This is a genomic window from Sphingomonas echinoides ATCC 14820 (assembly GCF_000241465.1).
Classification (GTDB): domain Bacteria; phylum Pseudomonadota; class Alphaproteobacteria; order Sphingomonadales; family Sphingomonadaceae; genus Sphingomonas; species Sphingomonas echinoides.
This window is the reverse complement of sequence record NZ_JH584235.1, coordinates 3,098,748-3,143,863: the sequence shown is the minus strand read 5'-3', so window position 1 is coordinate 3,143,863 and position 45,116 is coordinate 3,098,748. Positions and strand designations below refer to the sequence as shown.

Here is a 45,116-nt window from a genome sequence, read left to right as displayed (position 1 = left end):
CCAATGGCGGTCCCACCGGTCGCCCTCGCCGCGACGACGGTCCCCGTAATGCCTGTCGCGCCTGCGCCAACGGTCGCCCCGGCGGTGCCCGGCACTGTCGCGGGCGGGCCCGCCGCACCGCTGACCCTCGCTGGCACGTCGTCGCCAAACCAACGCCAGCCCATTGCCGCTCCCAATGTCCTGCCCACGCCAGCGGTCGCCGCTTCCAGCGCGCTCCCCGACGAATCGCCGCCCCGATATGCGCCGGAATCACCCGCAGATCCGGCGAATCCTGCCCCAACGCCATCGCCAGTTACGCATGACACTGCGCTGCCGACGGCGCAAAACCCGATCGCCGAAGCTCCGCCCAGTGCGTCGCCAGCAGGGCCTGCGGTACCCGTTGCCAAGACCGCGCCAGACGCCATCGCCGCGACCGTCGTTCCGGCGGAGAACTCGGCCACGCCAGCGGCCCGGCCCGCCGTGCGTGCGCGGCGCGATCATGCCGATGCCGAGGTTGAAACGCCCGACCAAAGCAGCCCCGCGATGGCGGCCGTAACGCCACCACCAACGCCGACGGATGCGACAGGCGGCATTCCCGCGACAGCGCAGCCCTCACCACCCCCGCAAACCGCCGCGCAAGACACCACGCGCGCCGCCCCCGCAAGCGCCCCCGCCCCGCGCGAGGTCAGCGTTTCCGCAATCGTTCCGCCAGCCGATACCGGGCTCAGCACCCCACAACCTTCGCTCGCCAGCAACCCGGCTCCGATCCTTCCGACGCCTGGGCTAGCCGCCCCGGCCGATGCGCCGCAAAACCCGCGCAACGCAGACCTCCCGCCCGGTCAGCCCGCCGGCACTGCTGCGGCGGCAATGGTCGCACCAACGGCGGTTGGCGCGCGCGCGCCGATCGCTACCGCCGCCCCCCGTACGCTGATCTCCGCGCAACCGGGCCGGATCGGCCGCGAAACCGGCGTGGCGATTGCGCATCGCATCGGCACGGGTGGCGATGAGATGACGCTGCACCTCAGCCCGGCCAGCCTCGGCCGGATCGAGGTCAAGATCGCGTTCGAGGATGGCAGCCTGCGCGCCACGCTGCGCGCCGACAATCCCGCCGCGCTCGACCTGCTGCGCCGGGACAGCACCGATCTGTCGCGCGCGCTCGATCAGGCGGGGGTGCGCTCGGACTCGGCCAGCCTTTCCTTTCAGGGGCGCGGTGCCGACGGCCAACCGGCCGGGTCGCGCCAGCAATCGCCCTTCGCCGACTTCGCCCAACGCGGGCAACAGGCCGATTCCCCGGCCACACCCATCCCCGATTCCTATCAGCCGCTGCGCACCAGCAGCCGTGTCGACTTTCTAGCATAAGGGACCATCGCGATGACCACGACGACCGCCATCGGAGCCACCAGCCCCACCGCCGCAACGACGGCGACCGCCGCTGCGCCCGCGACCGGGATCAAAGCCGATTTCAACATGTTCCTGAAATTGCTCACCGCGCAGATGCAGAATCAGGATCCGCTGAGCCCGATGGACACCTCGCAATATACCCAGCAGCTGGTGCAATATTCGCAGGTCGAGCAATCGGTCCAGCAGAACACGACGCTGAACTCGATCCTGAGCAATTTGAACAATCAGGGCCTGACCCAGGCGTCGGGCATGATCGGCCGCAGCGTTACCATCAATTCTGATGTCGCCGGCCTTTCCGCCGGAACCCCTGCGAGCTGGAGCTATTCCGCCACGCTCCCCGTTTCGACGCTAACCTCGTCGATCACGGATGCGACGGGAAAAGTGGTGATGACCGGGCCGATGACGCCGACTGCGCAAGGAACCTTGTCGTGGGATGGCAAACTGGCCGATGGATCGACCGCGCCTGCCGGCAGCTACACGCTGGCGCTCACGGCGACCGATGCGGCGGGCAATCCGGTTCCGGTGACCATCCATGCCCAAGGAACGGTGCAGGAAGTCAGCTCCGCCAACGGTGCATTGACGCTCAAGGTCAATGGCGCACCCTACACCAGCGATAAGTTGCTCGGCATTGCCGCAGCCAGCAACTGAATCAAAGAAAATCGCAATAATGTTTGAAGAAATTTGAATTTATACTATATTAAAAGTGAGATCTGCCCGCGTCAGCCCCCAATTACTCCGGCAGATCTCACCCCATAATCAAAATTATCTATAAGTTGCAATGTGTAGTATAGACGCGCTCTTTATTGAGCGCATCTATTGCGGAATGCGACTCAGCGCGCTGCGGACGCCCCTGTCCATGGGCGCGATGCTTCCATCACCCCACGCGGCAACGCCGGATCGATCGTGAAATCATCGACCAAACAGCCCTTAAGATCAGCGGGCAGCGCCAGCATCGCCAGGCAATCGGCGATCGCGGGATCGTCACACGGGCCGATCGTATCGACGACATCTTCGAAGGTCGCACCGGGGGCCATCAGGCCGCGGCTCAAGGCCGCGTTCCACAAGGCGCGGGTGTTGACGACATCGATGGCAATGCTGATTCGGTATCGATCGCCTTGGCTGACGCCAGGGTTGGTATAAGCCGACATAGCTTGATGGTCGCTCAGATCCACTCGCACTCTCCCCCCAACGCGATCGCCGCGAACCGCAGCGAACGACCACGATCTAGCGAAGGCGAGCGATCGGCCGAATTGAGGGCAACCCCTTAGGTTGGAAACCCGGTATTTCCCTCGAAGCGATTCTGTTCTATTATAGGACGGTTCGCGTTCCAGGTAACGCAAGTGGCGCTTAAGAATGTCGGGGTGATCCGGGCGAGGCCCGGACCGAAGCTCAGGCCCGACCCGCCAGTTCCTTGTTCAGCCACAAGGCCGCCAGCGTCGCGAGTGCGCCCGACAGCAGATAGCCACCCGCCGCCGCCAGCCCGAAGTGCGACGACAGGAACAGGCCGACCAGCGGCGCAAAGCCTGCTCCGACCAGCCATGCCAGGTCCGACGTCAACGCAGCGCCGGTATAGCGGAAATCGCCCGAGAAATTGGCCGCCACTGCGCCCGACGACTGGCCGAACGACACGCCGAGCAGCACGAAACCAAGCGCCATGAACAGCACTTCGCCGGCTTCGCCAGCGCCCAGCAATTGCGGCGCGAACCCGGAGAACACCGCGATTGCCACTGCCGACGCGCCGAGCAGCGAGCGACGCCCGAACCGGTCCGCCAGATAGCCCGAGGCGACAATCGCAAGCACACCGATCACGCCACCCAGCACTTCGATCACCAGGAAGCGCTCCGGGCCGCCGCTGGTGTAGAGGAACACCCAGGACAGCGGGAACACCGTGACCATGTGGAACAAGGCGAAGCTCGCCAGCGGTGCGAAGGCACCGATGACGATCGTACGGCCCTGCCCGCGTACCGTCTCCAGCACCGGAGCGGGCTGCAGCGCGCGGCTTTCGAACATGTCCTGATAAGCCGCCGTGCTGACGATGCGCAGCCGTGCGAACAGCGCGACGACGTTGATCGCAAAGGCGACGAAGAACGGATAGCGCCAGCCCCAATCGAGGAAATCCGCCGCCGACAGGCTGCTCGTCAGATAGGCGAACAAAGCGGCGGCCACCATCAGGCCCAGCGGCGCGCCAAGCTGCGGAATCATCGCATACCAGCCGCGCCGATTCTCGGGCACGTTGAGCGCCAGCAGCGAGGGCAAACCGTCCCAGGCACCGCCGAGCGCAACGCCCTGGCCGATACGGAACAGGCCGAGCAGGATCGCGGCATAAACGCCGACCTGCGCGTAACCGGGCAGGAAGCCGATCGCCACGGTCGACCCGCCAAGCAGGAACAAGGCGATGGTCAGCTTGGTGCCGCGCCCAAAGGCGCGGTCAATCGCGAGGAACAGGAACGACCCGATCGGACGGGCGATGAAGGCGAGCGCGAACAGCGCGAAGGAATAGAGAGTCCCCGTCAGACGATCGACATAGGGGAAGACCAGCGTCGGAAACACCAGCACCGAGGCGATCGCGTAGACGAAGAAGTCGAAAAACTCCGACGTACGCCCAATGACGACGCCAATCGCGATTTCGCCCGAGGTGATTTCGCCGTGCTCGGCATTGATTCGGCCGACATCGGCTTCGATCGCGCGCGAGGTAGGCGTGGTGGCTGCAGTCATCGGTGTTCGAACTCCCGGCATGATCGCCGAACGCCCCCTCTAAGCGTGCTGCACTGCAGCGGGGATTGGACAAAGTGTCCAATGGGAGGCCCGCTGTCCCGCGCGTATCTGCGCCGGCATGACCCGAACCCCCTTATTCCGCCCCTTGGCGCTGCTTGCGCCTGCCTTGCTCGGTGGGTGCAGCGCCGTCGTGCTGGACCCGGCGGGCGATCTTGCAGTGCAGCAAGGCAACCTCGTGATTTTCTCGACGGTGCTGATGCTGCTGATCATCGTGCCGGTGATGACGCTCATTGCCGTGTTCGCGTGGCGCTATCGCTCGACCAACACCGACGCGCCCTATTCGCCCGAATGGCACCACTCGACCGCGCTCGAACTCGTCATCTGGGCGGCCCCGCTGCTGATCATCATCTGCCTCGGCGCGGTGACCTGGACCAGCACGCATCTGCTCGATCCCTATCGTCCGATCGGCCGCCTCGATGCGGGTCGCGCGGTCGCCGCGACGGCCAAGCCGGTGCGCGTTCAGGTGGTCGCGCTCGATTGGAAATGGCTGTTTATCTATCCCGATTACGGCATCGCGACGGTCAATGAGCTGGCGGCACCGGTCGATCGCCCGCTTCAGTTCGATTTGACCTCATCCAATGTGATGAACGCCTTTTATATCCCGGCGCTGGTCGGCCAGATCTACGCGATGCCCGGCATGACGACCAAGCTGAACGCGGTCGTCAACCATCCTGGCAATTATGCCGGCTTCTCTTCCAACTTCAGCGGCGACGGCTTCTCGGGCATGCGCTTCCGCTTCCATGCAGTGTCGCAAGGCGCGTTCGACCAGTGGGTCGGGCGGATCCGCGCGGGCGGTGGCAGCCTCGATCGGCAGGGTTACCTCAAGCTCGCCGCGCCAAGCGCCAACGTTCCCGTTGCCCGCTTCGCCAGCGTCACCCCCGGCCTGTTCGATGCCGCGGCCAATCGCTGCGTCGCCCCCGGCGAGACCTGCATGAGCGCAATGATGCACGCCGATGCCGGTGAACATCACGCCAATGTCGCCGCTGGCCGTCCGACCCAGAAAATGGCGATGCCGATGGCGGCATCGGCTCCGATCCCCGCTACTACGCAACCTGGCGCTCGCCTGACCGGTGCAGGGCTGCCGATGCCCGGTACCCGCGCAACAGACGTCCCGGCGACCGCCGGCGACCGAAGGACTTTCTGACATGACGTCCCCCCTCCCGCTTTCGTCGCCGTCGATCAGCCCGATCTTCGGCCGTCTCTCGCTCGATGCGTTACCGCTGCACGAACTGCCCGTGCTCGTCGCCTTTGCCGGCGTCGCTGTTGGCGGGATCGCGCTGCTCGCGATCATTACCTATTACAAGGCATGGGGCATGCTGTGGCGCGACTGGTTCACCAGCGTCGACCACAAGAAGATCGGCATCATGTACATCATCCTCGGATTGGTGATGTTCGTGCGCGGCTTCTCCGACGCGCTGATGATGCGCGCGCAGCAGGCGATGGCCTTTAACGGCAACCCCGGTTACCTGCCGCCCGACCATTACAACCAGATCTTCACCGCGCACGGCGTGATCATGATCTTCTTCGTGGCGATGCCGCTGGTCGCAGGCCTGATGAACTTCGTCGTGCCGCTGCAGATCGGCGCGCGCGACGTGTCCTTCCCCTATCTCAACAATTTCAGCTTCTGGATGACGACCGCGGGCGCGGTGATCACCATGATCTCGCTGTTCGTCGGCAACTATGCCCGCACCGGCTGGCTCGCCATGCCGCCGCTGTCGGGCATTGCCGCCAGCCCGGACGTGGGGGTCGATTACTATATCTGGGGCCTGCAGGTGGCAGGCGTCGGCACCTTGCTTTCGGGCGTCAATCTGATCGCGACCATCGTCAAGATGCGCGCGCCGGGCATGACGCTGATGAAGATGCCGGTGTTCGTGTGGACGTCGCTGTGCACCAACACCCTGATCGTCGCCGCCTTCCCGGTGCTGACCGCCGTGCTCGCCTTGCTGTCGCTCGACCGCTATGTCGGCATGCAGTTCTTCACGAACGGCCTGGGCGGCAACCCGATGATGTACGTCAACCTCATCTGGATCTGGGGTCACCCGGAGGTGTACATCCTCATCCTGCCCGCCTTCGGCGTGTTCTCGGAAGTGGTCGCGACCTTCGCCAGCAAGCGCCTGTTCGGCTATACCTCGATGATCTATGCGACGATCGTCATCACGATCCTCGCCTATCTCGTCTGGCTGCACCACTTCTTCACCATGGGCTCTGGCGCCAGCGTCAACTCGTTCTTCGCGATCACCACGATGATCATCTCGATCCCGACGGGCGCGAAGATCTTCAACTGGCTGTTCACCATGTATCACGGCCGCATCCGCTATGAGCTGCCGATGATGTGGACCGTCGCGTTCATGCTCACCTTCGTCATCGGCGGCATGACTGGCGTTCTGCTCGCCGTGCCCCCGGCCGATTTCGTGCTGCACAACTCGCTGTTCCTGATCGCGCATTTCCACAACGTCATCATTGGTGGCGTGGTGTTCGGGATGTTCGCCGGCATCAATTACTGGTGGCCCAAGGCGTTCGGCTTCACGCTCGATCGCGTGTGGGGCAAGCGCCAGTTCTGGCTGTGGGTGGTGGGCTTCTGGTTCGCCTTCGCGCCGGTCTATGCGCTCGGCCTGATGGGCGTGACGCGTCGCCTCAGCCAGTTCGACGATGCCTCGCTGCAGCCCTATTTCCTGGTCGCAGGGTTCGGCGCGCTGCTGATCCTGGCCGGCACGGGCGCGATGTTCGTCCAGTTCTTCGTCAGCTTCCGCAACCGTGAAAAGCTGCGCGACGTGACCGGCGATCCCTGGGATGGCCGCACGCTCGAATGGTCGACCTCGTCGCCGCCACCGGACTACAACTTTCCCTTCACGCCCGTCGTCTATGACAATGATGCGTGGTGGGACATGAAGCGGCGCGGCTATGTCCGCCCGACCACCGGCTTCCGCAAGATCCACATGCCCAAGAACACCGGCACCGGCGTCATCCTCGCGGGGCTCAGCGTCGCCTTCGGCTTTGGCATGATCTGGTACATGTGGTGGCTGGCGGTCGTTTCGCTGGTCGGCATCTTCGCCGTCGCGATCGGCCACTCATTCAACTACAAGCGCGACTTCTACATCCCGGTCGAGGATGTGGTCCGCACCGAGGATGAACGCACCCGCCTTCTCGCCGGCGAAGGAGTTTCGGCATGAGCGCGCAGACCTTCGAAGCGACCGCCAACGGCGAGACCCCGCTGTTCTACGAAGTCGAAGAGCATCATCATCCCGAGGGCAGCAGCACGATGCTGGGCTTCTGGATGTACCTGATGAGCGACTGTCTCATCTTCGCCATCCTGTTCGCCTGCTATGCCGTGCTCGGCCATAGCTATGGCGGCGGCGAAGGGCCGAAGCAGTTGTTCGAGCTGCCGCTGGTCGCGCTCAACACCGCGATGCTGCTGTTCTCGTCGCTGACCTATGGCTTTGCCATGCTGACGATGGAACGCCCCGGCGCCAGCGTCCGCGCGGTGCAGGGCTGGCTGATCGTCACCGGTCTGTTCGGCCTCGCCTTCCTGTGCATCGAGCTCTACGAATTCTCGAACCTGATCCATGAAGGTGCGGGCCCGTGGCGCAGCGCGTTCCTGTCGTCCTTCTTCACGCTGGTCGGCACGCACGGTCTGCACGTCACCGTCGGCCTGATCTGGCTGGTCACGCTGGTCGCGCAGATCGGCATGCACGGCCTCGGCCAGGCCAATCGCCGTCGCCTGATGTGCCTCAGCATGTTCTGGCACTTTCTCGACGTCATCTGGATCGGCGTCTTCACCATCGTCTATCTCATGGGAGTGCTCGGATGAGCGCCGATACGCTGCACAATTCGGCTCATGGCCACGATCATCACGACCATGAGCACGCCCATGGCGAGGCCCCGCACGGTTCGCTGCGCGGCTATATGATCGGCTTCATCCTGTCGGTGATCCTGACCGCGATTCCCTTCGCGCTCGTGATGACCGGCAAGCTCGACGCCACCACCACCGCGGTCATCGTGCTGTCCATGGCGGCGATCCAGGTCGTCGTGCACATGGTGTTCTTCCTGCACATGACCACGACGGCGGAGGGCGGCTGGTCGTTCCTCGCTTTGCTGTTCACCGTCATCGTCATCGTCATAACCCTGTCCGGATCGATCTGGGTGATGTATCATATGAACGCCAACATGATGCCGGCCACCCCGGCCGCTATCGCCGAGTCCATGAGCCAGCAATGAGACGATCCCCTGCGACGATCGCGTTTCTGCTGATCGTCGCAGGTTTGCTCTGCGCCGGTCTGGTGGCGCTGGGCGTGTGGCAAATCGAGCGGCGCACCTGGAAATTGGCGCTGATCACCCGGGTCGAGCAGCGTATTCACGCCCCCGCCTCCCCGGCTCCCGGCCCCGACCGCTGGGCCCACATCACCGATGACAGCGACGGCTATCGCCATGTGCAGGTGCGCGGGCGCTACCGCGATGACCGACCGACCTTCGTCCAGGCCGTCACCGAGCGCGGCCCCGGATTCTGGGTGATGACGCCGCTCGTCACCGATCGCGGCTTTACCGTGCTGATCAATCGCGGCTTCGTGCCAACGCGCAACGCGGTTCCCCCCGGCGGCACCGCGACCGTCACCGGCCTGTTGCGGTTGACGGAACCGAAGGGCGCATTCTTGCGCTATAATGATCCTGGGACGAACCGCTGGTATTCGCGCGACGTCTCGGCCATTTCCACGGCGCGCGGGCTCGGTCCTGTCGCGCCCTATTTCATCGATGCCGATGCCGGGCCGGCCACCACAGCCCCGGTGGGAGGCCTGACGGTCGTGCGCTTCACCAACAACCATCTGGTCTATGCGCTGACATGGTTTGCGCTCGCGGTGATGGTTGCGGGGGCGGCGGCGATGCTGCTCCGCCCCGCCCGCCGCCCGGCATGAGTCCGCCCGCGTCCGTCGATACAACCGAACGCGACAACATGCGTCAGCTGGTCAATTTGCGCTGGCTGGCGGTGTGCGGCCAATGCGCGACGATCCTGATCGTGCGCTTCGGCATGGGCGTCCCGCTCCCGCTCTTTCCGATGCTGTCGGTGGTCGCGGCGCTGGTCGTGCTCAATCTCGTCAGCCTCGCGCAACTCTCGCGCCGCGTGACCAATTCCAACAGCGCGCTCTTCGCCAGCCTTTTGCTCGATGTCGCCGCCTTGACGGCGTTGCTCTATCAGAGCGGCGGGGCGACCAATCCGTTCATCTCGCTGTATCTGCTGCAGGTGGTGATGGGCGCGGTGTTGCTGGAAGCATGGTCGAGCTGGGTACTGGTCGCGATCACCAGCGCCGCCTTCATCCTGCTCGCCGAAGTCCATGTTCCGCTTGCACTGCCGCCGCGCTTCCTCTCCGACTGGGGCGATCTGTATATGATCGGCACGCTGATCTGCTTCGGGCTGGTCGCAGTGCTGCTGGTCGCCTTCGTCACGCGCATCAACAGCAATTTGCGCGCGCGCGACGCCCGCCTCGCGACGATGCGCCAACAAGCGGCCGAGGAGGACCATATCGTGCGGATGGGCCTGCTCGCGACCGGCGCCGCGCACGAACTCGGCACCCCGCTCGCCTCGCTCTCTGTGATCGTCAATGACTGGCGGCACGCGCCTGCCCTGATGGCGCAGGAAAGCTTTGCCGAGGAAATCAGCGAAATGCAGGTCGCGCTCGCGCGCTGCAAGGCGATCGTCACCGGCATCCTGCTCGCTGCGGGCGAAGCGCGTGGCGAAAACCCGACGATCACCAGCGTGAAGCGCTTCTTCGACGAAGTCGTCGCCGAATGGCGCGTCCAGCATGCGCCCGAAGCGATCGTCTATGACAATCGCTTCGGCACCGACATGGCGATCGTCGCCGATACGGCGGTGAAGCAAGTCATCTGGAACGTGCTCGACAATGCCGCCGAAGCCTCGGGCCAGCCGATCGCGCTCGATGTGACGCGCGACGGGGCATCGTTGGTGCTGTCGGTGCGCGATACCGGCCCCGGCTTCACCCCGGAAATGCTCGCCAATCTCGGCAAACCGTATCATTCCACGCGGGAGCGGCTCGGCAGTGGACTCGGGCTGTTTCTGGTGGTCAACGCGATGCGCAAGCTCGGCGGCACAGTCGATGCCCGCAACCGGCCCGAGGGTGGTGCGACCGTGACGATCACGCTGCCATTGTCCGCGCTGGAATGGGGCGAGCGATGACCGAAAAGCATCTGCTGATCGTCGAGGACGATGCCGCGCTCGCCAAGACGCTGGGGCGCTCGTTCGAGCGGCGTGGCTATAGCGTCGAATTGGCCTCCGATCAGGCCGGTGTCGAAGCCGCACTCGCCAAGCGCACGCCCGATTATGCGGTGGTGGATCTGAAACTCGGGGCCACGTCCGGGCTGGTCTGCGTGCAGGCGATCCACGCGCAGGATGCGCGCACGCGGATCGTCGTGCTGACCGGCTATGCCAGCATCGCCACCGCGGTCGAGGCGATCAAGCTGGGGGCGAGCAATTACCTGCCCAAGCCGTCCGACACCGACGACATCGAAGCCGCCTTTGCCAAGGCCGAGGGTGGTGCGGCCGGCGATGTCGCGACCCCGCTCGGCAAGCGCCCGACCTCGATCAAGACGCTGGAATGGGAACGCATCCACCAGACGCTCGCCGAGAACAATTTCAACATTTCCGAAACCGCCCGCCAATTGGGCATGCACCGTCGCACGCTGGCGCGAAAGCTCGAAAAGCAGCCGATCAAATAGGCCAACGGCCCCGGCCCGGACACGATTGCAAAAATTGCATGTGACCAAAAAGACCCGGCGCTTGCGCATCCGCCACTTTGCGCGCCTAGCCGCAGGCGTAACGATGATAAAAAAGGGATGGGAATGAGCACCAGCCGTATTGCTTGCGAAACGCTCCGCTCGCGCGTGATGAGCGCCGAACAGGCCGCCGCCTTCATCACCTCTGGCAGCACGGTCGGGATGAGCGGCTTTACCGGCTCGGGCTATCCCAAGGCGGTCCCGCTGGCGCTCGCCGCGCGGATCGAGGCGGAACATGCCGCTGGCAACCCGTTCCGCGTGCGCATCTGGACGGGCGCCTCGACCGGGCCCGAACTCGACGGCGCGCTGGCCAAGGCCGACGGCATCGAATTCCGCCTGCCCTATAATTCCGATCCCATCGCCCGCGAGAAGATCAACAACGGCACGATGGAATATTTCGACATGCATCTGAGCCAGGTCGCGCCAATGGCGTGGCAGGGCTTTCTCGGGCCGCTCGACACTGCGGTGATCGAAGTCTCGGGCATCCGCGCCGATGGATCGCTGATCCCCTCCTCCTCGATCGGCAACAACAAGACCTGGCTCGACCGGGCGAGCAAGGTCATCCTCGAGGTCAATAGCTGGCAGAACCCCGCTTTGGAGGGGATGCACGACATCTATTACGGCACCGCGCTGCCGCCGCACCGCGTGCCGATCCCGCTGGTCCGCGCCGACGATCGCATTGGCGATGCCTATTTCCGCTGCGACCCCGACAAGATCGTCGCGATCGTCGAGACCGAAGCGCCCGACCGCAATTTGCCCTTCGCCGCGCCCGATGCGGCGGCGCATGCGATTGCCGGGCACCTGATCGAATTCTTTACCCATGAAGTGGCGCGCGGACGCCTCCCCGCGTCGCTGCTGCCGCTGCAATCGGGCGTCGGCAACATCGCCAATGCGGTGCTCACCGGCCTGGTCAACGGCCCGTTCGAGGACATGACCTCCTATACCGAGGTGATCCAGGACGGGATGCTCGACCTGCTCGATTCGGGCAAATTGCGCATGGCCTCGGCCACCGCCTTCTCGCTCAGCCCGGAGGCGGCGGCGCGGCTCAATGCCGATATGGGCCGCTATCGTGATAAAATGATCCTGCGCCCGCAGGAAATCAGCAACCATCCCGAACTGATCCGTCGGCTCGGCTGCCTCGCCATGAACGGGCTGATCGAGGCCGACATTTACGGCAACGTCAATTCGACGCACGTGATGGGCTCGCGCATCCAGAACGGCATTGGCGGATCGGGCGATTTCGCGCGCAACGCCTATGTCTCGATCTTCATGACCCCCTCGACCGCCAAGGGCGGCAAGATCTCGGCGATCGTGCCGCAAGCGAGCCATGTCGACCATATCAGCCAGGACGTTCAGGTGATCGTCACCGAACAGGGCCTCGCCGACCTGCGGGGCTTAAGCCCCAAACAACGCGCCGCGCTGATCATCCAGAACTGCGCGCATCCCGATTATCGCCCGATGCTGGCGGACTATTATGCGCGCGCGCGGGTGGGTTCCTACGGCCAGCAATCGCCGTCCTTGCCCGGCGAAGCGCTGTCCTGGCACCAGCGCTTCATGGATACGGGGTCGATGCGGGTTTGAACGCTGGCCACAAGCCCCTCCCCTTCAGGGGAGGGGTTGGGGTGGGGCCGTCCAGCAAGCGCAGGAGCACAATCGGGGCCGAGGAGCTAGCCGACATCCCCACCCCGTTCGTTTCGAGCGAAGTCGAGAAACCAGGCACAGCGCGCGCGGCTGTTTCTCGACTTCGCTCGAAACGAACGGAGGGTGGGAGAGATCGCCCGTATCTGGCCGACCTCCCCCCCCCCCGGCTCACCCCCGCAGCGCGGTGATGATCGCCGAGAAATCCAGCCCGCCATGCCCGGCCTCGGCAAAGCGCTGATACAATTCCGCCGCTTTCGCCCCCATCGGCGTGTCGGCACCCGTGTCGCTGGCGGCGGCGGCGGCGAGCTTTAAATCCTTCAGCATCAGCGCGGTCGCAAAGCCGCCCTGATAGCCATGATCGGCAGGGGTATTCGGCCCGACACCCGGCACCGGGCAGTAACTCGTCATCGACCAGCTCTGCCCTGACGACACGCTCGAAATATCGAAGAAGGTCTGCGGGTCGAGGCCCAGTTTCTCCGCCAACAGGAACGCCTCGCACGTCGCCACCATCGTCGCGCCGAGGAGCATGTTGTTGGCGATCTTAGCCGCCTGGCCGGTCCCGTTCGCCCCGGCATGGATCACCGCCTTGCCCATCGCCGCCAAAATCGGCTGCGCGCGACCGAACGCCTCCTCGCTGCCGCCGACCATGAAGGTCAGCGTGCCCGCATTGGCGGCACCGATCCCGCCCGACACCGGCGCATCGACCGCGGTGATGCCCTTGGCGCGCGCCGCCTCGGTCACGCGCTTGGCGGTGGCGACGTCGATCGTCGAACAATCGATCAGGATCGCGGCTGGCGACAGGCTGGCGGCGAACAGATCGCCATAGACCGCCTCGACATGCGTGCCCGCGGGCAGCATCGTCACCACCGCCTCGGCCCCGTCAGCCGCCTCCCCCACGCTCGCCATGGGCAGGCACCCGGCCGCTTTGGCGCGATCGAGCGCGTCCTGCGACAGATCGAAGGCGCGGACATCATGCCCCGCTTTGGCGAGGTTCGCGGCCATCCCGCCGCCCATATTGCCGAGCCCGATAAAGGCGATCCGTGTCATGTCTCTCTCCTATTCTTCTTTCTCCCCTCCCGCTTGCGGGAGGGGCTGGGGGAGGGCAGTCGCGCGCTAAGATCGGGCGCTACGCCCCTCCCCTCCCCTAACCCCTCCCGCACAGCGGGAGGCGAATTGGATGTTACTTCCCCGTCCAAACCCCCTGCCGCTTCTCGACAAAGGCGGTCATCCCCTCGCTCTGGTCGTCGGTGCCGAACAAAGCATGGAACAGCCGCCGCTCGAACTGCACGCCCATCGCCAGCGTGGTGTCGAACGCGGCATTGACCATTTCCTTGTTCGCCTTGACCGCCAGCGGTGCCATCCCCGCGATCGTGGTCGCGGTCTTGACCGCTTCCTCGACCAGATCGGCGGCAGGCACCACGCGGCTGACGAGCCCGGCACGCTCGGCTTCGGCGGCATCCATCATCCGGCCGGTCAGGCACATTTCCATCGCCTTGGCCTTGCCGACCGCGCGCGTCAGCCGCTGCGATCCCCCCATGCCGGGCGACACCGCCAGCTTGATTTCGGGCTGGCCGAATTTGGCGGTATCGGCGGCGAGGATGAAGTCGCACATCATCGCCAGCTCGCAGCCGCCGCCCAGCGCATAGCCCGCCACCGCCGCGATGATGGGTTTGCGCGTGCGGGTGAAGCGGTCCCATCCGGCGAAGAAATCATGCGCGTACATGTCGGCAAAGCCCTGCGCCTGCATCTCCTTGATGTCGGCGCCCGCCGCGAACGCCTTCTCGCTGCCGGTGATGACCGCGCAGCCCTGCGACGGATCGGCATCGAACGCCACCATCGCGGCGAGCATGTCGGCCAACACCTGGCTGTTGAGCGCGTTCAGCGCCTGCGGGCGGTTGAGCGTGACGAGCGTGACGCCGCCGCGTTGTTCGACGAGGATGGTTTCGTAGGTCATTCTTCTCTCCGTCGCCCCGGCGCAGGCCGGGGCCGTTGGGTTGGTGCGCGAAACAGCCGATTTCGCGCGAATGTCGAGCGGCCCCGGCCTGCGCCGGGGCGACGATCAAGCAGGCGTCCACGCCTCCGCATCGGGCAGCGGCGCGAAGATCTGGTCGATGACGTGATCGGTCACGCCCTCGGGCGTCGCCGGGTCCCAGCGTGGCGCATTGTCCTTGTCGACGATCACCGCGCGCACGCCTTCCAGAAAATCATGCCGCTGCACCACCCGCGCGCCGACCGCATATTCCTGGCGCATTTCGTCCTCGAAGGTCGGCATCATCGCGCCTTCGTGCAGCAGCCGCAGCGACACCTTCATCGTCTGCGGCGATTTGGTCTTGAGCGTGGCGAGCGTCTGCGTCGCCCAGTTCCCGCCATCGGCGGCGAGCGCGGCGAAGATGTCCTCCAGCACGTCCGACGCGAACAAACGGTCGATCGCCTCGCGCTGATCGAGCAGCCGCGCAGGCGGCGGCGCGACCGAGAGATCGGCCAGGATCGCGGCAATCGCCTGCGGGTCGGCCACGATCCGCGCCTTGCCCTCCAACAGCGCGGCGCTCGGCAGATAGTGCGTCGCCAGCCCCAGCGCATGGCATTCCGCCCCGTCGAGCCGGTGCCCGGTCAGCGCCAGATACTGCCCGATCCGCCCCGGCAGCCGCGACAGATACCAGCCGCCGCCGACATCGGGGAACAACCCGATCCCCGTTTCGGGCATGGCGAATTTGGTGTTCTCGGTCGCGATACGGAAATCGCACGGGCAGGCGAGCCCAACCCCACCGCCCATGGTGATGCCATCCATGAACGCGACCGTCGGCTTGGCATAGGTGAACAGCCGGTGGTTGAGCCGATATTCGGTATGAAAGAAGGCGCGCGCCTCCGCGCCGTCCTGCGCCCCGCTCTCGGCGAGCATCCGAATATCCCCGCCTGCGCAAAACCCGCGACCCTCAGCGTGATCGATCAGCACCGCCTCGATCGCAGGATCGGTCCGCCACGCATCGAGCGCCGCCAGCATCGCGACGCACATATCGTTGGTCAGCGCATGCAGCGCCTTGGGCCGGTTCAGCCGAATCCGGCCGACAGGCCCATCCACAATCGTCTGAACATCGCTCATGCCGCTTTTCCCATTCGCATCATCTCCGCGTCTCCGCGCCTCCGCGCGAACATATCTTTCCGTTCACGCGGAGACGCGGAGACGCGGAGACGCGGAGAAGTGCAGGATCGGCGCTGCGCGGGGTCATTGCCGTGTCAGCTCCCGGCCGATGATCATCCGCATTACCTGGTTGGTCCCCTCCAGGATCGAATGCACGCGCAAGTCACGCCAGAAGCGTTCGATCGGGTAATCCATCAGATAGCCGTAGCCGCCATGCAGCTGCAGCGCGCGGTCGGCCACGGCGGACCCCGTGTCGGTTGCCAGCCGCTTCGCCATTGCCGCGAATTTGGTCTTATCGGGCGCGTTCGCCGTCACCTTGGCCGCCGCCATGTACAGCAGCGCGCGCGCCGCCTCGAGGTCGGTCGCCATGTCGGCCAGCAGGAACTGCGTGTTCTGGAAATCGGCGATGGCGGTGCCGAACTGCTTGCGGTCGCGGGTATAGCCGATGGCTTCGTCGAGGCAGCGCTGCGCGCCACCGAGCGAGCAGGCACCGATGTTGAGACGCCCGCCATCCAGCCCCATCATCGCGATGCGGAAGCCCTCGCCCTCGCCACCCACAAGGTTATCCACAGGGATACGCACATCCTCGAAGATCACCTGGGCGGTCGGCTGCGAATGCCAGCCGAGCTTGCGCTCGTTCGCGCCGAAGCTGACACCGGGCATGTCCTTCTCGATCACCAGGCAGGAGATGCCCTTGGGCCCCTCCGCCCCGGTGCGCACCATGGTGACATAGACCTCATTCTCGCCGCCGCCCGAGATGAACTGCTTGGTACCGTTGACGATATAATGGTCCCCGTCTCGCACCGCGCGCGTCTTCAGCGCCGCGGCATCCGAGCCCGAGCCCGGCTCGGTCAGACAGTAACTGGCGATCCGGTCCATCGTGACCAGCGAGGGCAGATATTTCTCCTTCACCGTCTGCCCGCCGAAGCGGTCGATCATCCAGCTCGCCATATTGTGGATCGAGATGAACGCGCTGGTCGAGGGGCAGCCATAGGCCATCGCCTCCATGATCAGCGCCGCCTCCAGCCGCCCGAGGTTGATGCCGCCCGATTCCTCGCTGACATAGATCGAGGCGAAACCGAGTTCGGCCGCCGCCTTGATCGTGTCGCGCGGGAAAATGTGCTTCTCGTCCCATTCCGCCGCAAACGGCGTGATGCGATCGGCGGTGAAGCGCCGCGCGAGTTCCTGAATCTCGCGCTGGTCGTCGGTTAGGTCGAATTGGTCGGTCATGCGGCAAGTCCTAGGGGTAAAGGTCGGCGCGGCGCAAAGGCCGTCTGGGAACAGACGCGCCGCCACGGATGGCGTTGCACCCGGCAGCGCGGCGTGGCGATGGGCGTGCGGTGCAGCACGCGTTCGGCGAAGAGGCGATCGGCGAGCGGCTTGTCGTTGCGCGCATAATATAGCGGGCCGGGCACACGCTGCTGCCACCCGATCGCCTCGGGCAAGGTGCCGTTGGCGCTGTCGAAATCGCCGGTCTGGCGATAGAGCGGGTCGGCATAAGCGGCATCGGCCGTCACGATCGTCCAGCCGTCACGGCGCAAAGCGGCGACCAGATCGCCAATATAACGCGCCGCGACATCGGTTTCGTGCAGCAACAGCATCTGCGGCGGGCTGCGCCCGGTCACGCGGCGCAGCAGCGCGTCGGAGAAATCGGCCGATTGCACCATCGTCTCGACATAGAGATCGCGCAGAGCGCCCTCGTCGATCGCCTGGCCTGCCTTGCGCGCGGCGATCGTCTGCCCCTCGATATTCCAGTCGGAACCGTCCGCCGTCACCCATGCGACGCTTAAGCCGCGCGCGCCAAGGCCATCCAGCACAGCGCGCCGCTTCACCGCATCGCGCCCGCCCTGGTTGAGGCCGGGAAAGCGGAACCACGGGCGATAGCCGGGCTTGCCCTTCAGCCAATCCTCGGCGCGGTCGACATCCGCCAGAAACGCCTGCGCCGAAACCGCGCGCAAATCACGATGCGCAAAGCTGTGGTCGCCCACGACATGCCCCGCCGCGGCATAGGCCGCCAGCCGCGCCGCGCCATCGTTGGACGCGCCGATCCGGCCGGGATTGGCGAAGAACGCCGCCTGCTCCACCCCGCTCGCCCGCAGCGCCGCGATCAGCCGCGCGGTGCGCTCCGCCGGCGTATAGAACGCGCCGGGCCCGCGCGGGACATCATCGAAACTGAGCGCGATGCGCTTGCCGACCGGCGCCACCACCGGCTGCGCCACCGCCCCCGGCACCGTGGCGCGCGGCAAAAACGCCCAGGCCAGCGGCAACGCGACCAGCACGATCCCGCCCACGAACATGGCCTGGCGCAAGAGGTTCATCGGGCAGCGCTCATGCGACCACTGTGCCCGACGCCGGACACTCCGCAAAGGCCGGCAATCGCGCGCGCACCGCAAAATCGGGACAATCCCGATCCACCCGCCTCACCCCATCGTCGGAATGACGAAGGCGTTCGCGCCATCGCCGACCCCGCCATCGGGCCAGCGCTGCGTCACGGTCTTGACCTTGGTCCAGAACTTCACGCCTTCCATGCCGTGCTGGTTGGTATCGCCGAACGCCGAGCGCTTCCACCCGCCAAAGGTGTGATAGGCGACCGGCACCGGGATCGGCACGTTAATGCCAACCATCCCCACATTCACCCGCGCCGCGAATTCGCGCGCGGCGTGGCCGTTGCGGGTGAAGATCGCAACGCCATTGCCGTACTGATGCTCGCTCGGCAGCCGCAGCGCATGTTCGAAATCGTCGGCGCGGACGATTTGCAGCACGGGGCCGAAAATCTCTTCCTTATAGGCCGACATGTCGGGCGTGACATGGTCGAACAGGGTCGGGCCGATGAAGAAGCCCTTCTCATGCCCCTGCAGCGCGAACCCGCGCCCGTCGACGACCAGCTCCGCGCCTTCGTCGACGCCGGTCTGGATCCAGTTTTCGATGCGCGTGCGGTGCGCGGCGTTCACCACCGGGCCGTAATGCGCCTCGGCATCGGTCGACACGCCGACGCGCAACGCGGCGATCGCCGGGATCAGTTTCTCGCGCAGCGCAACTGCGGTCTTCTCGCCCACCGGCACCACCACCGGCAGCGCCATGCAGCGCTCGCCCGCCGAGCCGAAGGCCGCGCCCGACAGATCGGCGACGACCTGGTCGAGATCGGCATCGGGCATGACGATGCCGTGATTCTTGGCCCCGCCCATCGCCTGCACGCGCTTGCCCGCCGCGACGCCGCGCCGGTAGACATAATGCGCAATGTCGGACGATCCGACGAAGCTGACCGCGCTGATCGCGGGATGATCGAGGATCGCGTCGACCATGTCCTTGTCGCCGTGGACGACTTGCAAAATGCCCTCGGGCAGCCCCGCCTCGCGGAACAATTCGGCCAGCCGCACCGGCACCGACGGATCGCGCTCGCTGGGCTTCAGGATGAAGGCATTGCCCGTGGCGATGGCGACGCCGCTCATCCACAAGGGGATCATCGCCGGGAAATTGAACGGCGTGATGCCAGCCCCGATGCCAAGCGGCTGGCGCATGGAGTAAACGTCGATCCCCGGCCCCGCGCCCTGGGTAAACTCACCCTTCAGCACATGCGGAATGCCGCAGCAAAATTCGATCACTTCCAGCCCGCGCTGAATGTCGCCTTTGGAATCGGCGATCACCTTGCCGTGTTCGGATGACAGCAAGTGTGCGAGTTCGTCGATATGCGCTTCGACCAGCGCCTTGAAATTGAACATCACGCGCGCGCGGCGCTGGGGGTTGGTTGCGGCCCAACCCGGCTGCGCCTTTTGCGCAGCGGCGACGGCGGCGTCGAGATCGGCCTGCGTGCCGAACTTGACCTGGGCCTGCACCGCACCGGTGTTGGGATCGAACACCTCGCCCGTCCGCGCGGCAGTGCCGCTCGCTAGACCCATGATATGGTGGTCGATGATCCGCATGGCGCTCTCCTAAAGCTTATACCCCCCTATCCCACCCAGCATTTTTGCATTCAACCCTCCATCTTTGCTGCTAGGCAGTGCATTTTTGCAGAGGTGACGATGGAAAACTGGGATGATCTGCGCATTTTCCTCGCCGTTGCGCGGGCGCAGCGCATGGCGGGCGCGGCGCGTGCGCTGGGGGTGGACGTCACCACCGTCGGCCGCCGCCTCGCCCGGCTGGAGCAGCGGCTCGGCACCGCCATCTTCGAGACGATCGCTGGCGAGCGCCGCCTGACCGAAACCGGCCAGGCGCTCTTGCTCCATAGCGAGACGATCGAGGCCGCCGTGCTCGCCGCAACCGAGGTCGATCCCACCAGCGCCGCGCTCGCGGGCCAGGTCCGCCTCAGCATCGCCGAGGGCCTCGCCACCCATGTCGTCGCGCCAGCTCTGCCCGCCTTCCGCCGCGACCAGCCCAATTTGCGGATCGACCTGATCACCGCCTCGGGCTTCCTCAACCCGTCCAGGCGGGAGGCCGATATGGCGGTGATGCTCGCGCGCCCGCGCAACCGCCAATTGCGCGCGACCAAACTCACCGATTACCGGCTGCGGCTCTACGCCACGCCCGGCTTCCTCGCCGATCACGCGCGGGTGGCCAGCGCCGCCGACCTGCACGGCCATGCGCTGATCAGCTATGTCCCAGAACACGTCCACGCGCCCGAGCTCAATTATCTGTCGGAAATCCACGACGGCCTCGTGGCGCGGGCGCGCAGCACCAGCATCACTGTGCAACACGCCATGATCCGCGCGGGCGCGGGCATCGGCGTGCTGCCCGATTTCATCGCCGCGCGCGACGCAGCGCTGGTGCCCGTGCTCGGCGACAGCGTGCATCTGACGCGCACCTTCTGGCTGGTGACGCATCAGGACACCCACGCCACCCCGCGCATCCAGGCGGTCGGCGATTGGCTGCGCGGCTTGGCGGAAACGCTCGCTTAGAGGCCGTTTGGAAATTCGCGAAAGAGCGAATTTCAAGGCGGCACCGGCCCGCTCCCCCACCCGGCCACCCATAGAATACTGCCGTTGGGTGGCCGGGTGGGGGAGCGGGCCGGTGCCGCGAAATGCGCCGTGGCGCATTTCCAAACAAACGCTCAGTCCCCGGTGAACGCCGCCACTGCATCCTGCGCGCGGGCGGCGTGGCGCGCGGCGGCGACCTCGCTGCAGATCTTGCGCGCCTGCGTTTCCACCTCGAGCAGGCATTCGGCGACGAAGCGCGCCTCCATATCCGCGACGATCGCGCCGAAATGGACATGGCCCGCATCGCGCAGCCCGAAAATGCCCATCAGATAGCGGTCGAATGCCTGGCGGATCGATTCCATCTGGCCCTGTTCGTCCAACCAGATCCGCGTCGTCGCCGAGCTGGAAAAGGTGGCGAAGGATTTGCCGACCAGCACCGAATCCGGGCGATGGTCGCGGATCGAGGACGGCGTCTGCGCCACGCCTAGCACGCGGTCGACATAGCCCTTGATGATCGCCGGCGGCATACCGAACCAGATCGGATAGACGAACACGATCACATCGGCCTGCCGCAACAGCCCGATCTCATGCGCGACATCAGCGGACATGCCGCTGGCGTGACCGGGCAGCCGGTCGGCGCGCAGGCACGGGTCGAAATCGAGCGCATAGAGATCGCGCACCACCGCCTCCTGCCCGTTTTCGCGGACGGTTGCGCAGTAGCGCTGGACGACTTCGTGGTTGAAGCTGCCGGGCGAGGGATGCCCCAGCACGATGACATGGCGGATCGGTTGATTGGCAGGCATGGTCGTTCCCCGGGTGGCGCGTCGTCACAGCATAATGCGCGGCCCGATGCCCAGGCAGACTCGGGAAGTACCTAGCGGGCGCGCGGCTCAGGCCAGCACTGCCTCCACCGATCGCCGCGCGGAAAAGGGCAGGCACGCGCCATAGCCGAAGCGCATCGCCAGATCGGGCCGCACGCCCGGCGCACCGATCAACCGCGCCAGCTCGGGCCGCAACCGCGCCACCTCGACCGGCTGGTTGATCATCGCATGGCGCAGCCCAAGCGCGGTCGCCTGCAACGCAAAGCGCTGGCACGCGCGCCCCACGCGCAGCCAATGCGCGGGGTCGGCGCGATCCCCGACGAACACCGCCACGCCCGCCGTGGACGCCATTTGCCGCGCATATTTGGCGTTTTCCGAAGACGCGGTGAACACTTGATCGAGCAGCAGCGGGGCCAGCCATTCGGGCAGCACCGGCGCGCCCGAGGTCACGCTGAACAATCCGTCGCCCGTCGCCAGCGCGCGCTGCGGGGTGAAGCGCATCCAGCTTTTGAGTTCGCGCAGGAACGCGGCATCGGCCAGTTGCGCGCTATTCCCCGCCACCACCAGATCGCGGATGTGGTTGAGGCGCGGGCGATCGGTCAGCAGCACCAGCGACACCCCCGGCTCCGCCGCCGCCTCCGCCAATTGCCGTAGCAGCTCCGGCGCAACCACGCGCCCATCATACACCGCGCGCGTCGATTGGCGGTGCGGGATGGCGGCGAACAGCGGCGAGGCGACCGGCGCGCCGCGCTGCTGCCGCACCGACACCGCGCCGCTTGCGGGATCGAAGCCAACGTCGCACGGCAACCCCGCCGCCGCCGAAGCCAGCGCCAGATTTTCCGCAGCACAGCCAAGGCTCACGAACAGATGATGGTCGTCGGGGTCCACCACCGGCGTCCGGCGCGATCGATCGGGCAGGATGTCGATGCGGTTCTCGCCGATGCGGAACAGCCAGGGCTGGGTGTTGTGCCCATTGGCGGCGAGCGTCGCAAACCGCACCAGATCGCGCGCGGCAGGCTGCGCCGCCAGCGCGGCGCGGCTCTCCGCCACGGCGGCATCATAGCCCTTCAGCGACGCCAGCTCGCGATAGCCGAGCCCGGCTGCCCCCACCCCGGCCAACACCACCGCCCCGCCCCCGATCAAGGTGGCCCGGCGACTGAAGCGGCGTTCGACGGTCATCGGCTTTGCTCCCCGCTATGCGCTTGCGGGAGATGCGACGGCGCGGCGACGGGGTCGAGGGGCGGGAAGTACGTAGGGGGCTCAACAAGTCCGCAATCGGGGATGCGCGATACCGACACCAGACGAAAATCGGGTTAATGCACCCGCGTCCAATTATGGCTGACCTGCTGGCCCGACGGCCAATCGATCCGGCTGGCCGACAGCCACCCTTATGGCAACACGCTCAACTGGCACTGCCCGGCACAGGACCGCAAAACGCTGCACGCGGTGACGCGGCGGTTGCGGTAGGGGGTGTGTGGGGGGGCGACTATGCGCCCCAATATTCGCCGTTCGGCGGAGCAGGTGTAGTTCCCGAAACCGGCCGTTCGCGGGCCATAGATTTTGCACCATGTCCGCGAGGTTGAAGGGTTGCGTTCGGGCGGTCGTGCGGTAGTTTTCAAGAATGATCGCGCGCTATACGGTCCACTTGAAGCAGCCAATTCGCATGTTGGACCATTGGCCCATTGATGTGCTGGGCGCGCGTATGACGCTGGTGGCAGACGGCGACATGGTGAGCGCATTGAAGTTCACCTTCACCGGGCAGCCCACAACCCATGCACCTACTCTGACCGACCCGGAGAAACCGGGGGAGCCTCCTAAAATCACGGTCAACGATCCGCTGCAAACGATGCTTCGTCAGCAGGTTCGGAACGGCTTCAGCTTCATGCAGGCATTATTCCCCGTTCAAGTCGCTTTCGATCGGACGGATGCCGAGTACGAAGGCGAAACGCCGGAAGAGAACGACGCCGTTGCGATAAGCCATTTCAGCTACGGCGAGGCGGATGACCGTCCGCTCGCGCTGACTTACGACTATTTCACCAGGGCAATGATGGCCGCTGAGAAGCCGTATGACGACCGATATCGACTCTTTGCCACGTTGACCAACTATGCCCGCGAGGCATCGAAGGAGGCCCGTTATATCGACGCCTTCCGCTACTACTTCCTGATACTCGATGCCTTTTTCAGCAATGGAAAATCAACACAGGCTGGCTTGAATGAGGCGTTTACAGGTCATGCGGTGCTTATGGATGCGATCAAGTCGGCGAAGGCCGATTTTCGAGAGGATCGCACGCGGCTCGCCACCCCCACGAGCATCCTTCTACGTGGCTCGCCAACGCCGAAAGAGATCGCCAAGCACCTCATCGAGCGGCGGGGCCACTACTTCCACAGCAACCGGCGAAAGCCTGGGGCGTGGAGTCCAGACAAGCAGGATGAGGCCCGCGACCTATCATGGCTATGCTCGATGATCTGCTTCTATCTGTCTGAGGAATATTCCGCACCGATGTTCGCGGACGAGTTTGGACCACGGCACTTTGCGGAGGCCACGAAGTCAGGAGCAATAATCGTGCTAAGGATCGACTACACCTACGTTGACGACGATGGCGGCGAGCCAAAGCAAGGGTGCACGAACATCAACACGCCTGCCACCAAGGTCACCCGGAAGATGGCAACCGCTATGACGCAGAATTTCGTGCAGAACTTCATAGAGTCGCAGCCTGCCAGTAGCTTGATGCACGCAATCTGCTGTGAGGCGAAATCGGGAAAGCCGGTCTTCGAGATTAGGTATCCGCAGGAACTTCCTTAGAGTGACACCAAGGAATCTGGGAGAACCCAATCCTCGCCAACGAAGGCGCCAAACTGCCGGAGAACCGCACGAACGGCGCGCGATGTATTCCATACCAGCTTGTCGGTGCTCAGCACGCCGTTGAAATAAGTGCCCATAGTGGCGAGTTGCATATCTATCACATCGTTCACACGCAGATGCACGGGGCGTCCTACTTGCCGTCCATTCTGCACCCACAGAATGTAATAGACCATCATGCATAGCGAGTAGCGGAATGCAAACGTGCCGCGCGCTTCAGTGAGCAAAATGCTTTTCCGGTTCAGGGGCTTTTGGTTGTCGATGAAGAATCGCGCGGTCGTTTCCTTCAGCAGCCGGAAAAGGGTTTGCCGCGTGTCCTCCGTGACGTCGCGCCCGGTACGCAATTGCTTCACCTGACAGGGCTTGAACTCCTTGGTGATGTCCACAAGCGCCTCTTCAAGGTCTTGCATTTGATTGCCCAACTCCGCGATGACGTTTGCAGCCTCCGGTTCGAGTGCCGCCATGCGAACCTTCAGTCGTTCAGGCACCGGGACTGTCGAAAGGTCCAGCATATCTCGGTTTAGCTCTGCGCCTGCCATGTAGTCGAAAAGGGCATTCACGTCAGCACAGGCCGCCATGTTCAGCTCCAAAATTTCGTGCGTACGCTTCAGCACGAACACTTGTGTCGGGAATTGCGAAGCGATGCGCAGCGACATGCGGGAATTGGTGATGGCGTGTTCCTTCCGCATCTCAACCAGCGTGAGGTCGGATAGCGCGATGTTATGATCGCCGGACGCCGCGAGATACGTCCTGAGCTGAGGATTACCTAGCGCGTTCGAGTCAGCGAGTAACATTGCCATCGCTGGTATGTAGCGCGCGCCTAGTCAATTTGCAGCAGGTGAGGCATGATTGCGGCCATGGCAATCGCCCCAAGGAGGATGGATATGGTGTGGCGCACTAAGTCGCTCCCGCTCGCGGACTGGGCGGCGTTACAGGATCATTTCTGCAATCTCATGGTGGCTAGCGGCGGGCCTGAAAACCTCGCGATGTTCATGAAAAGTGAGCCGGGACAGGCCAAGTCCGAAATCTATCTCACCGGCCCCGGTGTCGGTACCATTGAAGCGCTCTCACCGGGTGGCTGGGAAGACTCGACGGCACCCGCTGGCGAAAATGTGGCGCTGCTTGTCGGCTCCGGCGATCCTTGGAGATTTTTTGGTATCGAAAAACCTGACCTTTAGATCATGGCCGCTTCGACCGGCGGCAATCTGAAACCGGACAGACTGGAGACGGCCCAAAAGCGGCGAATCCACAAATCGCTCGACTTTCAAAACCAGCGTCGATGACCGCAACACCCAGCGGTCCCGCCCCCCCCAACCACCCCCGTATTTCCCGAAGCTGCCGCCGCGCGCGCCCCACAGGCATAACCGCCCCACACCGCGCGCAGCACAGGAATGCCCATGACCGATCCGCTCCCCGCCCCGCTTGGCTCCGGCGCGCCCATTCCCGGTGCCTCCATATCCGGCCCGCTTTCGCCCGATCTGCTGCGGCGGATGCATGGCTATTGGCGCGCCGCCAATTATCTGTCGGTCGGGCAGATCTATCTGCGCGCCAACCCGCTGCTCGATCGTCCGCTCGCGCTGGCCGACGTCAAGACGCGGCTGCTCGGCCATTGGGGCACGACGCCGGGGCTCAACCTGCTCTATGTCCATCTCAACCGGCTGATCGTCGAACACGATCTCAATATGATCGCGGTGATCGGGCCGGGGCATGGCGGGCCGGGGCTGGTCGCCAACACCTATCTCGAAGGCTCCTATACCGAGCGTTATCCCGCGATCGAGCGCAGCCGTGGCGGCATGGACCGGCTGTTCCGCCAATTCTCCTGGCCGGGCGGCATCCCCAGCCATGTCGCGCCGGAGACGCCGGGGTCGATCCATGAAGGCGGCGAGCTCGGTTATTCGCTGGCGCATGCGTATGGCGCGGTGTTCGACAATCCCGATCTGATCGTCGCTTGCGTCGTCGGCGATGGCGAGGCGGAGACGGGCGCGCTGGCGACGAGCTGGCATTCGAACAAGTTCCTCAACCCCGCGCGCGATGGCGCGGTGCTGCCGATCCTCCACCTCAACGGCTTCAAGATCGCCAACCCCACGCTGCTGGCGCGGATCGGCCGCGCGGAGCTGACCGAGTTGCTGCGCGGCTATGGTTATGATCCGCATTTCGTGGTGGGGGACGATCCCGAGGCGGTGCACCAGACGCTCGCCGCAACGCTCGACGCGGTGCTGGCGCAGATCCAGGATATTCAGGCGCAGGCGCGGTACGGTGCGCCGGATGGCGAGCGCCCGCGCTGGCCGATGATCGTGCTGCAAACCCCCAAGGGCTGGACCGGCCCGAAATTCGTCGATGGCAAGCCGGTCGAAGGCACCTGGCGCGCGCACCAGGTGCCGATCGCCGATTTCAAGGAGCCCGAGCATCTCCGCCAGCTCGAAGAATGGCTGCTAAGCTACCGCCCCGCCGAATTGTTCGACGAGACCGGCAAGTTCCGCGAGGAGTATGCGTCGCTCGCGCCGACCGGGCACCGCCGCATGGGGTCCAACCCCCATGCCAATGGCGGGGAATTGCTCGTGCCGCTGGTCCTCCCCGATTTCCGCGACCACGCCGTGGCGCAAGCCGGGCACGGCACGGTCAAAGCGGCGGCGACGGCGGTGCTCGGCGGTTTCTTGCGCGACGTGATGGCGCTCAATCTGGAGGCCGCCAATTTCCGCCTGTTCGGCCCCGACGAAACCGCCTCCAACCGGTTGCAGGCGGTGTATGAAGTCACCGGCAAGGCGTGGATGGCCGAGGTCGAGCCGGTTGACGAGAATCTGTCGCGCGACGGCCGCGTGATGGAGGTGCTGAGCGAGCATCTCTGCGAGGGCTGGCTCGAAGGCTATCTGCTCACCGGGCGGCACGGACTGTTCTCGTGCTACGAAGCCTTCATCCACATCATCGACTCGATGTTCAACCAGCACGCCAAATGGCTAAAGGTGACGCGCGGCATCCCGTGGCGGCGGCCGATCGCCTCGCTCAATTACCTGCTGACCTCGCATGTCTGGCGGCAGGACCATAATGGCCTGTCGCATCAGGACCCGGGCTTCCTCGATCATGTCGCCAACAAGAAGGCCGAGGTGGTGCGCATCTATCTGCCCGCCGATGCCAATTGCCTGTTGTCGGTCGCCGATCACTGCCTGCGCAGCCGCAATTATGTGAATGTCATCGTCGCGGGCAAGCAGCCCGAATGGCAATGGCTCGGCATTGACGAGGCCGTGCGCCACTGCACCACCGGGGCGGGCGTGTGGGAATGGGCGAGCGATCCGGGCGACCCCGATGTGGTGATGGCGTGTGCCGGTGACGTGCCGACGCTGGAGACGATGGCGGCGGTGCAGTTGCTGCGCCAATTCGTCCCCGATATCCGCATTCGCGTCGTCAACGTCGTCGATCTGATGGTGCTGCAACCGCAATCGGAGCATCCCCACGGCCTCGACGAACGCGCCTTCGATGCGCTGTTCACCACCGACACACCCGTGATCTTCGCCTTTCACGGTTACCCGTCGCTGATCCACAAGCTCGCCTACCGCCGCACCAACCACCGCAATTTCCATGTGCGCGGCTATAAGGATGAAGGCACCACGACGACGCCGTTCGACATGGTCGTGCTCAACGATCTCGACCGCTATCGCCTGGCGCTCGACGCGATCGAACGCATCCCGCGCCTGCGGGACCGCGTGCCCGCCGAGACCGAACGCTATTGGACGATGATCGAGCGCCACAGGCTCTACATCGCCGAACATGGCGAGGATCTGCCCGAAGTGCGCGACTGGCAATGGACGCGGTGAGCACGCGCGTCCTCACGCTCAACGGCGGGTCGTCCTCGGTCAAATACGGCGTGTATGCGGTCGGCGAGGCGGTGGTCGAGCTGTCCGCGGGCGAGGTCGAGCATGCCGATGTCGATGCCGCCGTGTTCGCTGAGATCGGCGGCGGCCAGCCCGATGCGATCGGCCACCGCATCGTGCATGGCGGCATCGATCTGTTTGCGCCGGTGCGGATCGATGCGGGCGTCCTCGCGCGGCTGCAGGCGGCAACCGCCTTCGCGCCGCTGCACGGCCCGGCCTCGCTGCGGATGATCGCGCTGGCGCAGGCGCGCTATCCCGGCGTGCCGCAGATCGCGTGCTTCGACACCGGCTTCCACGCCCGCTTGCCCGCCATCGCCGCCACGCTGCCGATCCCCAAGGCGCTGCGCGATGCAGGCGTGCGGCGCTACGGCTTTCACGGCCTGTCGTGCGAATCGATCCTCGCGCAACTGGGCGACGCCGTGCCGCACCGCCTGATCATCGCGCATCTCGGCAATGGCGCGAGCGTGACGGCAGTACTGGACGGGCACTCGGTCGACACCAGCATGGGGCTCACCCCCTCGGGCGGGGTGGTGATGGGCACGCGCGCCGGCGATATCGATCCCGGCCTGTTGCTCTATCTGATGCGCGAACGCCGCCTGGATGCGGCACAGATCGAAACGCTGATCGATCGCCAATCCGGCCTGCTCGGCCTGTCGGGGCGCTCCAGCGATCTGCGCGTGCTGCATGCGTCAGGCGATGCCGCCGCGACGCTCGCGCTTGCCATCTTCTGCCGTTCGGTCGCCAAGCAGATCGCCGGGATGCTGGTGGTGCTGGGCGGGGCCGACCTGATCGTCTTCACCGGCGGCATTGGCGAGCATGATGCGGCGGTGCGCGCCGCCATCTCCGCCGATCTCGCTTTTGCCCGGCCGATCGCGCAGCGCGTGCTGCCCTCGCAGGAAAATGCGCAGATCGCACGGCATACAGCGCAACTGCTTGGCTAGTGCGGCAGCTCGGCGATGGCCATGCGGATCGCCTCGATCAGGGAGCGATCGGGCAGGTCGCGCGGCACCAGCGCGGCAAAGCCCAGCAACCGCGCCTCGGCCAGCAGCGCGTCGGTGATCGTATCGACCAGCAGGATCATCACCCCCGTCCAACCCTGTAACCGCATCGCCTGCAAGATCTCCAGGCCGCCAAGTTCGGGCATATCGACATCGGCAATGACGCAGGCGCTGGCACGCGCCAACGGATCAGCCAGCAAGGAGGCGACACTGACATAGGCACGGACGTCGAACCCTTCCGCGCGCAACATAAGCTGTCGCGCATGGCGCACCGCAGTATAGCCGTCCACCAGCGCGATTTGAATGCTTGTCCGCGCTGGCACCATGGTCATTCCCAATCGTTCAGGATTGCCATCGGCCATAACCGCGCTGCGGTCTGTAGGTAGAAACCTAAGGCGCGGTGTCGCATTCGGCCACGGGGCTATGCAGCCGCGCGGCAAAGGCCAGCCGCAACACATCCGATATCGACCGCACGCCCAGCTTGTGCGTCAGGTTCGCGCGGTGTGCCTCCACCGTGCGCGTCGAAATGCCGAGTTTATAGGCGGTGATCTTATTGGGTTGCCCGTTGACGAGCCCCTCCAGCACGTCGCGCTCGCGCGGCGTCAGCGCGGCCAGGCGGACGCTCGCCTCGATCGCGCTCAATTGCTGCGCCTCCAAATTGGCTAGCCGCGCGAACGCTTCTTCGATCGCGTGCAACACCGTCGCTTTGTCGAACGGCTTTTCCAGAAAGTCGACCGCGCCCGCCTTGATCGCGCGCACCGACAGCGAGATGTCGCCATGCCCGGTCAGCACGATCACCGGAAACGCGATGCCGCGCTCATTGAGCAGGCGCTGCACCTCGAGCCCGTCAATGCCCGGCATGCGAATATCCAGCAACACGCACCCCGGCGTGGCATGGGCTGCGGCGGCAAGGAAGGCGGTGCCCGATGCATAAGTCTGCACCTCGAATCCGGCTGTCCGCAGCAGGAAGCCGGCCGAGCGCCGGATGGCCTCTTCATCATCGACCAGATGGATGATGCGCTTGTCCTGGCGACTATCCGGCATCGGCACTGCTCCGCATCAAGGTGAAATGAAACGCCGTCCCGCCCCCTGGCACCGGTGCCGCCCAAATGCGCCCGCCATGCGCCTCCACGATCGTCTGGCAGATCGACAGGCCCAGCCCCATGCCATCCTGCTTGGTCGAGGCGAAGGCCTGGAACAGGCGATCGGTCATTTCGGGGGCAATACCGGTGCCGGTATCTGCCACGGTGACTTCTACCATATCCCGCAGCGTCGCGCTCGTCATCGTCAACACGCGTTGCGGACTCTCGGCCATCGCCTGGAGGGCGTTGCGGATGAGATTGACCAGCACTTGCTGGATCTGGACGCGGTCGACCTGCACGCAAACGCTGTCGTCGACAAAGGTCATCACCGTCTCGACCCCCGCTTGGCCCGCACCGATCAGACCAAGGCTGGCGGCCTCGCGCACGAGCGCGTTCAGCGGCTCGGCGCGTTGCTCGACATCGCCGCGCGCCACGAAATCGCGCAGCCGCCGCACGATTTGCCCCGCGCGCAGCGATTGCCCCGCCGCCTCGTCCAACGCCCCGCGCACCAGCAGCACGGTCTCGGGCGACGGATCGACCATCAGATCGCGCGTTGCCTCCAGATAATTGGCGATCGCGGTCAATGGCTGGTTGAGTTCATGCGCCAGGGTCGAGGCCATCGTGCCCATTGCGCTCAGCCGGGACACGTGGATCAGCTCGGACTGGACATCGCGCAATCGGCTTTCGGTGCGATGCCGCTGCGTTAGATCGCGCAGAAAGCCGGTGAAGATCCGCTGCCCACCGCTCAACGCCTCCCCGACCGCGAGTTCGACCGGAAAGATCTCGCCATTCTTGCGCTGACCCCGCACCGTCCGCACCGCACCGGCCACGGCGCGGTCGTCAAAAACCAGATAACTGCCCAGAAACCCGCCATCGCGGTCGCGGTCGATGCGCGGAAACAGCATATCGGCCTTTTCGCCGACAATGTCCGCCTCGCAATAGCCGAACATCCGTTCCGCCGCCCCGCTGAACGAGGCGATCCGGCCCTGTTCGTCGAGCACGATCATCGCATCGGGCACGGTCGCCAGAATCGAGAGCAAATGCTGCTCGCGCCGCGCCAGCGCGGTTTCGGCGGCTTTCTGGTCGGTAATGTCGCGCACCACCTTGCCAAAGCCGCGCAGCGCGCCCGCTTCGTCATACAGCGCGGTCATGGTGATATTGGCAAGGAACTCCGACCCGTCGCGCCGCAACCGCCAGCTATCCTCCTCCAGCCGCCCGGCCAGGCTGGTGCGATCGAGATCACGCTGCGGCATCCCTGCCAGCACATCCTCTGGCGGATAGAAGAGCGAAAAGTGACGGCCCAGAATCTCAGCCTGCGCCCACCCCTTGATCCGTTCCGCTCCGCGGTTCCAGATCGTCACATGGCCACGCGGATCCAGCATATAAATGGCGTGGTTGGTCGCGCCGTCGATCAGCAAGCCAAGCTCTTCATTGAGCAGAGCCAGATCGCGTGCATCGCTGCCTTGGGATTCGGCTAGCGTCATGGGCGTTCGTACCACGCCATCGCGCCGAACCGGCACACATTCGGCGGCGAGCATCACCGCCGTCTTTACGTATCCCAGATTTCTCACATCGGGCGATTTGGCATTCCCGCTCGCGGCACGTCGTGCGCGAGCTTGCGGCTGACCAGCAACAGGCTCGAATCCCCGGGATAACTTTCGACGGTGAAGCCCATTTCGCGCTCCAGCTCGATCGCGGCGTGGTTTTCGCGGCTTTCGATCGCCTCGAGCACTTTCACGCCCTTGGCCTCGGCGAAGCGCGCGACATGAGCGAGCAATTCCCAGCCCACGCCCTTGTTCTTAAAGTCCTTGCGGATCGCAATCGCCACTTCGCCGCGCTCGAAGGTCGCGTCGCACGCCAGCATCGCGGTGGCGATCATCATCGACCCATCCTTGGTGAAGGCGAGAAAATTCTCCGACCAGCGATGGTCGACATGCGTCAAGGCCGCGATCTGGTCGGGGCGCACTTCGTTGAGCCCGGTCAGGAACCGAAAGCGCAAATCCTCATGCGTTACGTGCGTGAAAAACTCGGCAACCGTGCCGTCATCCTCGGGCCGCGCGGGGCGAACGTGAAATTCAAAGCCCGTCCGGGTTGTGAGATGCTCAATCATCGGGCCACCTTTCGCAACAGCGGCGGTTGATCGACGCCGCATTTCGCTGGCTGGAAATAGGATTGCGAAGCCCGCCCGGGTAGCTGCGGAAACTACCTATTGGCGCGCGGGGGTTGATCCGCGCCAGTCGCGCTTTCATGAGGGCCCAAAGAACACTGCCCTGCCGGAGAGGATCTGCAATGACCGACACCAACCCGACGCCCTTCGATGTCCTGATCGTTGGGGCCGGGCATGGCGGCGCGCAGGCGGCAATCGCGCTGCGCCAGCGCAAGTTCGAGGGCACGATCGCCATGCTCGGCGACGAACCCGAACTGCCCTATGAGCGGCCCCCGCTGTCGAAGGAATATCTGGCCGGCGACAAGCCGTTCGAGCGCCTGCTGATCCGCCCCGCCGCCTTTTGGGTCGATCGCGACATCACACTCCTCCCCGGGCAGCGTGTCGTGTCGGTCGACGCCCCCGCGCATCAGGTCATCACCGCGGATGGCGCCACGATCGGCTATCGCACGCTGATCTGGGCGACCGGTGGCGCGCCGCGCCGCCTGCCGTGCGCGGGGCATGATCTCAGCGGCGTCCACGGCGTGCGCACCCGCGCCGATGTCGACCGGATGATCGCCGAACTGCCCGCCGTCACGCACGCGATCGTCATCGGTGGTGGCTATATCGGGCTGGAAGCCGCCGCCGTGCTGACCAAGCTCGGCAAACCCGTCACCGTGCTGGAGGCCGCCCCGCGCGTGCTGGCGCGCGTCGCGGGCGAACCGCTGTCGCATTTCTACGAGGCCGAGCACCGCGCCCACGGCGTCGATCTGCGCACCGGCGTGACCGTCGAGTCGATCGTCGGCCAAGACGGGGCTGCCAGCGGCGTGCGCCTGGCCGATGGGACGGTGCTGCCCGGCAATCTCGTCATCGTCGGCATCGGCATCATCCCCGCCGTCGCCCCGCTGCTCGCGGCGGGCGCGGACGGCGGCAATGGCGTCAGCGTCGATGCGCTGTGCCGCACCAGCCTGCCCGATATCTTCGCGATCGGCGACTGCGCCGCGCACCCCAATCCGTATGCCGATGGCGCGGTGATCCGGCTCGAATCGGTGCAGAATGCCAATGATCAGGCAACCACCGTCGCCAAGCTGCTGACCGGCGAGGAAACGCCCTATGACGCGGTGCCGTGGTTCTGGTCGAACCAATATGATTTGAAGCTGCAGACCGTCGGCCTGTCGATCGGCCATGATGCGGTGGTGCTGCGCGGCGACGTGGCCGCGCGCAGCTTCTCGGTAATCTATCTCAAGCACGGCCACGTCATCGCGCTCGACTGCGTCAACGCCACGCGCGATTATGTGCAAGGCCGCGCGCTGGTGGTCGCGCGCGCGGTGGTCGATCCCGCGCGGCTGGCCGACGCCACGGTGCCGCTGAAGGAGCTGCTGCCCGCTTGAGCGAGGGGGGCATCTCGCCCCAACCCGTTCGTTTCGAGCGTAGTCGAGAAACCAGGCACAGCGCGTGGGGCCGTTTCTCGACTGCGCTCGAAACGAACGGGGGTGGGGATTCGGGCGGGGCTTGCGCCTTACGCGCCCACGATCTCTCGCAGCGCCGCCGCCAGCCCGCGCGTTTCCGCCTCGGTGCCGATCGTCATGCGCAGACCGTTGGCCAGCCCCTGCCCCGGCAGCCAGCGCACGATATAACCGCGCGCCAGCAGCGCCTTATACGCCGTCTCGGCAGTGACCGCGCCATCGAACAGCACGAGCAGGAAATTGGCTTCGCTCGGCACCGCGCGCAGCCCGGCATTGCCGAGCTTGGCGATCTCGTCCGCAAACCAGCCGCGCCACAGGCGGTTATGCGCGCGCGAGGCGGCGATGAAGTCGGCAGCAGCCAGCGCCGCGATCGCGGCTTCCTGGCCAGCCGTGGTGCAGCAGAATGGCGCGCGGATGCGGTGCATCGCCGCAATCGCCTCAGCCGAGCCATAGCCCCAGCCGATCCGCTCGGCGGCCAGCCCGTGGATCTTGGAGAAGGTGCGCGTGACGATCACATTGGGTGCAGTGCGCGCAAGCTCCAGCCCGCCATCGTCATCCTCGGGTGCCAGATATTCGGCATAAGCCTGGTCGAGCACCAGCATCACCTGCGGCGGCAAGCTCGCGTGCAGCCGCGCGATCTCGGCCTTGGGCGTAAAGGTGCCGGTCGGGTTGTTGGGGTTGGCGACGAACACCACGCGCGTCCGCTCGGTCACCGCCGCCAGGATCGCATCGACATCGGTCGCATAGTCGCGGTCGTCCGCCACCACCAAGGTCGCGCCCACACGCCGGGTCGCGATCTCATAGACCGCAAAGCCATAGCGGACCTGAATCACTTCATCGCCCGGCCCGGCATAGGCCCCGGCGACGAGATGCAGCACTTCGTCCGATCCCGTGCCGTAAATCACCCGCGCCGGATCCAGGTCGTGATGGGCCGCGATCGCCTCGCGCAGCAAGCCCGCCCCCGCATCGGGATAGCGCGCCAGATCACCCGCATGGCGCGTGAATGCCGCGACTGCCTCTGGGCTGGTGCCGAGCGGATTTTCGTTCGACGACAGCTTGATAACCGGCGTGTCGCCCTCGACCGTCGAGCGACCCGGAACATAAGGAGCGATAGCCATGACCCATGGCTTAGGCTGAGGTGCGTTCATGCCCGGCACGTTAGCGGGGAACCAGCAGAACATCAAATCCTCCCCGGCACGGGGAGGATCAAATCAGCGTTGCGGGCGCTTGTTCGGGCCGCCGGGGCGCAGCGTCGGGCGCGGGTTGTGGCGCACCGGCGCCGGGCCGTTCGCGCGGCGCGGGCCACGCTCGGCTTCGACCGGGCCGCCCTGCACCGCTTCGAACTGCACGCCGCCTTCGGCCTCTTCGCCCGCGGTGCGCTTCACCGCCGCCATGAACTTGGCCGCGATCGCGCTCGGCACCTGGAACATCGTCTCATTGGCGGCGATGCGGATCGCGCCGACTTCGTTCTTGGTGATGTGCCCGCGACGGCAGATCAGCGGCAGGATCCAGCGCGGATCGGCATTCTGCCGCCGCCCGATGTCCATGCGGAACCATTTGACGTCGTCAAAGCCCTCGCGGTGATGCTCCTTGCCCGCAGGCTTTTCGGAGGATTGCGACAGCATTTCCTCGGGTGCCGGCATTTTCGAGCGCAGGCTCTGCACCAGGGCGGCCGCGATTTCCTCAGGCGATTTCTGTTCGAGCAGCTTGGCCGCCAGTTCGCGATCGTCATCTTCGATCTCGACCGGCTCCATCAGCATTGCCAGCAAGCGTTCGCGATCGGCCTTGCGGATATCGTCGACGGTCGGCGCATTCTTCCATTCGACCGCGATCCGCGCGCCGCGCAGCATCATCTCGACGCGGCGCTTGCGCTGATACGGCACGATCAGGATCGCGGTGCCCTTCTTGCCCGCGCGACCGGTGCGGCCCGAACGATGCTGCAACGTCTCGGCATCGCGCGGCAGTTCGACATGGATGACGAGACTGAGCGACGGCAGATCAAGCCCGCGCGCGGCAACGTCGGTCGCCACACACACCCGCGCGCGCTTGTCGCGCAGCGCCTGCATCGCCGAATTGCGCTCATTCTGGCTATGCTCGCCCGACAGCGCGACGGCGGCAAAGCCCCGCTCGATCAAGCCGGCGTGCAGATGGCGCACATTGTCGCGCGTCGCGCAGAACAGGATCGCGGTCTCCGCCTCATGCAGCCGCAACAGATTGACCACGGCATTCTCGATATCGGCCGGCGCGACGGTCACCGCCTGATAGCTGATGTCGCCATGCCCGCGATCCTCGCCCACGGTCGAGATGCGCAACGCATCCTTCTGATAGCGCTTGGCCAGCGCCACGATCGACTTGGGCATCGTCGCCGAGAATAACAGCGTGCGGCGCTCGGACGGCGACGCGTCGAGGATCAGCTCGAGATCCTCGCGGAAGCCCATGTCGAGCATTTCGTCAGCTTCGTCGAGAATGACCGCCTTGAGGTTGGACAGGTCGAGCGCGCCGCGCTCGATATGGTCGCGCAACCGGCCCGGCGTGCCGACGACGATATGCGCGCCATGGCTGAGGGAGCGGCGCTCGCGGCTGGCGTCCATCCCGCCAACGCAGGTCGAAATGCGCGCACCGGCCTTGGCGTAGAGCCATTCGAGTTCGCGGCTCACTTGCAGCGCCAGCTCGCGCGTCGGCGCAATGGCGAGCGCCAGCGGCGCGCGCGGCGGCGGCAGGCGGCCTTCGTCTTCGGTCAGCAATTGCGGGGCGATGGCGAGGCCAAACGCGACGGTCTTGCCCGAGCCGGTCTGCGCCGAAACGATCAGATCGCGGCCCTCGGCGGCGGGTTCGATGACCGAAGCCTGGACCGGAGTCGGCGCGGCATAGCCACGGGCGGAAAGCGCTTCGGCAAGAAGCGTGGGGAGGTGTGAAAAGGGCATGATATTCCGGATCTGGGGCGGCGGGGGCGCACGCCAAAGCGAGCGCTTAGCACGGGTGTGCGGGAAATGCACGGGGGGTGTGCAATTGGTATCATTCGGGCGGGTTTTCGGGTGGCGGGCGCTGCACACTACGGAGAGCAACCCACCCCCAGCCCCTCCCTTCCAGGGAGGGGAGATACTATTTCCTCCTCCCCTCCCTGGAAGGGAGGGGTTGGGGGTGGGTCGGCCTACAGCGAAGCGCGACCTCATTCAAAATCGCCTCCGCCACCCCGTCCGGATTTTCGACCACATCCGAATTCCAGAACCGCAACACGCGCCACCCGACGCTTTCCAAGAACGCCGTGCGCTCGACATCATAAGACGAGTCGCAATGCTGGCTGCCATCAAACTCCACCGCCAGCCGTGCCTCACGACAGGCGAGATCAAGGATATACCGCCTGACCACCAATTGCCGCGTAAAGCGCGGCCGGTAGCTCCGCACACGTACCCACACCAGCCGCTCCGCCTCGGTCGCGTTCGTGCGCAGCGCCCGCGCGCGGCGAGTCATTTCAGGCGGAACGCGCGGCATCGCAAGAAACTGGCCTCCCGCGATGCGGAGAGCAACCCACCCCCGCCCCCTCCCTTCCAGGGAGGGGAGGAAAGCGTTCCTCCACTTCTTCCTCCCCTCCCTGAAAGGGAGGGGTTGGGGGTGGGTCGGCCTGCCGTATTACGCAACGCCGACCAACGCCCGACCTTAAACCACCATCCCGGCCGCCCAGCCGCTCGCCCAGGCCCATTGGAAGTTATACCCGCCAAGCCACCCCGTCACATCGACCGCCTCGCCAATCGCATACAGCCCCGGCACCTTGCGCGCTTCCATCGTCTGGGACGACAATTCCGCGGTCGAAATTCCGCCCGCCGTCACCTCGGCCTTGGCAAAGCCCTCGGTGCCATTCGGCGTGAACGCCCAGTCGGCCAGTTGCCGCGCCGCCGCCTCGACCGCTTTGTCGGTCGCCGCGCCCAATTCGCCCTCGATGCCGAGCCGGTCGGCGAGCGTTTCGGCCAGCCGCCCCGGCAAATGGTTGGACAGAGCCGAGGCCAGCGACACGCGCGGCCGCGCATGCTTGGCCGCCACCAGCCAGCCCGGTTTCAGCGCGGGCAGGAAATCGATCGCGACCGGCTCGCCATGCCGCCAGTAAGACGAGATTTGCAGGATCGCCGGGCCGCTCAGCCCCTTATGCGTGAACAACGCCGCCTCGCGAAAACGCGTCTTGCCAACGCGCGCGACCACCTCCGCCGCCACCCCCGACAGCGCGCGGAACAGCGTCTCCTCGCCCCCCAGCGTCAGCGGCACCAAAGCCGGGCGCGGCTCGACCACCTTCAGCCCGAAGCGCCGCGCCAGATCATACGCAAAGCCGGTCGCGCCCATTTGCGGGATCGATGGGCCACCCGTCGCGATCACCAAAGCGGGCGCGCTGGCGCTGCGAGTACCGAAGGTGACGCGATACTGCCCGTCGCCATGCGCCACGTCGCTGATCGCCGCGCCTAGCGCGATCTCCACCCCGCCCCGATCGCATTCGTCCTGCAGCATCGCGACGATCTGCTTGGCCGAGCCGTCGCAGAACAATTGCCCCAGCGTCTTTTCGTGCCAGGCGATGCCGTGCCTGTCGACCAAGGCGATGAAATCGGCAGCGCTGTAGCGCCCCAGCGCCGATTTGGCGAAATGCAGGTTGGCCGAGAGATAACGGTCGGCGGCGGTGTGGAGGTTGGTGAAATTACACCGCCCGCCGCCCGAAATCAGGATCTTCTTACCGATCGCCTCTGCATGATCGATCAGCAGCACGCGGCGTCCGCGTTGTCCGGCGGTGGCGGCGCACATCAGGCCAGCAGCGCCCGCGCCCAGGATGATGGTGTCGTAACAAGAGGTCGTCATCGGGCGGCTCTACACGCTTTTGCGGAAATATCTCTGGGGCAGGCGAGGAAAAGGGTTTCCACGCGAAGCCGCGAAGACACGAAGAAGGTTTTTCCGCGCAGAGGCGCAGAGGAAAAGGAGAGAGCACAAATGAGCGCGACAGCGCTCCCCAAACGCGCTCTGGGTCTCCCGGCATCAGCCCCGAGCATATCCCCTCCGCGTCCTCTGCGCCTCTGCGCGAAAATATCTTCTTCCTCTTCGTGGCTTCGTGGCTTGGTGGCTTTGTGCGAACACCCCTTCTCCCCAACGCTCAAGTGCCCCACCGACCAGTGCCGCCGGCGCGCGGAAATTTTCTCGCACAAAGCCACAAAGGCACGAAGGAAGAAGGTGTCTCACGCGGAGCCGCGGAGGCGCGGAGAGAAGAAAGAGCAGAAAAACGAGCGCGCAGCGCTCCCCAAGCGCCCCTTTGGTCTCCCGACATCAGACCCGAATCCAACCTCTCCGCGCCTCCGCGTCTCCGCGCGAACCATCTCTCTTTAATCTTCGCGCTTTCGCGCCTTCGCGTGAAAACCCTTTTTCGCAGCCGCCCCCCTCAAGCGCGCAGGAGGCAGATCCGAAAGCACGCCCCCGCCGCCACCGGTTCGGCAACGATCGTGCCGCCGCTCGCCGCCAGCAAGGAGCGCGCAATGGCGAGGCCAAGGCCGGCGCCGCCTTCCTCGCGCCGCCCGGTGAAGAACGGCTCGAAGATGCGCTCGATATCCGCCGCCGCGATTCCCGGCCCGTCGTCCGCCACCGTCAGCCGCACGCCGCCAATGCCTTCAACCCGGATCGTCACCAGCGAAGCCCCCGCCTGCCGCGCATTTTCAACGACCGTTTCCAGGATCGTCTCGATCGCAGCACTCGTCACCCGCGCCTCGGCCACGGCACCCGCCTGCACCTCGACCGCAAAGCCTTCCCCTCGAAAGGAATCGGCCACGCGCCGCGCCGCCGCAACGATATCGGCGCGCGCATCCGCATCGATCGTCGCCATGTCGGCGCGCGCCAGGTCCAGCAACCGCTGCACCAGTCGCGCCAAGCGATCGGCATCCGCCGTCGCATTGCCGATAAAACGCGCGCGCTCGGCCGTACTCATCGCCGCGCCATGCTCGTCGAGCAGTTCCAGTGCCCCGCGAATCCCCGCGATCGGGGTCTTGAACTCGTGCGCCACCGCCGCCGCGACATCGCGCAAATAGCGTTGGCGGCGCTCGATCCGCTCGGCCATTGCGCGGAAATTGTCATAGAGCTGCGCGATCTCGATCGCGGCGGTCACCGGCGTTTCGGGCACCACCGGCACACCGCGCGCGACCTCCTCGCTGGCGCGCGCCAGCGCCGTGATCGGCCGCGCAATGCCGCGCGACAACAACCCTGCCAGCACCAGCAGCGTCAGGAAAATGAGCCCGGCGCCCAGCACTATCGCGAAACGGTCCTGCCAGATGCCGATGAACAGCCCGCGCGGCGATCGCGTCACCATCACCACGCCAATCACCTTGCCATCGGCGATCACCGGGCGGGCATGATGCACGCGGATCGCATAAGCGCGGCTGAGCGCGGCGCGCCAATCGGCCATTTCGGCGGCGCTGCGTTCGCGCAACACGGTCGCGCTGTGCCCGGCCAGCGCCGCGCGGACTTCGGCCAGCCCGGCAAGCCCCTGTCCGGCATCGCCGCGCCCCAGCACGACAATGCCCTGCGCATCCAACAACCGCGTTCCGGTCAGCGTCACCGCCACCGCATCGCCGACCATCGGCCGCAACCGCGCCGCCACCTGCAGCGCGTGCGGATCGGCCGCGCCGGCTCGCACCCCGCCCGGCGCGCGCGGCAGCACCGGCATGGTGCGCAAATCGATCGCAGGCGCTTCGGGCGCGAGCGGGCGGGACGAAGGATCGGGCTGCGGCGCGTGCGCGGCATCGTACCACGCCGCCTTATACGCCGCCGCCAGCACCACGCTTTGCGCGATCAGTTCGGATTCGGTCTGCTGAACAAGCGTGTTTTCATACACGCGCAGCGACAGTGCCGCGACACCGGGCAGTGACGCCACCAGCAGCAAGGTGCCAAACAAGATCGCACTCAGATGCAGGCGCGGCCAATGCGCCTTGGCCAGCGCCTTCAGCCAGCCGATCACGCACAACGACCGATGCGATAGCCGATCCCGGCGCGCGTCTCGACCAGATCGACACCCGGAAACTTGCCGCGCAAGTTGCGCACATGGCTGTCGATCGTGCGATCGGTGATGGCAAAGCCCGGCCCGTGCAGCCGGTCGATAATCGCATCGCGCGAGAACACCTTGGCCGGGCTGGTCGCGAACAGCAGCAGCAACTGAAATTCGGTCGCGGTCAGCGCGACCGGCACCTCGTCCCAGCGCGCCTCCCAGCCATCGGTGTCGAGCGTCAGCCGGTTGTGCGTGACCGTCGTCGCCCCCACCGCCGCGCGCGTACCGCGTTTCAAAATCGCGCCGACGCGCGCCACCACTTCGCGCGGTGAGAATGGCTTCACCACATAATCGTCGCCGCCAATCTCGATCCCGACGATGCGGTCGATCTCGTCATCGCGCGAGGACAGGAACAGAATCGGCAGCGCCGCCCCCGCCCCACCCTCGGCGCGGAGCATCCGGCACAGATCGAGCCCGTTCAGGCGTGGCATGTTGATGTCGAGCACCATCAGATCGGGCATGCGCCGCGCGATCGCGGCTTGCGCATCCTCGCCGTCGCTCGCTTCGGCGACGCTCATCCCCGCCTTGCCCAGCGCGAAGGCGAGCAAGTCGCGGATATGCGGGTCGTCATCGACGATCAGGATATGGCTCATGCGTGTCATTGTGGCTCCGGGATGCGACCGGTCAACCGTGTAGCGTTCGGCGCGTCCACGCATGATCCGGCGCTTGTGGAGAAAGCGTGCAGGCTCTACACCTTCTTTCCATACCCAAAGCTCGAAAGCATCTGCCATGCGTGAAGCCGCGATCGTCTCCACCGCCCGTACCCCGATCGGCAAGGCCTATCGCGGCGCGTTCAACGCGACCGAAGCACCGGTGCTCGCGGCGCATGTGATGAACGCTGCGGTCGAGCGTGCAGGCATCGATCCGGTGCGCATCGACGAGATTTTCTGGGGCGTCGGCAATCAATGGGGCAGCCAGGGCGGCAATGCCGGGCGCATGGCGACCTTCGCGGCGGGCTTGCCCGAGAGCGTCCCCGCTTTCACGCTCGACCGCAAATGCGGCTCGGGGCTTACCGCGATCGCGCTGGCCGCGCGCAGCATCGTCTGCAACGAAATCGACGTGGCGTTGGCGGGTGGCATGGAGTCGATCAGCCTCACCGTCACCAAGGATGCGCCGCGTTACATCAACCAATCAGTGGTGGCGCGCGAACCGGCGGCCTATGTGCCGATGATCGAGACCGCCGAGATCGTCGCCGAGCGCTATGGCATCAGCCGCGCCGCGCAGGATGCCTATGCCGCGCAAAGCCAGCAGCGCGCGGCGCGCGGGCTCGAAGCCGGGGCGTTCCGCGAAGAGATCGCGCCGATTACCGTTGAAAAAGCGCTGTTTGACAAAGAGGGCAACCGCACCGGCAGCGAGACCGTGACGCTCGCACAGGACGAAGGCATTCGCGCGGGCACGACGGTGGAGGCACTGGCGGGATTGAAGACGGTGTGGCCCGGCGGCGACTTTTCCGGCCCCGGCCAGCATGTGACGGCGGGCAATGCCAGCCAATTGTCCGACGGTGCCTCCGCGCAGATCGTGATGGACCATGCGACGGCCCTCGCCGAGGGGCGCGAGGTGCTGGGCCTGTATCGCGGTTTCCAGGCGGCCGGCTGCGCGCCCGATGAAATGGGCATCGGCCCGGTCTTCGCTATTCCCAAATTGCTCGCCCGTGCCGGGCTGTCGGTCGAGGACATCGGCCTGTGGGAACTCAACGAAGCCTTCGCCTCGCAATGCCTGTATTGCCGCGACATGCTCGGCATCGATCCCGATCGTTTCAACGTCAATGGCGGCGCGATCGCGATCGGCCACCCCTTCGGCATGACCGGATCGCGCCTCGTCGGCCACGCGCTGATCGAAGGGCGCAAGCGCGGGGTGCGCTGGGTGGTGGTGTCGATGTGCACCGCAGGCGGCATGGGCGCGGCGGGTCTGTTCGAAATCGTGTAAACCCCCGGCTTACCCCACCGGCGCTTCGCGCCACGTCCCCGGTGCCAAGCCATCGAGCGTCCACGCACCTATGCTCCAGCGCACCAGCCGCAAGGTCGGGAAGCCCACCGCCGCTGTCATCCGCCGCACCTGGCGATTGCGCCCCTCGCGGATCGTCAGCCGGATCCAGCAATCGGGCACGCTCTTGCGAAACCGCACTGGCGGATCGCGCGGCCACAGCTCGGGCGGGTCGATCCGCTCGACCTCGGCCGGGCGCGTGATGCCGTCCTTCAACATCACGCCCTGCCGCAGCCGATCGAGGCTGGCGGAATCGGGTTCTCCTTCGATTTGAACGAGATAGGTCTTGGGCAATTTGAAGCGCGGATCGGCAATGCGCGCCTGCAACCGCCCGTCATCGGTCAGCAGCAACAGCCCCTCGCTATCACGGTCGAGCCGCCCGGCCGGATAAACGTCCGGCACCGCGATGAAGTCCGACAGCGTGGTTCGCGCCGCACCGATGCTGCTATCGGTGAATTGCGACAGCACGTCATACGGCTTGTTGAACAGGATCAGCCGCGCCATCGCCTCATGTCTTTCCGCTCAGGCCCCAGATGCCCGCACCCGGCTTTGCGCAGCGCAGCGCCCCCTGTCCAGCGGGGGGCGTGCATCAAACCAGCCGCGTCTCGATCACCGGCCTGCTCTCCAGCGTGCGGTGCACCGGGCACTTGTCGGCGATGACCAGCATCCGCATCCGCTGTGCCTCGGTCAGATCGCCCTGCAAGGCGATGCGCCGCTCGATCACTTCGATTTGCGGCCGCCCGCCTGCCGCCGCAGCGCAATCATCGGCATGGCGGCGGCTGTGGTGGAGCACGACCGAAACGCCGGTGAGCGGGATGCCTTCCTTCTCCGCGATCAGCTTGAGCGTCATCGCGGTACAGGTGCCCAGCGCCGACAACAGCAAGTCATACGGCGTCGGGCCGTAATCGCTGCCCCCCGCCGCCAGCGGTTCGTCGGCAAGAAAGCTGTGGCCCGAGGATTCGACGATCTGCACGAATTTGGCATCGGTCGAACTCACCCGCACATGCCCCTCGGGCACCGCGTCGATCGCCATTGCCGGCCCAAGGAACGGCTGCACCCAGGCGGCGATGATCTGTGCGACATATTGCGCCTGTTCGGCATCGGTCAGCAAATGATCCGCCCCGTCGAGCGCGACGAAACTCTTGGGGTGTTTGGCCGCCTCGAAAATGGCGCGCGCATTTTCGACGCCGACGGTCGCATCGGTGGCCGAATGCAGCACCAGCAACGCCCGCTTCAAACGCGCCAGCCGCGCCGCCTGGTCCTGCCCCTCGACCGAGGTGAGAAATTCGCGTCCGATGCGAAACGGTCGTCCGCCAATCGACACGTCGCGCGGGGTATCGGCAATGTCGTGCGCGCCCTGAATCAAATGCAGCACGTGGCGCGGATCGAACGGCGCGGCGATCGTCACCACCGCCTTGGAAGACGGGATACGGTCGGCAGCGGCAATCACCGCTGCCCCACCCAGCGAATGGCCGATCAGGATCGCCGGTGCGCCGACATCGCTTTCCAGGAACGCCGCCGCCGCGACCAGATCCTCGACATTCGCGCCGAAATGGCTGTCGGCAAACGCGCCATCGCTTTGGCCAAGGCCCGTGAAATCGAAGCGCAGCGTGGCAATGCCCTGTTCGGCGAGCGCCAGGCTGACGCGACGCGCGGCATGGCTTTGCGCGGTGCAGGTGAAGCAATGCGCGAACAGCGCCACTGCGCGAATCCGCGCGGGCGGGACTTCCAGCGACCCGGCCAGTTGAACCCCGGTCGCATTGGGAAACCGTACGTCGCGCTTCATCACCCTCTCCTGCCGGGTCCGGCCGCCCCGCCAAACCCGCGACGCGCTATAGCATCGCGCGAACGGAAACTGGCAAGCCGAACCGCGCTTGTTATGGCAGGAGCGGGGTTGGCAGGGTCATTGCTCGGGTGGTGCCTGCTCGACCGGCTCGGGGCCGCCGCCTGCGGTACGGCGCTTGCCGCCATACCAGCCCTGACGGCCGCCACGGCCGGGTGGTGGCGACAATTTGGGCAGTTCGTCGCGCGTCAACCGCCCGTCGCCTTTCTTGTCGAGCATCGCGAAGCGCTCCGCCGCCGCCTTGCGAAACTCGCTGATGTCGATCCCACGGTTGAGGTTGGCGTCGGCCGCCGTGATCGGCTCGGGATAGGCAAAGAAACCAAAACGTGCCGCGCCGCGCGCAACGTCGTCATACGCCGGACCGGATTT

At 65.6% G+C, this 45,116-nt stretch carries 40 protein-coding genes and 1 pseudogene; 17 read left to right on the top strand and 24 right to left on the bottom strand.

The annotated features are described in order from the left end of the window. Both ON00_RS14595 and ON00_RS14590 read left to right on the top strand, forming a co-directional pair. On the top strand, positions 1 to 1,338 hold a 1,338-nt coding region (locus tag ON00_RS14595), incomplete at its 5' end, for a flagellar hook-length control protein FliK (protein WP_211207127.1). 12 nt (positions 1,339 to 1,350) lie between these two features. Next, the gene (locus ON00_RS14590; protein ID WP_010406970.1) at positions 1,351 to 2,028 is read left to right on the top strand and encodes a flagellar hook assembly protein FlgD; all 678 of its coding nucleotides are present in this window, start codon (positions 1,351 to 1,353) and stop codon (positions 2,026 to 2,028) included. A gap of 182 nt (positions 2,029 to 2,210) precedes the next feature. Here ON00_RS14590 and ON00_RS14585 read toward each other — a convergent pair whose 3' ends face one another. Both ON00_RS14585 and ON00_RS14580 read right to left on the bottom strand, forming a co-directional pair. Then, positions 2,211 to 2,552 (bottom strand): hypothetical protein, encoded by a 342-nt coding sequence (locus ON00_RS14585; protein WP_010406969.1) that lies wholly within the window; start codon positions 2,550 to 2,552, stop codon positions 2,211 to 2,213. 217 nt (positions 2,553 to 2,769) lie between these two features. After that, positions 2,770 to 4,095, bottom strand: a complete 1,326-nt coding sequence (locus tag ON00_RS14580; RefSeq protein WP_010406968.1) for an MFS transporter — start codon at positions 4,093 to 4,095, stop codon at positions 2,770 to 2,772. A gap of 118 nt (positions 4,096 to 4,213) precedes the next feature. On the opposite strand from ON00_RS14580, the gene cyoA reads away from it, so the two are divergent. The 8 genes from cyoA (at position 4,214) to scpC (ending at position 12,516) form a co-directional block, all read left to right on the top strand. Next, the gene (gene cyoA / locus ON00_RS14575; RefSeq protein ID WP_050810924.1) at positions 4,214 to 5,299 is read left to right on the top strand and encodes a ubiquinol oxidase subunit II; all 1,086 of its coding nucleotides are present in this window, start codon (positions 4,214 to 4,216) and stop codon (positions 5,297 to 5,299) included. A gap of 1 nt (position 5,300) precedes the next feature. After that, complete coding sequence (cyoB, locus tag ON00_RS14570; protein WP_010406965.1) at positions 5,301 to 7,325, top strand: cytochrome o ubiquinol oxidase subunit I; 2,025 nt, start codon at positions 5,301 to 5,303, stop codon at positions 7,323 to 7,325. Then, a complete protein-coding gene (cyoC, locus tag ON00_RS14565) occupies positions 7,322 to 7,963 on the top strand; it encodes a cytochrome o ubiquinol oxidase subunit III (protein WP_010406962.1) in 642 nt (213 codons plus the stop codon). The genes cyoB and cyoC overlap by 4 nt, the downstream gene beginning before the upstream one ends. Next, complete coding sequence (gene cyoD / locus ON00_RS14560; RefSeq protein WP_010406961.1) at positions 7,960 to 8,370, top strand: cytochrome o ubiquinol oxidase subunit IV; 411 nt, start codon at positions 7,960 to 7,962, stop codon at positions 8,368 to 8,370. Before cyoC ends, cyoD begins: the two co-directional genes overlap by 4 nt. Beyond that, positions 8,367 to 9,062 (top strand): SURF1 family protein, encoded by a 696-nt coding sequence (locus tag ON00_RS14555; RefSeq protein ID WP_010406959.1) that lies wholly within the window; start codon positions 8,367 to 8,369, stop codon positions 9,060 to 9,062. Before cyoD ends, ON00_RS14555 begins: the two co-directional genes overlap by 4 nt. Positions 9,063 to 9,100: 38 nt before the next feature. Then, positions 9,101 to 10,339, top strand: a complete 1,239-nt coding sequence (locus ON00_RS14550; RefSeq protein ID WP_010406957.1) for an ATP-binding protein — start codon at positions 9,101 to 9,103, stop codon at positions 10,337 to 10,339. Next, on the top strand, positions 10,336 to 10,878 hold the full coding sequence (locus tag ON00_RS14545) for a response regulator transcription factor (protein ID WP_010406955.1): 543 nt from the start codon (positions 10,336 to 10,338) through the stop codon (positions 10,876 to 10,878). Before ON00_RS14550 ends, ON00_RS14545 begins: the two co-directional genes overlap by 4 nt. Before the next feature lie 123 nt (positions 10,879 to 11,001). Beyond that, positions 11,002 to 12,516 carry a succinyl-CoA:acetate CoA-transferase ScpC gene (gene scpC, locus ON00_RS14540; RefSeq protein WP_010406954.1) on the top strand — a complete coding sequence of 505 codons (1,515 nt, stop codon included), beginning with the start codon at positions 11,002 to 11,004 and terminating at the stop codon, positions 12,514 to 12,516. 228 nt (positions 12,517 to 12,744) lie between these two features. Here scpC and mmsB read toward each other — a convergent pair whose 3' ends face one another. From mmsB to ON00_RS14510, 6 genes are all read right to left on the bottom strand, one after another. Then, the gene (gene mmsB / locus ON00_RS14535) at positions 12,745 to 13,623 is read right to left on the bottom strand and encodes a 3-hydroxyisobutyrate dehydrogenase (RefSeq protein WP_010406953.1); all 879 of its coding nucleotides are present in this window, start codon (positions 13,621 to 13,623) and stop codon (positions 12,745 to 12,747) included. A gap of 133 nt (positions 13,624 to 13,756) precedes the next feature. Next, complete coding sequence (locus ON00_RS14530; protein WP_010406952.1) at positions 13,757 to 14,530, bottom strand: enoyl-CoA hydratase; 774 nt, start codon at positions 14,528 to 14,530, stop codon at positions 13,757 to 13,759. Between the two features lie 105 nt (positions 14,531 to 14,635). Then, complete coding sequence (locus tag ON00_RS14525; protein WP_010406951.1) at positions 14,636 to 15,676, bottom strand: enoyl-CoA hydratase/isomerase family protein; 1,041 nt, start codon at positions 15,674 to 15,676, stop codon at positions 14,636 to 14,638. A gap of 123 nt (positions 15,677 to 15,799) precedes the next feature. Next, entirely contained in the window at positions 15,800 to 16,945 is a 1,146-nt protein-coding gene (locus tag ON00_RS14520) for an acyl-CoA dehydrogenase family protein (protein WP_010406949.1), read from the bottom strand. Continuing rightward, complete coding sequence (locus tag ON00_RS14515) at positions 16,942 to 18,033, bottom strand: polysaccharide deacetylase family protein (RefSeq protein WP_010406945.1); 1,092 nt, start codon at positions 18,031 to 18,033, stop codon at positions 16,942 to 16,944. Before ON00_RS14515 ends, ON00_RS14520 begins: the two co-directional genes overlap by 4 nt. Positions 18,034 to 18,135: 102 nt before the next feature. Next, the gene (locus ON00_RS14510; protein WP_010406943.1) at positions 18,136 to 19,635 is read right to left on the bottom strand and encodes a CoA-acylating methylmalonate-semialdehyde dehydrogenase; all 1,500 of its coding nucleotides are present in this window, start codon (positions 19,633 to 19,635) and stop codon (positions 18,136 to 18,138) included. A gap of 99 nt (positions 19,636 to 19,734) precedes the next feature. On the opposite strand from ON00_RS14510, the gene ON00_RS14505 reads away from it, so the two are divergent. Continuing rightward, positions 19,735 to 20,607: a LysR family transcriptional regulator gene (locus tag ON00_RS14505; protein WP_010406942.1), complete on the top strand. Its 873-nt coding sequence runs from the start codon at positions 19,735 to 19,737 to the stop codon at positions 20,605 to 20,607. Between the two features lie 152 nt (positions 20,608 to 20,759). Here ON00_RS14505 and ON00_RS14500 read toward each other — a convergent pair whose 3' ends face one another. Together ON00_RS14500 and ON00_RS14495 are read right to left on the bottom strand one after the other, a co-directional pair. Next, entirely contained in the window at positions 20,760 to 21,428 is a 669-nt protein-coding gene (locus tag ON00_RS14500; RefSeq protein WP_010406940.1) for an NAD(P)H-dependent oxidoreductase, read from the bottom strand. Between the two features lie 87 nt (positions 21,429 to 21,515). Continuing rightward, complete coding sequence (locus ON00_RS14495; RefSeq protein ID WP_010406938.1) at positions 21,516 to 22,625, bottom strand: Acg family FMN-binding oxidoreductase; 1,110 nt, start codon at positions 22,623 to 22,625, stop codon at positions 21,516 to 21,518. 442 nt (positions 22,626 to 23,067) lie between these two features. On the opposite strand from ON00_RS14495, the gene ON00_RS14490 reads away from it, so the two are divergent. Beyond that, complete coding sequence (locus ON00_RS14490; protein WP_029622927.1) at positions 23,068 to 24,249, top strand: hypothetical protein; 1,182 nt, start codon at positions 23,068 to 23,070, stop codon at positions 24,247 to 24,249. Here ON00_RS14490 and ON00_RS14485 read toward each other — a convergent pair. Then, complete coding sequence (locus ON00_RS14485) at positions 24,246 to 25,106, bottom strand: hypothetical protein (protein WP_154651340.1); 861 nt, start codon at positions 25,104 to 25,106, stop codon at positions 24,246 to 24,248. The genes ON00_RS14490 and ON00_RS14485 overlap by 4 nt on opposite strands. Positions 25,107 to 25,151: 45 nt before the next feature. Here ON00_RS14485 and ON00_RS14480 point away from each other — a divergent pair, with 45 nt between their 5' ends. From ON00_RS14480 to ON00_RS14470, 3 genes are all read left to right on the top strand, one after another. Next, on the top strand, positions 25,152 to 25,484 hold the full coding sequence (locus ON00_RS14480; protein WP_010406932.1) for a hypothetical protein: 333 nt from the start codon (positions 25,152 to 25,154) through the stop codon (positions 25,482 to 25,484). Between the two features lie 219 nt (positions 25,485 to 25,703). Beyond that, the gene (locus ON00_RS14475; RefSeq protein WP_040601681.1) at positions 25,704 to 28,115 is read left to right on the top strand and encodes a phosphoketolase family protein; all 2,412 of its coding nucleotides are present in this window, start codon (positions 25,704 to 25,706) and stop codon (positions 28,113 to 28,115) included. Then, positions 28,103 to 29,113, top strand: coding sequence for an acetate/propionate family kinase (locus ON00_RS14470; protein WP_010406928.1), 1,011 nt, complete (start codon positions 28,103 to 28,105; stop codon positions 29,111 to 29,113). The genes ON00_RS14475 and ON00_RS14470 overlap by 13 nt, the downstream gene beginning before the upstream one ends. On the opposite strand, the gene ON00_RS14465 is transcribed toward ON00_RS14470, so the two are convergent. The 4 genes from ON00_RS14465 to ON00_RS14450 all read right to left on the bottom strand — a co-directional run bounded on the left by ON00_RS14465 (position 29,110) and on the right by ON00_RS14450 (position 32,362). After that, on the bottom strand, positions 29,110 to 29,502 hold the full coding sequence (locus tag ON00_RS14465) for a response regulator (protein WP_040601680.1): 393 nt from the start codon (positions 29,500 to 29,502) through the stop codon (positions 29,110 to 29,112). The two genes, ON00_RS14470 and ON00_RS14465, sit on opposite strands and share 4 nt — an antisense overlap. Before the next feature lie 58 nt (positions 29,503 to 29,560). Then, positions 29,561 to 30,214, bottom strand: a complete 654-nt coding sequence (locus ON00_RS14460) for a response regulator transcription factor (RefSeq protein ID WP_010406922.1) — start codon at positions 30,212 to 30,214, stop codon at positions 29,561 to 29,563. Continuing rightward, positions 30,204 to 31,736 carry a PAS domain-containing sensor histidine kinase gene (locus tag ON00_RS14455; RefSeq protein WP_154651338.1) on the bottom strand — a complete coding sequence of 511 codons (1,533 nt, stop codon included), beginning with the start codon at positions 31,734 to 31,736 and terminating at the stop codon, positions 30,204 to 30,206. Before ON00_RS14455 ends, ON00_RS14460 begins: the two co-directional genes overlap by 11 nt. A gap of 83 nt (positions 31,737 to 31,819) precedes the next feature. Further along, on the bottom strand, positions 31,820 to 32,362 hold the full coding sequence (locus ON00_RS14450; RefSeq protein ID WP_010406916.1) for a GNAT family N-acetyltransferase: 543 nt from the start codon (positions 32,360 to 32,362) through the stop codon (positions 31,820 to 31,822). Between the two features lie 179 nt (positions 32,363 to 32,541). On the opposite strand from ON00_RS14450, the gene ON00_RS14445 reads away from it, so the two are divergent. After that, positions 32,542 to 33,786, top strand: coding sequence for an NAD(P)/FAD-dependent oxidoreductase (locus ON00_RS14445; protein WP_010406914.1), 1,245 nt, complete (start codon positions 32,542 to 32,544; stop codon positions 33,784 to 33,786). Between the two features lie 128 nt (positions 33,787 to 33,914). Here ON00_RS14445 and hisC read toward each other — a convergent pair whose 3' ends face one another. The 6 genes from hisC to ON00_RS14415 form a co-directional block, all read right to left on the bottom strand. Continuing rightward, on the bottom strand, positions 33,915 to 35,009 hold the full coding sequence (gene hisC / locus ON00_RS14440; protein WP_029622924.1) for a histidinol-phosphate transaminase: 1,095 nt from the start codon (positions 35,007 to 35,009) through the stop codon (positions 33,915 to 33,917). Between the two features lie 63 nt (positions 35,010 to 35,072). After that, complete coding sequence (locus ON00_RS14435) at positions 35,073 to 36,785, bottom strand: DEAD/DEAH box helicase (RefSeq protein WP_010406906.1); 1,713 nt, start codon at positions 36,783 to 36,785, stop codon at positions 35,073 to 35,075. Between the two features lie 178 nt (positions 36,786 to 36,963). After that, positions 36,964 to 37,353, bottom strand: coding sequence for an endonuclease domain-containing protein (locus ON00_RS14430; RefSeq protein ID WP_010406903.1), 390 nt, complete (start codon positions 37,351 to 37,353; stop codon positions 36,964 to 36,966). A 165-nt stretch (positions 37,354 to 37,518) separates the two neighbouring features. After that, on the bottom strand, positions 37,519 to 38,697 hold the full coding sequence (locus ON00_RS14425) for a BaiN/RdsA family NAD(P)/FAD-dependent oxidoreductase (protein ID WP_010406900.1): 1,179 nt from the start codon (positions 38,695 to 38,697) through the stop codon (positions 37,519 to 37,521). 571 nt (positions 38,698 to 39,268) lie between these two features. Beyond that, positions 39,269 to 40,834, bottom strand: a complete 1,566-nt coding sequence (locus tag ON00_RS14420; protein WP_010406898.1) for a sensor histidine kinase — start codon at positions 40,832 to 40,834, stop codon at positions 39,269 to 39,271. Then, complete coding sequence (locus ON00_RS14415; protein WP_029622923.1) at positions 40,831 to 41,523, bottom strand: response regulator transcription factor; 693 nt, start codon at positions 41,521 to 41,523, stop codon at positions 40,831 to 40,833. The genes ON00_RS14420 and ON00_RS14415 overlap by 4 nt, the downstream gene beginning before the upstream one ends. Before the next feature lie 127 nt (positions 41,524 to 41,650). Here ON00_RS14415 and ON00_RS14410 point away from each other — a divergent pair, with 127 nt between their 5' ends. After that, positions 41,651 to 42,847, top strand: coding sequence for an acetyl-CoA C-acyltransferase (locus tag ON00_RS14410; RefSeq protein WP_010406894.1), 1,197 nt, complete (start codon positions 41,651 to 41,653; stop codon positions 42,845 to 42,847). Between the two features lie 9 nt (positions 42,848 to 42,856). Here the strand turns inward: ON00_RS14410 and ON00_RS14405 are convergent, their stop codons facing one another. The 3 genes and pseudogenes from ON00_RS14405 to ON00_RS14395 form a co-directional block, all read right to left on the bottom strand. After that, positions 42,857 to 43,408 (bottom strand): rRNA large subunit pseudouridine synthase E, encoded by a 552-nt coding sequence (locus ON00_RS14405; protein ID WP_010406892.1) that lies wholly within the window; start codon positions 43,406 to 43,408, stop codon positions 42,857 to 42,859. 85 nt (positions 43,409 to 43,493) lie between these two features. Continuing rightward, positions 43,494 to 44,690, bottom strand: a complete 1,197-nt coding sequence (locus ON00_RS14400) for a bifunctional alpha/beta hydrolase/OsmC family protein (protein WP_010406891.1) — start codon at positions 44,688 to 44,690, stop codon at positions 43,494 to 43,496. 117 nt (positions 44,691 to 44,807) lie between these two features. Continuing rightward, positions 44,808 to 45,116, bottom strand: a pseudogene (locus tag ON00_RS14395) (hypothetical protein); the annotation flags it as partial.

Excerpts from the sequence above, each read along its gene's own strand:
- ON00_RS14590 (WP_010406970.1), top strand. The coding sequence starts at position 1,351 with ATGACCACGACGACCGCCATCGGAGCCACCAGCCCCACCGCCGCAACG.
- ON00_RS14580 (WP_010406968.1), bottom strand. The coding sequence starts at position 4,095 with ATGACTGCAGCCACCACGCCTACCTCGCGCGCGATCGAAGCCGATGTC.
- cyoA (WP_050810924.1), top strand. The coding sequence starts at position 4,214 with ATGACCCGAACCCCCTTATTCCGCCCCTTGGCGCTGCTTGCGCCTGCC.
- cyoB (WP_010406965.1), top strand. The coding sequence starts at position 5,301 with ATGACGTCCCCCCTCCCGCTTTCGTCGCCGTCGATCAGCCCGATCTTC.
- cyoC (WP_010406962.1), top strand. The coding sequence starts at position 7,322 with ATGAGCGCGCAGACCTTCGAAGCGACCGCCAACGGCGAGACCCCGCTG.
- cyoD (WP_010406961.1), top strand. The coding sequence starts at position 7,960 with ATGAGCGCCGATACGCTGCACAATTCGGCTCATGGCCACGATCATCAC.
- ON00_RS14555 (WP_010406959.1), top strand. The coding sequence starts at position 8,367 with ATGAGACGATCCCCTGCGACGATCGCGTTTCTGCTGATCGTCGCAGGT.
- ON00_RS14550 (WP_010406957.1), top strand. The coding sequence starts at position 9,101 with ATGCGTCAGCTGGTCAATTTGCGCTGGCTGGCGGTGTGCGGCCAATGC.
- ON00_RS14545 (WP_010406955.1), top strand. The coding sequence starts at position 10,336 with ATGACCGAAAAGCATCTGCTGATCGTCGAGGACGATGCCGCGCTCGCC.
- scpC (WP_010406954.1), top strand. The coding sequence starts at position 11,002 with ATGAGCACCAGCCGTATTGCTTGCGAAACGCTCCGCTCGCGCGTGATG.
- mmsB (WP_010406953.1), bottom strand. The coding sequence starts at position 13,623 with ATGACACGGATCGCCTTTATCGGGCTCGGCAATATGGGCGGCGGGATG.
- ON00_RS14530 (WP_010406952.1), bottom strand. The coding sequence starts at position 14,530 with ATGACCTACGAAACCATCCTCGTCGAACAACGCGGCGGCGTCACGCTC.
- ON00_RS14525 (WP_010406951.1), bottom strand. The coding sequence starts at position 15,676 with ATGAGCGATGTTCAGACGATTGTGGATGGGCCTGTCGGCCGGATTCGG.
- ON00_RS14520 (WP_010406949.1), bottom strand. The coding sequence starts at position 16,945 with ATGACCGACCAATTCGACCTAACCGACGACCAGCGCGAGATTCAGGAA.
- ON00_RS14515 (WP_010406945.1), bottom strand. The coding sequence starts at position 18,033 with ATGAACCTCTTGCGCCAGGCCATGTTCGTGGGCGGGATCGTGCTGGTC.
- ON00_RS14510 (WP_010406943.1), bottom strand. The coding sequence starts at position 19,635 with ATGCGGATCATCGACCACCATATCATGGGTCTAGCGAGCGGCACTGCC.
- ON00_RS14505 (WP_010406942.1), top strand. The coding sequence starts at position 19,735 with ATGGAAAACTGGGATGATCTGCGCATTTTCCTCGCCGTTGCGCGGGCG.
- ON00_RS14500 (WP_010406940.1), bottom strand. The coding sequence starts at position 21,428 with ATGCCTGCCAATCAACCGATCCGCCATGTCATCGTGCTGGGGCATCCC.
- ON00_RS14495 (WP_010406938.1), bottom strand. The coding sequence starts at position 22,625 with ATGACCGTCGAACGCCGCTTCAGTCGCCGGGCCACCTTGATCGGGGGC.
- ON00_RS14490 (WP_029622927.1), top strand. The coding sequence starts at position 23,068 with ATGATCGCGCGCTATACGGTCCACTTGAAGCAGCCAATTCGCATGTTG.
- ON00_RS14485 (WP_154651340.1), bottom strand. The coding sequence starts at position 25,106 with ATGGCAATGTTACTCGCTGACTCGAACGCGCTAGGTAATCCTCAGCTC.
- ON00_RS14480 (WP_010406932.1), top strand. The coding sequence starts at position 25,152 with ATGATTGCGGCCATGGCAATCGCCCCAAGGAGGATGGATATGGTGTGG.
- ON00_RS14475 (WP_040601681.1), top strand. The coding sequence starts at position 25,704 with ATGACCGATCCGCTCCCCGCCCCGCTTGGCTCCGGCGCGCCCATTCCC.
- ON00_RS14470 (WP_010406928.1), top strand. The coding sequence starts at position 28,103 with ATGGACGCGGTGAGCACGCGCGTCCTCACGCTCAACGGCGGGTCGTCC.
- ON00_RS14465 (WP_040601680.1), bottom strand. The coding sequence starts at position 29,502 with ATGACCATGGTGCCAGCGCGGACAAGCATTCAAATCGCGCTGGTGGAC.
- ON00_RS14460 (WP_010406922.1), bottom strand. The coding sequence starts at position 30,214 with ATGCCGGATAGTCGCCAGGACAAGCGCATCATCCATCTGGTCGATGAT.
- ON00_RS14455 (WP_154651338.1), bottom strand. The coding sequence starts at position 31,736 with ATGACGCTAGCCGAATCCCAAGGCAGCGATGCACGCGATCTGGCTCTG.
- ON00_RS14450 (WP_010406916.1), bottom strand. The coding sequence starts at position 32,362 with ATGATTGAGCATCTCACAACCCGGACGGGCTTTGAATTTCACGTTCGC.
- ON00_RS14445 (WP_010406914.1), top strand. The coding sequence starts at position 32,542 with ATGACCGACACCAACCCGACGCCCTTCGATGTCCTGATCGTTGGGGCC.
- hisC (WP_029622924.1), bottom strand. The coding sequence starts at position 35,009 with ATGAACGCACCTCAGCCTAAGCCATGGGTCATGGCTATCGCTCCTTAT.
- ON00_RS14435 (WP_010406906.1), bottom strand. The coding sequence starts at position 36,785 with ATGCCCTTTTCACACCTCCCCACGCTTCTTGCCGAAGCGCTTTCCGCC.
- ON00_RS14430 (WP_010406903.1), bottom strand. The coding sequence starts at position 37,353 with ATGCCGCGCGTTCCGCCTGAAATGACTCGCCGCGCGCGGGCGCTGCGC.
- ON00_RS14425 (WP_010406900.1), bottom strand. The coding sequence starts at position 38,697 with ATGACGACCTCTTGTTACGACACCATCATCCTGGGCGCGGGCGCTGCT.
- ON00_RS14415 (WP_029622923.1), bottom strand. The coding sequence starts at position 41,523 with ATGACACGCATGAGCCATATCCTGATCGTCGATGACGACCCGCATATC.
- ON00_RS14410 (WP_010406894.1), top strand. The coding sequence starts at position 41,651 with ATGCGTGAAGCCGCGATCGTCTCCACCGCCCGTACCCCGATCGGCAAG.
- ON00_RS14405 (WP_010406892.1), bottom strand. The coding sequence starts at position 43,408 with ATGGCGCGGCTGATCCTGTTCAACAAGCCGTATGACGTGCTGTCGCAA.
- ON00_RS14400 (WP_010406891.1), bottom strand. The coding sequence starts at position 44,690 with ATGAAGCGCGACGTACGGTTTCCCAATGCGACCGGGGTTCAACTGGCC.